The organism is Oscillospiraceae bacterium, assembly GCA_034925865.1.
In the GTDB taxonomy this organism is placed as follows: Bacteria; Bacillota; Clostridia; order Oscillospirales; family SIG627; genus SIG704.
Window position 1 is genome coordinate 1 of the sequence record JAYFRN010000040.1, and the last position, 57,671, is coordinate 57,671.

The 57,671-nt window shown below is 40.8% G+C and carries 48 protein-coding genes, 2 tRNA genes and 2 riboswitches (1 of these 52 running past the window's edge); of the genes, 31 read left to right on the forward strand and 19 right to left on the reverse strand.

Annotated elements, in window-relative coordinates:
* Positions 1 to 215 precede the first annotated feature (215 nt).
* Positions 216 to 911: a hypothetical protein gene (locus VB118_11650; GenBank protein ID MEA4833253.1), complete on the reverse strand. Its 696-nt coding sequence runs from the start codon at positions 909 to 911 to the stop codon at positions 216 to 218.
* A 53-nt stretch (positions 912 to 964) separates the two neighbouring features.
* On the reverse strand, positions 965 to 1,324 hold the full coding sequence (locus VB118_11655; protein ID MEA4833254.1) for a helix-turn-helix transcriptional regulator: 360 nt from the start codon (positions 1,322 to 1,324) through the stop codon (positions 965 to 967).
* 460 nt (positions 1,325 to 1,784) lie between these two features.
* Here VB118_11655 and VB118_11660 point away from each other — a divergent pair, with 460 nt between their 5' ends.
* Both VB118_11660 and VB118_11665 read left to right on the forward strand, forming a co-directional pair.
* Entirely contained in the window at positions 1,785 to 2,702 is a 918-nt protein-coding gene (locus tag VB118_11660) for a hypothetical protein (GenBank protein MEA4833255.1), read from the forward strand.
* Positions 2,703 to 2,998: 296 nt separating this feature from the next.
* Complete coding sequence (locus VB118_11665; protein ID MEA4833256.1) at positions 2,999 to 3,094, forward strand: hypothetical protein; 96 nt, start codon at positions 2,999 to 3,001, stop codon at positions 3,092 to 3,094.
* A 103-nt stretch (positions 3,095 to 3,197) separates the two neighbouring features.
* On the opposite strand, the gene VB118_11670 is transcribed toward VB118_11665, so the two are convergent.
* The 3 genes from VB118_11670 to VB118_11680 all read right to left on the reverse strand — a co-directional run bounded on the left by VB118_11670 (position 3,198) and on the right by VB118_11680 (position 5,329).
* Complete coding sequence (locus VB118_11670) at positions 3,198 to 3,953, reverse strand: slipin family protein (protein ID MEA4833257.1); 756 nt, start codon at positions 3,951 to 3,953, stop codon at positions 3,198 to 3,200.
* Between the two features lie 679 nt (positions 3,954 to 4,632).
* On the reverse strand, positions 4,633 to 5,133 hold the full coding sequence (locus VB118_11675) for a GNAT family N-acetyltransferase (protein MEA4833258.1): 501 nt from the start codon (positions 5,131 to 5,133) through the stop codon (positions 4,633 to 4,635).
* Between the two features lie 107 nt (positions 5,134 to 5,240).
* Positions 5,241 to 5,329: transfer RNA gene (locus tag VB118_11680), tRNA-Ser, on the reverse strand.
* A gap of 628 nt (positions 5,330 to 5,957) precedes the next feature.
* On the opposite strand from VB118_11680, the gene VB118_11685 reads away from it, so the two are divergent.
* Both VB118_11685 and VB118_11690 read left to right on the forward strand, forming a co-directional pair.
* A complete protein-coding gene (locus VB118_11685; protein ID MEA4833259.1) occupies positions 5,958 to 6,869 on the forward strand; it encodes an ATP-binding cassette domain-containing protein in 912 nt (303 codons plus the stop codon).
* Complete coding sequence (locus VB118_11690) at positions 6,866 to 7,711, forward strand: ABC transporter permease (protein ID MEA4833260.1); 846 nt, start codon at positions 6,866 to 6,868, stop codon at positions 7,709 to 7,711. Before VB118_11685 ends, VB118_11690 begins: the two co-directional genes overlap by 4 nt.
* A 225-nt stretch (positions 7,712 to 7,936) precedes the next feature.
* Here the strand turns inward: VB118_11690 and VB118_11695 are convergent, their stop codons facing one another.
* The 3 genes from VB118_11695 to VB118_11705 are packed head-to-tail and all read right to left on the reverse strand — an operon-like array spanning position 7,937 to position 9,515.
* The gene (locus tag VB118_11695; protein ID MEA4833261.1) at positions 7,937 to 8,407 is read right to left on the reverse strand and encodes a hypothetical protein; all 471 of its coding nucleotides are present in this window, start codon (positions 8,405 to 8,407) and stop codon (positions 7,937 to 7,939) included.
* Positions 8,404 to 8,949 carry an RNA polymerase sigma factor gene (locus VB118_11700; GenBank protein ID MEA4833262.1) on the reverse strand — a complete coding sequence of 182 codons (546 nt, stop codon included), beginning with the start codon at positions 8,947 to 8,949 and terminating at the stop codon, positions 8,404 to 8,406. The genes VB118_11695 and VB118_11700 overlap by 4 nt, the downstream gene beginning before the upstream one ends.
* A 23-nt stretch (positions 8,950 to 8,972) precedes the next feature.
* Complete coding sequence (locus tag VB118_11705) at positions 8,973 to 9,515, reverse strand: hypothetical protein (GenBank protein ID MEA4833263.1); 543 nt, start codon at positions 9,513 to 9,515, stop codon at positions 8,973 to 8,975.
* Between the two features lie 544 nt (positions 9,516 to 10,059).
* Between VB118_11705 and VB118_11710 the strand changes: the two genes are divergently transcribed.
* The 3 genes from VB118_11710 (at position 10,060) to VB118_11720 (ending at position 12,272) form a co-directional block, all read left to right on the forward strand.
* Complete coding sequence (locus tag VB118_11710; protein ID MEA4833264.1) at positions 10,060 to 10,671, forward strand: SGNH/GDSL hydrolase family protein; 612 nt, start codon at positions 10,060 to 10,062, stop codon at positions 10,669 to 10,671.
* A 178-nt stretch (positions 10,672 to 10,849) separates the two neighbouring features.
* Positions 10,850 to 11,380 (forward strand): hypothetical protein, encoded by a 531-nt coding sequence (locus tag VB118_11715; protein MEA4833265.1) that lies wholly within the window; start codon positions 10,850 to 10,852, stop codon positions 11,378 to 11,380.
* 43 nt (positions 11,381 to 11,423) lie between these two features.
* Positions 11,424 to 12,272, forward strand: a complete 849-nt coding sequence (locus VB118_11720; GenBank protein MEA4833266.1) for a hypothetical protein — start codon at positions 11,424 to 11,426, stop codon at positions 12,270 to 12,272.
* Between the two features lie 144 nt (positions 12,273 to 12,416).
* On the opposite strand, the gene VB118_11725 is transcribed toward VB118_11720, so the two are convergent.
* A complete protein-coding gene (locus VB118_11725) occupies positions 12,417 to 13,322 on the reverse strand; it encodes a 30S ribosomal protein S1 (protein ID MEA4833267.1) in 906 nt (301 codons plus the stop codon).
* A 167-nt stretch (positions 13,323 to 13,489) separates the two neighbouring features.
* A riboswitch (cyclic di-GMP riboswitch) is annotated at positions 13,490 to 13,578 on the forward strand.
* A 66-nt stretch (positions 13,579 to 13,644) separates the two neighbouring features.
* A riboswitch (cyclic di-GMP riboswitch) is annotated at positions 13,645 to 13,740 on the forward strand.
* A gap of 286 nt (positions 13,741 to 14,026) precedes the next feature.
* On the opposite strand from VB118_11725, the gene VB118_11730 reads away from it, so the two are divergent.
* Positions 14,027 to 15,871, forward strand: a complete 1,845-nt coding sequence (locus VB118_11730) for a phosphodiester glycosidase family protein (GenBank protein ID MEA4833268.1) — start codon at positions 14,027 to 14,029, stop codon at positions 15,869 to 15,871.
* Between the two features lie 412 nt (positions 15,872 to 16,283).
* Here VB118_11730 and VB118_11735 read toward each other — a convergent pair whose 3' ends face one another.
* Both VB118_11735 and VB118_11740 read right to left on the reverse strand, forming a co-directional pair.
* Positions 16,284 to 17,498 (reverse strand): M15 family metallopeptidase, encoded by a 1,215-nt coding sequence (locus VB118_11735; GenBank protein MEA4833269.1) that lies wholly within the window; start codon positions 17,496 to 17,498, stop codon positions 16,284 to 16,286.
* A gap of 6 nt (positions 17,499 to 17,504) precedes the next feature.
* Positions 17,505 to 18,236, reverse strand: a complete 732-nt coding sequence (locus tag VB118_11740) for a TraX family protein (GenBank protein ID MEA4833270.1) — start codon at positions 18,234 to 18,236, stop codon at positions 17,505 to 17,507.
* A gap of 529 nt (positions 18,237 to 18,765) precedes the next feature.
* On the opposite strand from VB118_11740, the gene VB118_11745 reads away from it, so the two are divergent.
* Positions 18,766 to 18,909, forward strand: coding sequence for a hypothetical protein (locus tag VB118_11745; GenBank protein MEA4833271.1), 144 nt, complete (start codon positions 18,766 to 18,768; stop codon positions 18,907 to 18,909).
* Positions 18,910 to 19,151: 242 nt separating this feature from the next.
* On the opposite strand, the gene VB118_11750 is transcribed toward VB118_11745, so the two are convergent.
* Positions 19,152 to 19,228, reverse strand: a tRNA-Arg gene (locus VB118_11750).
* A gap of 244 nt (positions 19,229 to 19,472) precedes the next feature.
* Positions 19,473 to 23,042: a pyruvate:ferredoxin (flavodoxin) oxidoreductase gene (gene nifJ, locus VB118_11755; GenBank protein MEA4833272.1), complete on the reverse strand. Its 3,570-nt coding sequence runs from the start codon at positions 23,040 to 23,042 to the stop codon at positions 19,473 to 19,475.
* 258 nt (positions 23,043 to 23,300) lie between these two features.
* On the opposite strand from nifJ, the gene VB118_11760 reads away from it, so the two are divergent.
* Both VB118_11760 and VB118_11765 read left to right on the forward strand, forming a co-directional pair.
* Positions 23,301 to 24,407, forward strand: a complete 1,107-nt coding sequence (locus VB118_11760) for a hypothetical protein (GenBank protein MEA4833273.1) — start codon at positions 23,301 to 23,303, stop codon at positions 24,405 to 24,407.
* Between the two features lie 733 nt (positions 24,408 to 25,140).
* Positions 25,141 to 32,514, forward strand: a complete 7,374-nt coding sequence (locus VB118_11765) for a glucoamylase family protein (protein MEA4833274.1) — start codon at positions 25,141 to 25,143, stop codon at positions 32,512 to 32,514.
* A gap of 218 nt (positions 32,515 to 32,732) precedes the next feature.
* Here the strand turns inward: VB118_11765 and VB118_11770 are convergent, their stop codons facing one another.
* Genes VB118_11770 through VB118_11780 form a run of 3 tightly spaced genes read right to left on the reverse strand, consistent with a single transcriptional unit; the run spans position 32,733 to position 35,184 of the window.
* Positions 32,733 to 33,434 carry a DUF4956 domain-containing protein gene (locus VB118_11770; protein ID MEA4833275.1) on the reverse strand — a complete coding sequence of 234 codons (702 nt, stop codon included), beginning with the start codon at positions 33,432 to 33,434 and terminating at the stop codon, positions 32,733 to 32,735.
* Positions 33,424 to 34,158, reverse strand: a complete 735-nt coding sequence (locus VB118_11775) for a polyphosphate polymerase domain-containing protein (GenBank protein ID MEA4833276.1) — start codon at positions 34,156 to 34,158, stop codon at positions 33,424 to 33,426. Before VB118_11775 ends, VB118_11770 begins: the two co-directional genes overlap by 11 nt.
* Before the next feature lie 39 nt (positions 34,159 to 34,197).
* Positions 34,198 to 35,184, reverse strand: a complete 987-nt coding sequence (locus VB118_11780; GenBank protein ID MEA4833277.1) for a tyrosine recombinase XerC — start codon at positions 35,182 to 35,184, stop codon at positions 34,198 to 34,200.
* Positions 35,185 to 35,755: 571 nt separating this feature from the next.
* Here VB118_11780 and VB118_11785 point away from each other — a divergent pair.
* From VB118_11785 to VB118_11875, 19 genes are all read left to right on the forward strand, one after another.
* A complete protein-coding gene (locus VB118_11785) occupies positions 35,756 to 36,337 on the forward strand; it encodes a hypothetical protein (protein MEA4833278.1) in 582 nt (193 codons plus the stop codon).
* Between the two features lie 78 nt (positions 36,338 to 36,415).
* Positions 36,416 to 37,240, forward strand: coding sequence for an N-acetylmuramoyl-L-alanine amidase (locus VB118_11790; GenBank protein MEA4833279.1), 825 nt, complete (start codon positions 36,416 to 36,418; stop codon positions 37,238 to 37,240).
* Positions 37,241 to 37,257: 17 nt separating this feature from the next.
* Entirely contained in the window at positions 37,258 to 38,694 is a 1,437-nt protein-coding gene (radA, locus tag VB118_11795; protein MEA4833280.1) for a DNA repair protein RadA, read from the forward strand.
* A 36-nt stretch (positions 38,695 to 38,730) separates the two neighbouring features.
* Positions 38,731 to 39,411 carry a MazG family protein gene (locus VB118_11800; protein ID MEA4833281.1) on the forward strand — a complete coding sequence of 227 codons (681 nt, stop codon included), beginning with the start codon at positions 38,731 to 38,733 and terminating at the stop codon, positions 39,409 to 39,411.
* Between the two features lie 264 nt (positions 39,412 to 39,675).
* Positions 39,676 to 39,945 (forward strand): HU family DNA-binding protein, encoded by a 270-nt coding sequence (locus tag VB118_11805; protein ID MEA4833282.1) that lies wholly within the window; start codon positions 39,676 to 39,678, stop codon positions 39,943 to 39,945.
* On the forward strand, positions 39,945 to 40,187 hold the full coding sequence (locus VB118_11810; protein MEA4833283.1) for an RNA-binding S4 domain-containing protein: 243 nt from the start codon (positions 39,945 to 39,947) through the stop codon (positions 40,185 to 40,187). Before VB118_11805 ends, VB118_11810 begins: the two co-directional genes overlap by 1 nt.
* 98 nt (positions 40,188 to 40,285) lie before the next feature.
* Positions 40,286 to 40,579: a YabP/YqfC family sporulation protein gene (locus VB118_11815; GenBank protein ID MEA4833284.1), complete on the forward strand. Its 294-nt coding sequence runs from the start codon at positions 40,286 to 40,288 to the stop codon at positions 40,577 to 40,579.
* Entirely contained in the window at positions 40,576 to 41,148 is a 573-nt protein-coding gene (gene yabQ, locus VB118_11820; GenBank protein MEA4833285.1) for a spore cortex biosynthesis protein YabQ, read from the forward strand. The genes VB118_11815 and yabQ overlap by 4 nt, the downstream gene beginning before the upstream one ends.
* A 1-nt stretch (position 41,149) precedes the next feature.
* A complete protein-coding gene (locus tag VB118_11825; protein MEA4833286.1) occupies positions 41,150 to 41,425 on the forward strand; it encodes a hypothetical protein in 276 nt (91 codons plus the stop codon).
* Between the two features lie 4 nt (positions 41,426 to 41,429).
* A complete protein-coding gene (locus VB118_11830; GenBank protein MEA4833287.1) occupies positions 41,430 to 42,599 on the forward strand; it encodes an amidohydrolase in 1,170 nt (389 codons plus the stop codon).
* Complete coding sequence (locus tag VB118_11835; protein MEA4833288.1) at positions 42,600 to 43,445, forward strand: fumarate hydratase; 846 nt, start codon at positions 42,600 to 42,602, stop codon at positions 43,443 to 43,445.
* Positions 43,446 to 43,782: 337 nt separating this feature from the next.
* Positions 43,783 to 44,304 (forward strand): ribosome-associated translation inhibitor RaiA, encoded by a 522-nt coding sequence (gene raiA / locus VB118_11840; GenBank protein MEA4833289.1) that lies wholly within the window; start codon positions 43,783 to 43,785, stop codon positions 44,302 to 44,304.
* Positions 44,305 to 44,528: 224 nt separating this feature from the next.
* Entirely contained in the window at positions 44,529 to 45,161 is a 633-nt protein-coding gene (locus VB118_11845) for a thiamine diphosphokinase (protein ID MEA4833290.1), read from the forward strand.
* Positions 45,162 to 45,213: 52 nt separating this feature from the next.
* Entirely contained in the window at positions 45,214 to 45,552 is a 339-nt protein-coding gene (locus tag VB118_11850; GenBank protein ID MEA4833291.1) for a cupin domain-containing protein, read from the forward strand.
* Between the two features lie 352 nt (positions 45,553 to 45,904).
* Positions 45,905 to 48,283: an ABC transporter gene (locus tag VB118_11855; GenBank protein ID MEA4833292.1), complete on the forward strand. Its 2,379-nt coding sequence runs from the start codon at positions 45,905 to 45,907 to the stop codon at positions 48,281 to 48,283.
* A complete protein-coding gene (locus tag VB118_11860) occupies positions 48,280 to 49,221 on the forward strand; it encodes a serine hydrolase (GenBank protein ID MEA4833293.1) in 942 nt (313 codons plus the stop codon). Before VB118_11855 ends, VB118_11860 begins: the two co-directional genes overlap by 4 nt.
* A gap of 585 nt (positions 49,222 to 49,806) precedes the next feature.
* Positions 49,807 to 50,931 carry an alpha-galactosidase gene (locus VB118_11865; protein MEA4833294.1) on the forward strand — a complete coding sequence of 375 codons (1,125 nt, stop codon included), beginning with the start codon at positions 49,807 to 49,809 and terminating at the stop codon, positions 50,929 to 50,931.
* Positions 50,932 to 50,938: 7 nt separating this feature from the next.
* Positions 50,939 to 51,133, forward strand: a complete 195-nt coding sequence (locus tag VB118_11870) for a hypothetical protein (GenBank protein MEA4833295.1) — start codon at positions 50,939 to 50,941, stop codon at positions 51,131 to 51,133.
* A gap of 20 nt (positions 51,134 to 51,153) precedes the next feature.
* Positions 51,154 to 51,672: an adenylate kinase gene (locus tag VB118_11875; protein MEA4833296.1), complete on the forward strand. Its 519-nt coding sequence runs from the start codon at positions 51,154 to 51,156 to the stop codon at positions 51,670 to 51,672.
* A 111-nt stretch (positions 51,673 to 51,783) separates the two neighbouring features.
* Here VB118_11875 and VB118_11880 read toward each other — a convergent pair whose 3' ends face one another.
* The 3 genes from VB118_11880 to VB118_11890 form a co-directional block, all read right to left on the reverse strand.
* The gene (locus tag VB118_11880; protein MEA4833297.1) at positions 51,784 to 54,693 is read right to left on the reverse strand and encodes a hypothetical protein; all 2,910 of its coding nucleotides are present in this window, start codon (positions 54,691 to 54,693) and stop codon (positions 51,784 to 51,786) included.
* Positions 54,694 to 54,830: 137 nt separating this feature from the next.
* Positions 54,831 to 55,730: a hypothetical protein gene (locus tag VB118_11885; GenBank protein MEA4833298.1), complete on the reverse strand. Its 900-nt coding sequence runs from the start codon at positions 55,728 to 55,730 to the stop codon at positions 54,831 to 54,833.
* Positions 55,731 to 56,385: 655 nt separating this feature from the next.
* A complete protein-coding gene (locus VB118_11890; GenBank protein MEA4833299.1) occupies positions 56,386 to 57,219 on the reverse strand; it encodes a zinc ribbon domain-containing protein in 834 nt (277 codons plus the stop codon).
* 113 nt (positions 57,220 to 57,332) lie between these two features.
* On the opposite strand from VB118_11890, the gene VB118_11895 reads away from it, so the two are divergent.
* On the forward strand, positions 57,333 to 57,671 hold the beginning of the coding sequence (locus tag VB118_11895) for a DNA topoisomerase (protein MEA4833300.1). 1,866 nt of this gene lie beyond the right edge of the window; only the first 339 of its 2,205 coding nucleotides appear in the window; its start codon is at positions 57,333 to 57,335; its stop codon lies beyond the right edge, outside the window.

The window sequence follows — 57,671 nt, forward strand, 5'->3', positions numbered from 1 at the left end:
CTGTATCGCTATGTCTGTTATTGTCCTGAACCTGAAAAAGGTTCTTTGCGCCTTTTTTGTGTTCCTATATTGTTTGCTAATAACACATCATCTACCGCAGCGAAATTTGAAATTCGTATTTGTTCAGTAGACATTACATAAGCAACGCATTAGTGAAGAAATCCCTGCAGAGTATGTGTGACTCTGCAGGGTATACGCTTTATATATACGAATTTTTATTTTAATAAAGCCTTAAGTTTCCCGACAGCTACCGCGTACCGTGCATCGTTTCTTATCGGTTCAAGGTCTTGTACGTCTTCTATAGCCGATAAATCCTGCGCGACACATCTCTGCATAACATCTTTTGACCCAGTAAATCCCGGACATGTCAATCGATCTACCGTAAACGAAGTGTGTTTGAACTTGCTCTGTGTATAATACTTCACATAATGGTTCACTGTTTCTTCGAGATAATAAAGCGATTTATTATTGTCGTCTCCTGAATATTGATTCGTAAGCACATTGCAAATAGCGGCTACCCAACGCTCGTCATCTCCATAATCGCTGTCGGGATAAAGCAGCTTGAATAAACCCAAAGCAAACTCGCATATTTTCGCGGTATAACTTTTCGGTAAGCAGTCGCACGGATTGCCGATACCCGCAACGCCGTACAAATCCTGTATAAAGATACTGTAGATCGTCCTGATAAATTCAACTATACAATTCTGTCGGTATTTCAAGCGTTCTTCACCGAATAAGCAACGTCCATATAATATTTCCTTGCTATATATATAGGAAGGCATCATATCTGCGTATTTCTTGGCGTTTTCTATGTCTTTTTTCATTACACAGGCGTTGCATAAGGTATATATGGCTCCGGAGCGGATCTGAGCGTCCGTACTCTCCGCAAGCAGACGTTCGCCGATTTGCACGATTTCCTCGAAATTGTCGCTCGGCATCCAAGACGGATAATTGAGCGCGTCCATCAAATAACATAAAACGGTATGATTGTTCGGAAACTCCTTCTGTGCCTCACGCCACAATGTAATTTTTTTCTTGCCTGTTCGCTTTTGTCCTTTTCTTTTACCCAAATGTCTTCGTTTTTTGCAATATATTCGTTAACACGCTCGTTTTTCTTCATTTCGTTCATGCCGAACAAGTCGTCAAGTGTTACGTCGTAATATGATGCGATTCTAGGTATAAGCTCAATATCGGGATAACATTCACCACGCTCCCATTTACTGACCGCCGCGCTGCTAACGTTTAAAAATTCCGCCAAATCATCTTGTGTGTCATTTTTCTTCCTGCGCAATTGTTTCAAGTTTTCACATATAGTTATATTCACAACAATACCTCCAACTTTTCAGATATGTAATTTTTATTACGATTGCAACCGTTGTATATATTATATTTTTTGTTATTTAATTTGTCAACGGCGGCATTGTTGAGTATAGTTCTGAAAATGAACCACAGGTTGAATTCAAATATTATTATAGATTGTTAAAAAAAGGTGAGTTGATAATATAAAGAAATTCCGATTACATCAGTTGACACGTCATATAAAATGTATTATTATAATAACAATGGGAATATTATCCGTTGGACGAAATTAGATGGCGCTGATGTGGTAAATTCTCACATCAGGAGCTAATTTGATTCCGATATTCCATTATGTAATCTCAATGAGCTTGATCGTAATATTAATTTCAACGGGGGATCACAGCTTCTTAGAAAAAACTTTAAATTTCAATTGTGTATCCGAATCGTGATGCTGTTTAATTTATTAAGTACAGGCTGAGGTGCTTATGAAAACGATCCGAAAGACTTTGATGGCTATTCTAATAATGGCTATTCTAGCTGCCACTATTTTATTTCTTACTGCCTGCAATAGAAATCCTGAGAAGATTACTGCAGATCAGGCAACCGAACGTGTACAAGCTTACTTCAAAAGCTCGCATAATTTAAACGTAACAGTGAAAAGCGTATCATATGAGCAAGTCGGTGAGCATGAATATCTCAACATTGTTACAGTCTCCTATGGAGAAGCAGAATATAAGCTCATTCTGAATAAAAACAATGAACCAATATCTGACAATGTATCTGCATTAGAAACGATAAAAAGTATAGATATTTCTTCAATTGACAACAAAATTAGGCAACTTGGATTTAAACGAGATGGGTACTATGATCTGAGAACAGACGTTTCATACCAAAATTTTAGATACAGCGTTTGTTTCTCTGTTATTTCTGAAGACTGTCCAAGTAAGGATTCAAAAGATGTGATATATTCATTACTCGGACAATTAAAAAATGAAGGTATCGAAGAATTTTTTATTAATATTAGCTCTCCGAACTTTTTAATTCCGAAAATTGAGTGTGGGTATGGAGAACATGGCATATGGCTTACTGGCATTGGGATCGATACTGATGTTGACTCAGCAAGTTTCGAAAAACAATACTATAAATTCGTTGACCAAATATATTGGGATGAACAAAAATATGACGAAATAATACTTCAATTAACTCAATTGGGATATGAAAACGCATGCTTCTTTATTTATAGATGGTATAGTGGAAACACTTTAGAAATTGTACTTTACTGTGAATCCGATAATAGTCTTTCCGATGAGCCTGCTATTACCCTGCTTGAGGAAATGGATGATAGCTATTTCAAAGTAGGAGATAGCGAAATCAAATACACCTTGAGACATATCTACAAGTAATACTGAGGAAAGGTAAAAAACATAATCATAAAGATCCGACCCTTTATTCTGCTTTGCCAGGCTCTGCAGATGACTGCATGGCAATTGATTGCTGCCCGGTACAGGTAATTTCTTTTTCTGACAAAGAAAAATAATAGTTGGACAAAAATATGAATGAGATGTAAAAGAACAACCACGAGACTCTATGCATGAAGACCGAGATGCCGTTGAAAATATATGGCTCCTCGGCCTTCGACTGATAAAACAGATGGCAAAAATCCGAAGGTGTCACTGGACAAGTGAAAACATTTTATCAGATGGCTTGGGTACAGCAGATGAACAATACTCGTAATAGAGCGACGAAAATTGTAAATACGGAACTAATTTTGTTTGAAATACTGTACACCGGATAGTCCCACAAGATATTATATCCTGCGGGACTTATTAATTATATTTCAATATATAAGTATTATCAACTAAAATATGCTGCTCCTGCGTTCTTGCATTTTTAAATACTTACTTCATACCAAAAGCTTTTAAAATCTCTATCGGCAGCGGGAACAAAATTGTGGAATTTTGCTCAACTGCAATTTCGGTCAGAGTCTGAAGATATCTGAGCTGAAGTGCAGTCGGCTCAATTGCGATGACTTTAGCTGCTTCCAGCAGTTTTTGGGATGCTTGAAACTCACCTTCCGCGGCTGTAACCTTTGCACGTCTTTCCCTTTCGGCTTCTGCCTGTTTTGCCATGGCACGTTTCATTGTATCAGGTATCTGAATGCTTTTGATTTCAACAGCAATAATCTTGATTCCCCATTCGTCGGTAAGTTCATCAAGTAATTTTCTTAGAAGTTCAACTAAATTTTCATTTTTACTGAGAATTTCGTCAAGCTCGTGCTGCCCTAAAACTGAGCGAAAAGAAGTTTGCCCTAAAAGCGTAGTGCTTCTTTCAAAATCTACAACCTTTGTCAAAGCAAAGACAGGATTCTGTACATTATAATAAACTACAGCGTCAACCAAAATCGAAATGTTATCCTTTGTTATTACCTCCTGTTGAGGTACATCAATGGTGCGTGTCCTAAGGTCAACTTTGTGTATGACATCTATTCCGAAAGGAAATCTCATACGAATGCCCGGTTCTTTTACTCCAACAACCTTTCCAAAGCGGAAAACCACTCCCCTCTCAACCTGATTAATAATAATAATTGATGAAAGAAGAAGCCACAAAGCAATAAATGCAGTAATAACTAAAGCGACAATAGCAAAAGTATCCATAATATATTCTCCTTTTAGATTTATTCTTACTATTATAATATCAATATTAATGATAAATTACAATACAAATATAAAAAACTTTTATATTTGCGATTATCCACTTATTAAAAGCCACAATTAAAAGAATATTAAACGGTATTATGTGATGGAGAGAAGAACGTGTAGCAGTTAATTCAAACTCCCAATCCTCTACCACCCTTTTTTAATGCTTATGGCTTCCTATTATATAATGTCTACTGAATAATGCCGTTTTCGAACGGCACAGGTTTTGGCAGTAGAAAACCCGCCAAAACCCTCCAAAATCATTGATTTTGGAGTTCAGCATTCATTGATTGCCTTGCTCCTGATCAATCATTGTTTTCATCTTTTCCTTACTGCCGTATGTGTTTCATGATTGTTCAGCAGACATTATATAAATAATCTCCACTCGACAAATTCCAATTTGCTGCTCTGTCGCAAAAATAAATAATTTTCGTTGCGATTTCTGTACATAGTAAATAATCACCGCAACTCTGGTATCAATATTGCGGTGATTATATGTCGAATGCTGATAATTATGATACAGTGTGCATTTTCGATGATAAATTGTTAGCGAGGGTATAAATTGTTAACGAGGGTTTATGGTCAACAATTCGCGCGATGAGGAGATGCATTGTTCAGGGGCAAATGAAGAGTATGCTTATTTGGTAGGGTAGTATCTGTAATATTTGAAGTCGTATTTTTTATCTTTAATGTGAACTAATAAATTTTTAACGCTAATAAATTGAAAGCCACAACGTTCCAAAACTTTTTGAGATTTAATATTATCTATACCGGCAGTTGCGATAAGATATGGTATTTTATAATGTTCAAATACCCAGTCGATTACTGCCTTTGTAGCTTCAGTCGCAAATCCTTTGCCTCTACTTTCTGGAAGCAGTGCATAGAATATTTCAGGTTCGTGCAAATCGTCATGTCTGCCTGCACCAACAGTGCCAAGTAAAACCCCTGTTGTTTTGTCAAACATGCCAAAACAAATTATGCTATTTTGAATGTCCATTTCTGCATATTGTGAGATAAACCAGTTTAAAAATTCTTTTGGTCCCATAAAAGAAAGCATAGCATCATTTAGGGTTCTTTCATATTCTGGCAAATCAGTTTCAACTAATTTTCTAATAATTAATCGCTCTGTTTCAATCATTACTTGTTACCCCGCAATCCCCGCGCAATATATAAATAATTTTCATTGATATAATTCACAAAAGCAAAGAACATCAGCTCTTGTATCAAAGCTGATGCTCTTATATATGGCGGAGAGAGAGGGATTCGAACCCTCGGTACATTGCTGTACACCTGATTTCGAGTCAGGGCCGTTATAACCACTTCGATATCTCTCCGTATATGTCAACTCCGGATTTTCGGAGAAAACAACTATTTAATTTTATTAGAAATTTGCTTAGAAAAGAGATATTTGCTGATTTGTCGGTTTTGCTATTTGCTCAGTTTATCTCGCGTTTGCTCGCAAATGCTCGTTTTTACGCGACTGTTGATTCCGGAACGGTCGGTAGATTTCGAGTCAGGGCCGTTATGACCACTATAAACTCAACCATATTAAATAAAATCTGTTCTGCATTATGAAAAGCAAAACAACTCCGAAACGAGTGAATTATAACATACTAAACAATGTTTGTCAATGTTTTTTGAATGTAATTTCACAGCATAAAAATTGCAAGTTTAATTGTCGCAGTTTTTTATCAGTTAAGATTATTAACTCGGCACTAAATAATTCCTCTTAAAGAGAGAAAAGGTTCTGGTATATGGGCTTTTCTCATGTAAAAACAAGAATTATCTAATGTTATTTTAATAAGTGAGGAATATGTTTAAGCTGACACCATCAACTTTATTTATACTAGCTTGCCGGATTACTGTGTATATATTAATATTAAATATTGCAATATCAAAGAATTTATTGTAAAATTGTATTCAGCTTATTCTTAAACATAAGAAATTGAGGTGTATCATAAATTGAATATTATTGAGGTTAAAGGATTAAAAAAAAGCTACGGCTCCGTTAATGCGGTGCGGGAGTTAACCTTTGGAGTTGAACAGGGCAGCCTTTTCGCTTTTCTCGGGCCGAACGGAGCCGGGAAATCCACAACCATCGATATCCTATGTACATTGTTGAAGCCCGACGAGGGCGAAGTTAATATTAATGGATACAGGTTGGGGATTGATGACGGGAAAATACGCTCATCGATCGGAGTAGTATTTCAAGAAAGTTTACTGGATAAGCTGTTATCTGTAAAAGAGAATTTGTTCACGCGGGGCGGTTTTTACGGTTTATCATCAAGTCAGCTCCGTGAAAGAGTGAATAAAGCTGCTGCCGCTTCAGATGTGACAGAATTTATTGACCACAGGTATGGAAAGCTGTCAGGGGGACAGCGGCGAAGAGCGGACATTGCGCGTGCTCTTATAAACAGCCCAAAGATTCTTTTTTTAGACGAGCCAACAACCGGATTAGATCCGCAAACAAGAAAAAGCGTTTGGAATACCATCCGTCAGCTTCAAAAGAAGGAAGGTGTAACTGTATTTTTGACTACTCATTATATGGAAGAAGCAGAAGTGGCGGATTATGTTGTTATAATAAATGAAGGGGTGATTTCGGCGCATGGAACTCCCGTTACACTCAAGCGCAGCTATGGCAAAAATATATTGCGTCTTTATACATCTGAAAGGGAAGCGCTCTCCCGTCTTCTTGAAGGAAACAAGGAGCTTCTGTTTACGGAAGATTGCGCTGTACTTACTTTAGACGACGGCTCATTTTCCGCATTGCCTATTATCGACAAATGCAGGAATTATATAAGCGGCTTTGAGGTAATATATCCTAGCATGGATGATGTTTTTATATCAGTAACAGGCAAGGAGATAAAAGAATGATACAGATAACAATCAGAAATTTAAAGCTGTTCTTCCGTGATAAAACCGCTGTTTTTTTCTCTTTGCTTGGTGTAATTATTATAATCGGTTTATATGCGTTGTTTCTGGGAGATATAGTAACCAGCGGGATGAATGATTTACCCGATGTCCGCTTTTTAATGGACAGCTGGATTATGTCCGGCGTGCTTGCGGTAACATCAATTACAACGACGATGGGCGCGTTTGGCATTATGATCGAAGACCGGTACAACAAGCTCATAAAGGATTTTACTTCATCCCCTGTATCGAGAGCATCTCTTGCGGGAGGATACATACTTAGCGCGTATGTTATCGGCGTAATATTAAGTATAATTACATTGGTACTTTTTCAAATATATATCGGTCGTTTTTTATCTTTGGCAGTACTTATTAAGGTGTTAGGCCTTATATTGCTGTCTGTTCTTGCGAGCAGCTCCATGGTGTTTTTCTTGACTTGCTTTATTAAAAGCCAGAATGCCTTCGGCACAGCAAGTACGATTTTAGGAACGCTTATAGGCTTCATGACGGGAATTTATATCCCAATTGGTCAGCTGCCCGAAGCTGTTCAGACTGTAATACGATTTTTTCCTGTTTCACATGCCGCTGTGCTTTTCCGTAAGATCATTCTTGAAGAACCAATTTATAATTCTTTCAAAAACGCACCTGTTGAATACAAGAACAATTTCATAGATATAATGGGAATTAACTTTAAATACGGTGATTACAGTTTTCCCGCTGTCGGAAGTATTATCGTGCTTGCCGCAACCGCCATATTGTTTTATACTCTCTCAATATGGATTCTATCCAGAAAGAGTAAACGATAAAATATATCAGGCAGGAACGTCATATTGTTCCTGCCTGATTAAATTGCGGTGTGCCCGGCATGGGCACAATCTAAAGGTTGAAAGTCCCGAACACGCCTGGTAGCGGGAAGGGTATAGCTGAACACCAATGACAACTATTGCCTTGCTGTAAAGGCGTAGACCCTGAAATGCCAGTATTGAACAGTACGCACATTGCGTGAGAGGTCAGGGTGACCTCCTCCCCAATTATTTGTATTTGTTCAATATATCGTTTATAGAAAAGCTAAAAGTGGTGATTCCGATATCGCGGGAGGTTTGTTTTGCTTCAAGAAGATAAGATATCTTCTCCGTCCCGTCAGAGTATTTTAAAGTTACGATATACAGACTTTTGTTTTCGGAAATTTGGGGCTTTTTGTTGCTGAAAGACAGTAAATTCAAACAATCTTCAATTTCGGAGATTATCTTTTCATCGGTATAATTCCGAATTAAAGTATTATCTTCTGTTATTGAAATTGAAACTGTATGAATATTTTCGATTGAGTGCGATAAGTGAAAAATATCAACAAGAGGCGAAACCAGAATTGCACAAATGATTAGAAAGAACGCAGCCGCAGATGTGAAAGAGATAATTCGGCTTTTATGATATATTTTTCTTTCAAGCAGAATTTTCTCCTTTTTTTCGTAGAGCGTACGTAAATATTCATTTCTCGTCTTCATTTGCTGTATCCCTCCTTTTCAAGCAGAATCCTGAGAGTTGTTCTGGCTCGCATAACAAGGTTTTCGACTTGTTTGCGTGATTTATTCATTACGGCTCCGGCTTGCGCATATGACATTTCCTCGAAATATATCAAATGCAAAACAGTGGAATAATCGTCGCGCAGTTTATCGATAGAATTATGAAGCGCCTTTTTGTCTTCGCTTGCCAATATTTCATTTTCGAATGATATGTAAGAATCAGATTTTAATGAAAGATCAATATTGTCCGAACAAAACATTCGATCTTGCTTTTTTATATGATTCAGCGCTTTATTTCGCCCGACAGTGAAAAGATATGTTTTTAAAGACACTCGGAAGTCAAATTTTGTGGGATTTAGCAATAGCTCCATAAAAGAATCCTGTGAAATATCTTCGGAAGTGTCGAGATTATGAGTGTAACGGTTTATAAAGAATATTAAATTATCGCGATACAGCTCGACGATTTCATCAAAAGCCGATTTATCTCCGGACAAATATTTGCGATATAAATATTCTCCGTTCACTTTATGCAACCTCCGAAACTATGTTATTTTATATTCAAAAATGCTGTTTTGAGAGCGGTGCATGTTTCTTCTTTAGTCATACAAAGCATTATGACATTTCCGTTCACCGCGACCGTTTTGTATTCTGCGGATACACATACCCATTTGTCGAGTTTTGCGTTTTCTTCAATAAGCTTTGCGATATCGTTTGTTTTGCTTTCATCAACGCGGACAAGGCAGAAGGAATAGCCATATCCTATTTCCGGCTCTGAGCTGACTGCTTCGATATAATTAAAGTCCTTACCGAAGAAATACTCGCAACTGTCTTTATTGATCTCGTTTGTAACATAGTATTTATAATCGTCTGCCGGAAGGCTAGATTCAGAATACACTTTGTCAATTATATCCGATAATTTCATCGTATTTATGACTTTATTACTTTCTTTGGTTAAAGTTGTGTCGATTTCATCGGTCAAGTCAGTGCTTTTTTCATTTTCGGTTGTATCAACGGGCTTGGTTAAATCGCACGCGGCGAAAAGTATTGCAAAGCAAGCAGAAATAAGAATGAGGCATATTATTTTTTTCATGGAAAAATTCCTTTCATTTGTATTACCTATTATACAATTAAAAAAGTGAAAACACTCACTTCAAAATAAAAAATATTTAATATCATACCCGCAATAAAATATACCTTACCGCACTTATAAGAAGATGTACTCGCAGAGTTTACTTTTATATATTTCACTCACAGAGCAGGCGCTTACAGAGTCGTTCTTTCAGAGCTGTTCACAGAGTTGTATCTCTCAGAATTTCTTTCTCAAAGCTACATTTACAAGAGCTGCATTCGTAAATGTTGCATTCGCAAATGTTGCATTCGCAAATTTTATACTTGGCACATTGCTTTCGCAGAGCAACTCCCAGAGTCGTCTCCGTAAGGCATTATTATTCGGCAGAAATGATATTTTAGTTGGTATAAAATATAACTCGAAATCAATTATTTGTTTGATAAGTTCAGATTGATATATCTGAATTTAAAATTTATTGACACTTTGTATAAAATATGATATAATTTCCACCGAATTATAAATAAATATATAATAATCAGGAAGAAAATATCAGGAAGAAAATATAATGAAGATATTATTTCAAGGCGACAGTATTACCGACGCGGGAAGAGACAGAAACGATATTCACGACATGGGCGGCGGATATCCTAAATTTACAAAAGATATTTTACAAAAGCAAATTACGAATGCGGAATTCATCAATCTCGGAATAAGCGGAGACAGAGCCGAATCGCTTATGGCAAGATGGGATTCGGACTGCATTGCATATTCGCCTGACATCCTGACAATTCTGATAGGTATAAACGATACATGGCATCACGCGGACAGCAGAAACTGGATGCTGGACAGCTATTTCGAAAGCTGTTATCGTGATATACTTACAAAGACAAGGAAGAACACAAACGCAAAAATAATAATTATGGAGCAGTTTCTGCTTTCGGTACCCGATAAGAATTTTTTCCGAGAGGATCTTGATCCGAAAATACAAATAACCCGTACCCTCGCAAGAGAATTTGCTGATATTTTCATTCCTCTCGACGGGATATTCGCCGCTTCCTCGGTAAAGTATCCTCCTACGCATTGGGCGGACGACGGTGTGCATCCGACTGAATACGGCGCGAAGATAATCGCAGATTATCTTTCTAAGGCAATTATAGAGGCCGCAGCTTCAATATAAAACAGTAATAAGCTGAAGCCGTATTCTCCAAGCCTAAAGCATGAAAATGAATATGCTAAAAAGAAATATTTTGTTATCGCTTTATAATAATCAATACGATAGACGACTTATTCGGATAAATCTATGGAAATATTAACCGCAGCCGTATTATAAATATATAACTATAAGGGCTTTGATAATGAAAAAATATACATATCTGATTATATGCGTTGTTTTTCTCATTACTGTTGTTTCATGTGAATTATCAGAAAAAGCGCTCTGCTTTGACAGCAGAGACGGCGTTTTGCGTATGGATAAAACAGCGGACGGTTGGAAATACGCTGATAAGGGCAAGCTGAATGATGAAGCGGATATTGAGCTTATTAATGTCGATGAAACTGCTTACATAATGCTTATGGCTGAAAAAAAGACCGATTTGTCGATCGATTTCAATGAATACAGGAATATTATTATTAGCAATGCAGAAAACCGATATGGAATAAAGCTTGATTCATCATCTTCTGTTTTTGTGAATGAAAACGGGCTTGAATCATATAGATATGAATTTGATGTTTCGCAAGATACTATAAATATGCGAATGTATATGTATATTGCTCAAACAAAAAATTACTATGTACAGGTATACGCATGGACATTGCGTAATAATTTTGATAATATGTCAGATGAATTAAACAGAACGGTATTGTCTCTCAGGGAAGTGAGCCGGTAAAGAAAACGATATAAAAATAAAAATCAGAATAGAGGGGCTGGCAATGTATTCTCAGATAAACGAGCTTCTGCGCTCGGTAAAAGAAGCCATATCAGAAAATAAAAATAAATGCGTTATGGTTTTTTTTCTGGCTTTCCTTTTGCCCCCGCTTCTTTCGTTGATATTTGTTCTGGCTAATATAATGTTTGTTGACATATCCGGTATCAATATTATGCAATATCTGATTTATCCGGTGGAAAAGCTTTTTGGGATGCTTGACGCTGTCGGAAAAGATCATGAAATATTATTTACGAATTTCATACTTACTTTTTTTGCGTGGATAACTGTATTTCCCATGATGATCAGGAATGCGGCGCCTGTTATAACAATGATTCTCAAGCGTCGGCTTCGCAGCTATTCTCTTAAGCGCATTATGAAGGTCGCATTGCTTTCATCTTTCCTTTATCTGATAAACAAGCTGCTGCGTTATTATATTACGATTAAATCAGGAAGCGCTCTTTGGTCATATGCGTTAAACGCGTTTATCACTTTTATTATTTTATATTTTATAGTATATTTTGTCGTTACATATATTATTTCGCCTCATCACCGTTTATCTACTCTTACCCTGATGACATTTAAAAATATATTCATGACTTTCGGACAGATCTGGAAATATGTAATCAGATGCACTCCCTTGATTTTACTTTCTGCTGCGATATACATAGGTACTCATTTATTATATGATTTCTTTCCTCAGATATCAGGAAGCAGCGTTGAAATTTCATATGTGTACACCGAAACGCTGATGCTGATTATTTCGATATTGACATTTTATATTCCTTACACTTCAATACTGCTGTTATTCGGTCTTTATAAAATTACAGACAATGAGATGAAGGGAAATTCATAAGTGTTAAATTAAACCGAATCAAAAATTCACCCGCCGAAATAGTATTTCGGCGGGTTATTCTGTGTTTATCCGCTGTATGGGATTGGAATAAGGTATTTACAGTTACAGCAGATATTATGTGGATTTCAGGAAAATACAAAAACCCTATGAAAAATAATCAAAACCTGAAATGTTTCCTTCTGATATGTAATAATTATTATGTGGGGCAGGCTTTTCATCTTCGATTATTTCAACTATTACCAGCTTGATCTTATGTTTTGAAGGAATAATGCTTTTTATAAATACAGAAGCCGTCTGCCCGGGCGAAACGCCGTCACGGTATTCGGCCAGGCCGGCAAGATTCGGTGCCAGCTCAATGAATATGCCGTAGTTTTCTACGCTCCGCACTATGCCGGGAACAGTTTCTCCGGCTTTGAACAACGATACATTTTCATTCCATGTACCGAGTAGCTCCTTGTGCGTCAAAGCAATGCGTCCGCGTTTCCCAAATAAAATTTCATCGCGGCATTTCACAGCGGCGCGGATGTATTCACCGATAAAAAATCTGTCCCTGGGGTGAGATATACGCGATACTGATATACAATCGATGCCCAATAACGAGACTATACCGCATCCGATATCACAGAAGCATCCGAACGGTTCAAAATGAGTAACTCGGGCGTCAACAATATCGCCATCGCATAAATTGTCAAGATAATTATCAAGACACAGCTCCTGAGCTCTTCGACGGGAAAGGAAATATACAGGTTCTCCGTTTTCCGTGCCGATTTCTTTTATAACAAAGCTCACGGGTTTTGCAACGCGGGTAATAATAGCTATATCCTTTGGCGGGAATCCGTCCTGCGTAAAAGCTGATTCCGAGGGTTCCATTATACCTCGCCTTCCGCCTATATCGAAAATAAGTCTGAAAGAATCATCGCACATACGCGCACGCGCTTCTAAAATTGTTTCCTCTGTAACAGCCTGCCTCAGTCTTTCCTGCGAAGCGATTGTCTTAATATTGCTTGGAGATTTTAATAATACGCCTTCAGGGTAAAAACAATTATCCATTTAAATACCGTGCCTTTCCCAAAATTCCTTTTTCATGTTAATATATTTATGAGCATGGAATCAGAAAAATTCGCGGAAAGGAGTGAACAGCGTAAATAAATAATGAACTAATTATATAAAAACGCTTGACAAAACATTTTATATGTGCTATACTTCAAACAGTAAAAGTTAATCATTGGCAAACCTGCTGAAAAGCAGGGACGCAAAGCTTAAGAGCCTAAAGCGAATTATTCGCCACTGGTCGTCAGCTGCCGAACACATTGTGTTTGATATGTCGGCGGTATTGCTTTGCGCAGTGATCGCCGTTTTTTGTATTGTAAAATTAAATAATTGGCAAACCTGTCGAAAGGCAGCGACGCAAAGCTTCAGAGCCTAAAACGGATCAACTAAGTATCCGCAATGGTTGTCAGCTGCGAAATCATTTCCATACATATATTTTATGGAGTTGATTTGTAGGAGAAATCATTTATTCAAATTTACGGTTTCCGGGGGGAATAAGTAAATTATAAACGGTTTGTCCTTATCGATTAATATTGAAAAACCGAAAGCAAAGGATCAGAAAAGAGTTCGTAAGTTTTCAATATGTATCGATTTATTGCTGCCGCTTTGCGTTTGTCAAAGGCGGCATTTTTATTTATATAAGCAAACACAATCTGCCACAAAGTCAAGAAACTATCTTGACGGAAAACCGAAAGGAAAAGAATATGAAATTATTTTCAAAAAATGCGCGCACCATAATATGTGCATCCGTTTTATGCGCCGGAATGCTTGTAAGCTGCGGTACTTCAGATATTGCTGCAGGTTTAAAAACGGAATCATCCGCAACAGAAGTTTCAGTAAATCAAAACTCTTTATCAGGTTCTCTGATTTATAAATACGCAAGCGTTGAAGAACCTGTAATTTCATCTGTTCCGTCCGATTCCTTTTCCGATAAAGCTGCGGTCGCCGCGATGTCTTGCGGCTCTGATGAAGTTCCGACTCCAGGAGTATTCAAAGAGGAAGTGGCAAAGCTTCCTGAAAAGGCAAGTACTTCAGTTCCATCCGGTGAATCGGATACATCTGTGAAAAAAACAACCGTAAATGAAACTGTAAAGGCAAATGTGAACCTTTGGCTGCGTTCTGATTGGACCTCGTCTGCGTCTTTGCTTGCTATATTATATAAAAGTGAAACAGCGGTAAGAATTGCCGTTTATTCAAACGGCTGGAGTGGCTTGAAAGCAGACGGTAAAGAAGTTTTTGTACAGACAAAATATCTTACAAAGATATCGGAAAACTCCGACGATCAGGTTACAAAAACTGCGGTAAATGAAACTGTAAAGGTGCTCACAAATGTATGGCTGCGTTCGGATATGACGCTTGAGCCTACTAAGATTACGGTTTTACATCAAGGGGAAACAATAAAAAGAATAACAGTATATTCGAATGGTTGGAGTGGTCTTTCATATAAAGGAACGGAAGTTTTCGTTAAAACTATATTCCTTGAAAAGTATGTAGCTATTGATACATCTGTTAAAACAGAAAAAACCGCTTCTTCCGGAACCGATAATAATATTTCTGTTAAGGAAGCCGACAAGGAAGAAACAAAACCGGAGGAAACTGTTACAAAATCAGAAGTAAATGAAAAGGTATACGCAAAAACGAACGTGTATATCCGTTCGGATAAATCTACGAATCCGGTTTATTATAGCATATTAAACACAGGTGAGAGTATAACGAGAATCGCGATATACTCCGACGGCTGGAGCGGTGTTTTATATAATGACAAAGAATGCTATATATTGTCGAAAAACCTTACGACAGAGAAAATATCAAACGGTCATTGGGAATATGCGCGTGAGGGACTTTCAATAAACATTGATAAAGTTGTCGAAAACGGAATTGTATATTTTGTTGCTCAGGTGTATACAGCAAATCCCGGTGATGATATAAATACAATGCTTGCCGGTGGCTCATACTCAAAGTGTTTTAATACTAAAGAAAAAACAAGCACAATGGCTAATAAAGCGGATGCAATATTTGCCGTAAACGGAGACGCGGTGGGCTTCAGACCGAGCGGAAGATATCGCAATCCGATAGTAATAAGAAACGGTCAGATTTTATACGATAAAAACAGCCTGCTTTGCGAAATGACAGCGATAACCGATGATGGAAGAATGCTGTTTTTCCGCGAAGGAGTAGATAATATAACCGCACAGCAAATGATAGATATGGGTGTCACCGATCTCTTCTGGTTTGAGGGAGCGGTGGTGAGAAATGGTGTCGATGTTTACGGAGACAACCTGTTCACATGGAAAAATCCTCAGACGGCATTTGGTCAGAAGGATCCGAACAACTGGATATTCATTGTGGTTGACGGACGCGGCTCAAATGGCAGCAGAGGTGTATGTTATGCGGGAATGGCTGATCTGATGATAAAATACGGCGCCGTTAACGCGGGACTGCTCGATGGCGGAGGAAGCACAGAAATGTGGTTCAACGGAATGGTACTCAACAAGCCGTCTGACGGCGGAGAGAGAAGCCTTTCCGATATAGTATACATAAAGAAATAAGAAAAAATTTAATTTCCCATACTGCAACATTATAAAGCTGTAAAAATAGCAATACCAGTTGAAATGAAGACCGCTTCATTTCAACTGGTATTTTTATAGCGTTATATAAAATTATAGAAAAATCCGAAATGAAATCAGGCAATGACAATTTCGGTTGTTGCCAGATAATCATATTGGTGTTAAAATATATAAAGAGCATAACTGTTGAATTTATGAATTCGGAGTTTTATATAAAACCGTTTGAATCAAATTTACAAGTGAAAATGTTCTTGTGTATAGCTTTTCTTTTTTTATACAACAATATTATATTATAACCGTCCAATAACAAAAGCCCCCGCTTTCCTAGATGAAAGCGGAAGGCTTTGCGTACAAGCTTATTTATTTGGCATCATGTTTAAGGGTATCTATATATTCAGGATACCGGTATTTGGCTTTTCACATCATATAAATAATAATTACCGGTGTTTAAACTTTGCTTCGTAATTTCAGCGCTTTCCAAATCATTGAAGTGCCACCATTCTGAAGCTAATGGTGTCATTCCCGCTTCGGTGCAATATTTCTGCAACAGCAAAGCGGGTTCATTTATTTTGTCGGATAGTATTGCTTTTCTCCATTCTGTGTCAGAACTGGATATTATGGGATTTTCAAAAATGACAGATGCGGAGCTTAATTCATGAATGTTTGTCGGCATTTCATATTCCTGATAGGATTCGATATGCGAATATATATAATCGCCCGTAATAGCGGTTACTTTATTTATTACTTTGCCAAGACCGGCATCAATGGCATACCCTTTCTGATGATTGGAGACCCCCCTTGCCATAAACCAACCCATTGACCAAGGCGGGGTATTGATTCCTGCATTGACATCTGCATCTGCAGCCGCCAACTGATTCAGACCGGAAACAACCAGCTGCTGAACATCATAGGGACGGAAACCTTCATAAATTATTATTGTATTTCCTTCTGCCAGCGCCGCTTGCTGTGCTGCACAGATTTTTAAAGCCATTGGATAAAGAACAGGAACGATATATTCTTCTCTGCCTAACCTTTGATTATAGCTATAGGCATCATAAAGCTTTTTTCCGGTAATATTCGGAATATCCTTTCCCGATGATTTCATTTCAGACGCAGAAGCATTATCAATATTGTAAATAATGGATGGTATTATATCAGGTAAATTAATAAAGCAATACTTGCGCATAACCCATCCGGTTACGGTATCGGTATTAATTTGCCACCATTCGCCAAATTCGTTTAAAATTTCAAACGCCTGACCGGAGATCAATGAACCGAGAACTGCTGAATCGATGGATGTATCTTCATAAATATTCAAACTGACAGACGCGTATCCACTTGCCCCGTTTATCGGTAATTCAAATTCTCCTCCAGAATACAAATAATCAATATATTCTTTTTCCACCGCTATATCGCTTTCGTATGTTGATAAAGTTGATGTATTTGTATCCGGTTGAATGAAACTTAAATCATCAAGCGGAGAGATTGTTTTATCGAAAGCTAAACAATCGTTTAGGGATTGTTTTACTGTTTGCTGACAAGCGGAAAAAAAGAATGTTTCAAATAATACCGCAAATATTACAAAAATTATCCTTATTCTTATTCTCATATCAAGCTACCCCAAAAGATTAGAAATATATGGGATCAACAGTTTAATCAGATATAGCATTATAAGATGTACAGGATAGAAAATATAAAAGAACCATGTAATGAACTTAGATTTCTTTCCTCGCTCACCATTATACAACGCTAAAACCGGAATGGCAAGGAAAATACCAAGCTGATACCAATGAGGATATCCCTTGTGAGACGGTCCGAAATTTATATATGTAGGAATGAGATGACAGATAACTCCAACTGTACAAAATCCGAGCATTTGTTTTTTGAAGTCACCGTAGAACAGACCAAATACAACAATCCAAAGTACGGCAACGTAATTCCAGTTTGCGGTAACAGATAAAGCACAGCACAAGGCTAAAACAAATAATTTTACAACAAAGTGAAGCCTATCACTCTTAACTGCGGTAAGTGCAATTAATCCAAGCGCAAGTCCCCATATTATACTGGTGGCTTGAAAGAATTTAAAACCGAAGTATAAATTGTATGGCAAATGCGATATAACGGCAAATATCAGAAGACGTGTGATATATTTCTTTATGTTTGAAGTGTGATGATAACCTTCGGCTATCATATAACACATTATCGGAGCGGCAATACGTCCGGGAATATGAAGAATAAGCCCGATCAGAGTATTGTGTGATATAAAGCCGGTGACAACATGATCGAAGAACATAGCAATAATAGCTATGATTTTTAATTGGTTAGAGTTAAAACTCCATTTTTTCATTATCTATATCCTGTGTTATTTCATATCATGATTTTTAAGCTTGTTAGGTTATAAATGTTTTCAGAGGCTATTATAATCGGATTGATTATAACAGAAAAACGTGAATATTTCAACTATCATTTTAGTTTTTATAAATTCGTCAGCTGGATATGGAATCAGTGAAAAATTTCGCTTTTATATAAGTTCAGTATCGTTTTTAAAAGAATAGAATGTTTTGTTTGAATTGAAATTTTGTAAATATATGATATAATATAAAAAATACAACCGAATAAAGTAGTGAATAAAGAGGAAATTGAAAAGTTTAATAAATATATATTTAATTGATTTGATGAGCATATTATGTTATATTCGGAATATACTAAGATATATATATATTAAATAATGGTAGATTACAATACTAGCGGCACCGGATTAACAAAAGCTCAAGAACAGCAAATGATTAGTCGAGCAGCAAGCACATACAGTAATAAAGATTTACCGATGGTTCAAGTGTGGACAGATAAAGGTGTAATATTTGGAGGTAAAAAATATGAGATTTTGGTGCGAGTGCGGTGAAGTATTATCAAATTCACAAAACCCTGATATTGATTTTATGATATATTCGGATAAAGAATGGTTAAGTATAGTCGAGGATGAGGGAATTACCAATCCATTACTTATTCCTTATCCATAACATACAGCATGGCTATGCCCTAAGTGTAAAAGGATTCATATTTGGAAAACAGGTTCAACAGAACGTGTAGCTTTATATGAGTTTGTTAAAACTAAATAATAAACACATCTCCATTATCATTAACGTTGTTAGGCGTTAGAAAAAATGCCAGCGCTCATAATAAACTCTGAACCAACACTAAATCCAAAAATGCTGTTAAAATAGAAAAAGTCTTGATTCAATTAAAAATCAAGACTTTTTCCTGGTACGCCGTAAGGGATTCGAACCCCCGACCTTTTGGTTCGTAGCCAAACACTCTATCCAACTGAGCTAACGGCGCGTTTTTCGGAACCACTGTATGATATCACTTTTAGACCTGTTTGTCAAGGGCTTTTAGAAAAAAACTGATGAAAATGCCCAATATGCAAATTTCCAAAGCAAATTCCACAGTGGAATATATGGGCTTTTCTCTATTATAAACGATATAATTAAATCGCTATTTATATAATAAATACCGATTAAATTATAAAGCCGCGTATCTTATTATCAGGGGAGCCTTATTTAAAGGCTCCCCTGAAAACATATTACTTATAAAGCTCCGCGAGCTTTGTGAGTCTTTCATATTTTGCCTTGGAGTTTGCTTCCGCTTTGGAGAACAGTTCTGTGGCTCTTTCGGGGAACGCCTGTTGCAGACGGCTATAGCGTGTTTCGCTTTCGATGAAGTCGATATAGCTTCCGGTCGGTTCCTTGCTGTCAAGCGTGAAGGGAGATTTGCCTTCGGCTTTGAGAGAAGGATTGAACCTGAACAGTTGCCAATATCCGGCTTCGACGGCGCGTTTCATTTCGCTTTGGCAGTTATTCATACCGCCCTTGATACCGTGCATTTCGCATGGAGAATATCCAATCACGATCGACGGACCCGGATAAGCTTCCGCTTCGGCAAGAGCTTTTATCGTCTGGTTCATATCTGCGCCCATAGCAATCTGCGCGACATAAACATAACCGTAGCTCATCGCAATCTGAGCGAGATCCTTTTTACCGATGGACTTGCCGGCTGCCGCAAACTGAGCGACCTGACCGATTTGGCTGGCCTTGGATGCCTGTCCGCCGGTGTTGGAATACACCTCAGTGTCGAAGATCATAATGTTGACGTTTTCACCGGATGCGATAACGTGATCAAGACCGCCGTATCCGATATCGTATGCCCATCCGTCGCCGCCGAAGATCCAGACAGATTTCTTTGAGAGATAATCCTTCTCATCGAGAATCTTCTTTTCAAGTGTGCAGCAATCGCATTCGTTCTTACATACATTTTCCTGAAGCATTGACACAAGAGCCTTGGTTGCGCCTTCGTTCTCTTTTCCGTTGTCTGCGGTATCGAGGAATTTTCTGAGAATGGCTTTCATTCCCTCGTCCTCGTATTTGGCTTCAAGCTCTTTTACATAACCAATCAACTTTTCACGAATGGTTTTTTGTCCGAGATAAATGCCGAGGCCATGCTCTGCATTGTCTTCGAAAAGGCTGTTTGCCCATGCCGGACCTTTTCCGCTTTCACGATTGACGGTATAAGGAGTGGCGGGCGCACTGCCGCCCCAAATGGAGCTGCATCCGGTCGCGTTGGAAATATACATTCTTTCGCCAAAGAGCTGTGTGATCAAGCGGGCATATGAGGTTTCGGCGCATCCTGCGCAGGAGCCTGAGAATTCGAGCAGCGGCTGATTGAACTGGCTGCCCTTGACGGTAGTCTCGGCAAACGGAAGTTCTTTCTTTGCTACCTTGGCAACTGCGTAATCAAACGCTGTCTGTTGATCCGCCTGGCTTTCCTGAGAAACCATTTTGAGAGCTCTCTTTTCAGGTTTAGTCGGGCAGATATTGACGCAGAGACCGCATCCCATGCAGTCGAGCGGGCTGATGGCAATGCTGAATTTATAGTTTTCGCATCCTTTTCCGATCATCTTTGCGGTAAACTTTGTGGATGCCGGAGCGTTTGCCGCTTCATTGGCGTCCATTGCAAAAGGACGGATCGTTGCGTGCGGGCAGACATACGAGCACTGATTGCACTGTATGCAGTTTTCAGGAATCCATTCCGGAACGTCAACGGCGACGCCGCGCTTTTCATATGCGGCCGCGCCCTGCGGGAATGTACCGTCCACATGATCGATAAATGCGGAAACAGGAAGGCTGTCGCCGTTCATCTTCGATACAGGAATTACAATGTTCTTTACGAATTTAACAAGCTCCGGACGGTTGCCTTCAACATTATCAACGCATTTATCAATAGCGATGGTCTTCCATGCTTCGGGAATATCAACCTTTACTATCGCATCTACGCCCGCGTCAATAGCCTTATAATTCATTTCAACGATCGCTTCGCCCTTCTTGAGATAGGACTTCTTTGCGGCGTATTTCATATAGTCAATAGCTTCCTTGATCGGCATGACATTTGCGAGTGCGAAGAAAGCTGACTGAAGAATCGTGTTTGTGCGTTTGCCCATTCCGATTTCACGTGCTTTATCAATTGCGTTGACGATATAGAATTTTACGTCGTTATTCGCGATATAGCGCTTTGCTTCAGCGGGCATATGCTTTTCAATCTCCTCAGGTGTCCACTGGCAGTTGAGCAGGAATGTGCCGCCGGGCTTTACATCGTTGACAATCTTATATCCCTTAATTATATAGGAGGGATTATGGCATGCGACGAAATTGGCCTTTGTGATATAGTAAGAGCTTTTAATGGGCTTGTCTCCGAATCTCAGGTGAGAGATCGTCACGCCGCCCGTCTTTTTGGAGTCATACTGGAAATAAGCCTGTATGAATTTTTCGGTATGATCGCCGATGATTTTTATTGAGTTCTTGTTTGCGCCGACGGTTCCGTCTCCGCCAAGCCCCCAGAACTTACAGGATATCGTGCTCTTCGCGCTTGTGTCAGGCGAGGGCTTTTCCTCGAGAGAAAGACCGGTGACGTCGTCTACGATTCCGATTGTGAAGTTTGTTTTCGGCTTTTCGGACTTGAGATTTTCAAAAACAGAGAATATGCTGGAGGGAGGAGTATCCTTTGAGCCAAGTCCATAACGTCCTCCGCAAATTTTTACATCGCTGCCGCAGGCGTTGAGAGCCGCGACAACATCAAGAAAGAGCGGTTCGCCGATTGCGCCCGGTTCTTTGGTTCTGTCAAGAACGGCGATCTTCTTCGCGGTCTTCGGAATAGCCTCAAAGAGCTTTTCCGAGACAAACGGACGGTATAGACGGACTTTTACAAGGCCGACCTTTTCGCCGGCAGCGAGCATATAGTCGATCACCTCTTCGGCGACGTCACATATGCTGCCCATAGCGATGATAACTCTGTCGGCATCCGGAGCGCCGTAATAGTTGAAGAGCTTATAATCTGTGCCGATGCGTTTATTTACCTGATTCATATAATCTTCCACTATTGCGGGAAGAGCCTGATAATATTTATTGCATGCTTCACGGTGCTGGAAGAAGATATCTCCGTTTTCGGCGGAGCCGCGGAGAATCGGATGCTCCGGGTTAAGAGCTCGCGCACGGAAAGCGCGGACCGCATCCTTATCTATCATTTCTTCAAGCTCGTTATAATCCCAAACTTCGATTTTCTGGATTTCGTGAGATGTACGGAATCCGTCGAAGAAGTTGATGAACGGAACTCTGCTTTTGATAGTGGAAAGGTGCGCGACAGCGCCGAGATCCATAACTTCCTGCGGATTTGATTCCGCAAGCATTGCATAACCCGTCTGACGGCATGCGTAAACGTCTGAATGGTCGCCAAATATATTAAGCGCATGAGAGGCAACGCATCTTGCTGAAACGTGAATTACGTTCGGAAGAAGCTCGCCGGCTATCTTATACATATTGGGGATCATAAGAAGCAGACCCTGAGAAGCGGTATAGGTCGTGGTTAGCGCGCCGGCTGCAAGGCTGCCGTGTACGGTTCCCGCGGCGCCGGCTTCGGACTGCATCTCCATGACTCTGACTTTTTCTCCGAAAATATTTTTGAGCCCGGTGGCGGACCATGAGTCGGTCAGCTCAGCCATGACGCTCGAAGGTGTGATCGGATATATGGAAGCAACTTCGGTAAAGGCGTAGCTTACGTGCGCCGCGGCCGTATTGCCGTCCATCGATATCTTTTTTCTAGACATTTAAAAATTCCTCCTGAAAAGCAATCATACTTTTTGCCATATATTCTATAATAACATTATTCCCGTCGAATGTAAATATCAGAACCGTAAAAAAACAAAAATTAAAAAAAATTAACCGAATATTTAACATTTTACAGAGGTTTTATGCTATTATTCGAACAGTATAATTTAACAGCCGTTTAATAACTCGGCAATTCAATGATTATTTGATTGGCGTTTTATAATAAATAACGTTCAGGCGGAAAGGCATAAGCAAAAATGAAAAAGCTCTTCATCGTCTGCATGGCGGTAATCATATTATTTTCTGTTTATTCATGTGAAAAGACAGCATCCTCACCGTCCTCCATGCCGTCCTCATCCGAAACAGGCTCGACTCCGGCAACAGGCCTGACCGTGTCGCCGCTTATTAAGATCGCACCGAAATCCGGTTCAACTGTTCCTTCTCTGCGCTTTTTTACAATGGAAAACGGAATATTATATCTCACGGCGTTGGATGACGGATATGTCGCCGGATATTTTGAGCTTAGTTCAAAGCTGATTGCGGACTGTGTCATTAAAAAGGCCGACGCGAAAAGCGACACACTCTTCAAAACATTTTCTACCGGAAATCGGAAAGCAATATCTGTTTTCGGAGACGAAATATTCATTTCCGACCTGATGGGAGACACATATCAGGCCATGGATATAGGCAAGGCGGTTAATTTGAAAAATGCTTTGCTTCGTGACGACACTCAGTTCATATATGAAAACGATTCATATATACTTACCGATCTTATTGATCTGCAGCTTGACAGAATTCTTGCAAGAAAAGCAAATCTCGCAAATTATGCCGCTCTGATGACGTTATCAGCCGATGAAAAAAAGGTCTATTACGCGACCGGCTCAGACGGTAATTATACCGGGTACGCGTATTTCGATTATGGAAACAGCGAGGTGATAGGCGTCGGCATAAAAAATATGGCCTTTAATAAATTTGATGAGATTGCTCCCGGACGTGTACTTCTGACCGAGGATAAGCTGTCCGAGACGGTTTATACTTATGTAAACCTCGATTCCGGCGACACGCGATCGATTACGATTCCTTCTTCAACGTTATATTACGGATATCGCGCCGATTCAAACGGAAAATTACTTGTGGCATACACTTCTTCGGACACGTCTCATTCCGGCGGAAATATTGATATATATTCATTTTCAGATTGCAGACGCATAGCTTCCGTCGAGCTTAATGAATATAAAACGAATCCGGATATAGCGCTTACGCTCGACGGCAGATATGTTATTTTTTCCCGCTGGTCGCTTGACAATGACGATAAAGAGGGGGAGCTTATCTGTTACATTGACCTTTTGAATTTGATCAAATAAAATATACGCGCCGACGCACATTGTACGTCGGCACGTTTTTTTATAACCAAAAAAACAGAAGCCTTTTCACGGATTTTTATGGGATTTTGTTTGATAATTTAATACATTGTATATAGCTCCTAGTTTTTATTCTTGACATCACAACTTTAATTGTGGACAAATCATAAAATTATACCGTAGGGTATTTGCAGAAACAATCTCTGTATTTTATTAATTCTCAAAAACATATACGACAGTAAGGAAAGCATGAAATACAATTATTTCAATCAATGGATACTAAATTCCAAAATCAATAATTTGAGTTCGAAAACAGCATTTTTTAATAGACATTAACACTACAAAGAACGAAACGGGTTACGAATAAAAGGCTATATAATAATTTAAGCTGCAGCATTAAAAGGCATCGTTTTTCAGTAATATAGTGGCTTGTTACGAAGTTGATTTGTTCGAAATGTTCCGTATAATCTCTATCGTTCGTTGTAGTGTTAATTAAAAATGCCCGCCTAAATAAGAGAAAAGCTTCTGGTATATTGTTTTTTTTCTTATAAATAAAATTATTAAATTGCTGTTCTAATAATTACCGTTTTGATAAATTTCTCTCAGGGCTGCTTTTGAAATGAAGCCCGGATTTTTATATAACCTTGACGGGATATTGCGTTATCCGGTAAAAGCTGCATTTTAAATCAAAATTATGTCAATAATAACGTCCGTGATAACCTTTACGGAGATTAAAATGGACACAAACGAATTAAAACAGCTTTTAATAAACGAAAAAAATGCTTATATCTCGTCCGGCTCACTACATGATAAACGAATCGACGGACGAGAACTCCGGCTTTCGCTCGACCTTATACGCGGCGCATCGGTCTCCGCCGCAAAAAAGCGTGCATCGGGAATTATTCCCAATGCAATAGAGGCGGAATGCTCAGAAAAATTTTATTTATTTTACGGATCGTCGTGGGATATGCTTCAGAGAACCGATATCCGGCCTACAAAAAAGGCCGCGGCTTTTGCTGAAAGCGCGGTGCGTGCTTCCGGCGGAATTTTTGAAGAAGAGCTGTATCCTGTTTTTTTTGAAACGCTTTGTTCTTCCGGCTTTTTTTCATGCGCGGATGTCCGATCGGTAAAAAACTCGTTTGTCCGCGCCTTTGTTATATATTCGGCGGAAGCGATGGAAGAAGACGATGAAAAAAAGTTTTCATTGTGCGCTGATTCACTCAGAGCTTGCGGCGAATACGACTTTACAAAGCTCACCTCTGCGTTCGACCCATGCGAGAGAATACTGCGTTCCGATGCCGACGGAGTTTTCGCGGCTTCGGATTACGAAACACGCTCCCATATTCTGAGGAGTATAACGGAAGAAGCTTTAAAAGCGGGTGAGAATGAAGAAGATTGGCTTATCAAGCTGTATAAAGACGGTATTTCACCGCTTGAAACTGCATTTAAACCGCGAAACGGCTTCGGGTATTTTGTTATTCTGTACATTCTGTCCGCCGCCGTGTTTGTTACGGAGCTATTGCTGCTTTTAGCGGGCGGTTTGTATTTTTCAGGCACGGTTGTTTCTTTGCTCACAATACCGCTTTGTGTGATATCGGCGAAAACCGTTGCCGATCATATATACTCGCGTCTTATTCCGGCGCGTCCGATTCCGCGCCTCAACGCGTCGCATATCTGTGCGCATATCGACGAAATGCGTGTTGTTACAGTGACTACCGCGGTATGTGGAAGCAAAAAGGACGCGGAGGAGCTTATAAAACGCGCCGAGATGAATTATTTGTCTTCGGAAGAAGCGGGAGAAAAAACAGGCTGTTCTTTTTTCGGACTTCTTATTGATTTTCCGGAATCAAATAATGCTTATTCTGAAAAAGACGATGAAACGCTTGCTTTGTTGAAGGAAGGCATATCTCGCCTAAACAGACAATTTGGAGAAGCTTTTTGCCTGTTTTGGAGAAAACGGATATTTGATGAAACCGATAAAGTCTGGCGCGGATACGAGCGCAAACGCGGAGCTTTGGGCGAACTGATCAGATATCTGAGCGGCCGTGACGACACAACGATCGAATCGTTGGGAGAGAAAAGACTTGAAAACATAAAATACCTGATTACACTGGACGCAGATACTGAAATGATGTTCATGTCGGTATATTCACTCGTCGGCGCTATGGCTCATCCTCTCAATCGTCCTAAAATATCCGATGCGGGCGGCATAAAATACGTTAATGGCGGGTATGCGATAATGCAGCCGAAAATTTCTCCGGCATTATTTTCGTCTGCAAAAACACCTTTTTCTTTGCTCCAATGCGGAGCTGGCGGAGCGGATATATACCATACAGCTTCTTTCGATTTGTATCAGAGCCTGTTTGACCGTGGTGTTTTCTGCGGGAAAGGGATAATTGATATCGGTGCGGCGGCGGAGGTTTTGGACGGCTTATTTAAACCGGGAACAGTTTTAAGCCATGACATTCCGGAAGGTGCGTTTTTGTCCGCCGCGAAGCTGACAGACGTATCCTTTTTCGATTCTGTACCATCTGATACGGTTTCATATTTGAAACGTTCTCACAGATGGACACGCGGCGACATACAAAATTTGTGTTTCACAGGCAGGAAGCTTCGGAATAAGGACGGTAAAACAGTTATAAATCCGATATCGAAGGTTTACCGGCATGTTATGCGGATGAATGTTGTCAATTCGCTCGCTCCCGCTTTTTCAGCTTTCATTCTTATCATTTCACTTATACTTCCTCCGCGTGAAGCTGCGATATGCGCGCTTTTCGCGTTGCTGCCTTATTTGTTGCCTGTTATAGACGCATTCGTTTCTCAGCTTGCCGGTTCCGGAGCAGAGCCGTTTTTCAGAAGATTTTTTGTGTCTGCAATTTCCGGTGCATACCGCGCTCTTTTGAATATGTTGTACCGCATTTCAGCTCTCTTTGCCTCAGGAGTCAATTCCGTTGACGCAGCTTTTAGAAGCATATGGCGCATGGGAGTATCTCACAGGCGTCTTTTAGAATGGCATACCTTTGCTTCAAGCGAAAAAAGGCGCGGAGCGGCGACATATCTCAAAAATTATGTTTCATCAATAGCTTTCGGAGCGGTTATCGCCCTGGTTTCTCCTCTTTTCACCGTAAAATTATGCGGCATACTCTGCGCGGCGTTTCCGACTGTCGCTTATATCGCTTCACTGCCTTATATTAAAAAGAAAACAGTCTCCTCCGGCGATACCGCGATTGCGGAATATGCGGCGGATATGTGGAAGTTTTTTGATGAGAATGTCGGGCCGCAAACCGGACATCTGCCGCCCGACAATGTATCGTTATCGCCTGTCCGCGCCGTCGCGATGAGAACATCACCCACGAATATCGGAATGTATCTTGTTTCCTGTGCTGCCGCTGCGGATTTCGGTATTATTTCCTGGGACGACGCGGCATCCAGAGCTTTAAAAGCGCTTAAAACTGTATTAAAGCTTAAGAAATATAAGGGGCATCTCTATAACTGGTATTCGCTCGAAACATTTGAACCGATAGGAGGCGGATATGTTTCTTCTGTGGATAGCGGAAATTTAATCGCATGTCTTATCTCTCTCGCATCGGCGCTGAAAGACAATTCTCATTCTGCCGAATCGAAGGAAGCCGTGCAAATCGCATATGAAATGAGAGCAAATGCTGATTTCGGCGTTTTTCGTGATTCAAGACGTGCTCTCGTTTCTCTGGGAATTGACTCACGCACGGATAAATGTGACAAAATTCTCTATGATAAATTCATGAGCGAATCCCGGCTTGCGGTATATATCGCTGTCGCAGACCGCGACATTCAAAAAAGATATTGGTTTGCAATGGAAAGAACGCTTATATCCTCCGGTATGTATCTCGGGGCTGCTGCATGGTCAGGCACCGCATTTGAGTTTTTCATGCCAAGGCTTTTTCTGCCGACATATGAGAACAGTTTTACTGACGAAGCGCTTAAATTCGCGTATAACGAACAGTCGCTTTACAGAGTTACCCCGCCATATGCTTCTTCGGCATTTTCACAAGGCGTCTTCGGAATAAGCGAAAGCGGATATTTCGCCTTTGATTCAGAATTCAACTATCAATATCGCGCATTCGGCGTTCCCGCGCTTTCAATATCCAAGGCGCCGGGGAGCATGAGCCCGGTCATATCGCCTTATTCGTCGTTTCTGATGCTGCCTGAGGCCAAATCATCGGTTCTTTATAATTTAAGAAGACTTAAAAAGCTCGGTATGTATGGGAAATACGGTTTTTACGAGGCATACGACTGTGATCGGGACAGAACCGGAGGCGCCGCCATAATTTCATGTTACATGGCGCATCATATCGGAATGTCGATGACGGCGGCGGCAAACGCGGTTTTCGGAGATGTATTCGTAAAAAGGTTTATGGCGGACGACATGATGAGGAGCGCGTCGCTTTTATTGGCCGAAAGAGTACCTACAGACGCGCCTGTATACCGTTTGTCTCGCCGTTATCACACACATATTCCATCACCGGTATTGACCGCGAGACGGGCAGCTTCGGGCGTAGGAGGGTATGAACCCGCAGATCCGGCTTTGCCTCGGCTTTGGATTTTCGGCGGGAGCGGAACAATACTTTACGCGCCGGATAACGGAAATGTACGGGCATATCTGCGCAGCCGCTCTCTCGGTACAGTGGCTGTATGTCGTCCTGCACACGGTCAGTATACATTGTCAGGCGCTATTATATTGTATACGGGTTCCGGATCGAATTTTATTTCGTCCTCCACCCAGCCCGGTTCTAACGATGAAGTGAAGTGCAGAGAAGATATTGCAGGTATATCGATAAAAAAGAATTTAAATAATACGGGAGCGGACGCGGTGTTTTCATTTTCGGCAATGTCAAGCGCACAGGCCTTCATTTTAACCGCTTCCGGCTCGGGAAAGGGCGGCAAAGCGGAGATATGTGCGATGAGCTTTGACGCTGCTCTCTGCCAGGATAAAGAATTTTATTCTCATCCCGCTTTCGCGTCGCTTTTTATTTCAATTGAATCTCCGCGCCGGGGAGTTTATACAGCTGTTAAAAGACGCAAAAGCGACAGGAGCGTCGAATCCGCTTGCACTTTTGGTGCTATTGCCATAAACGGCATCGCCATTATAGATGATGAATTGTTTTGCGGAGACGAAATAATACGTGCTTCAGGAATTTCGGCGCTGCTTCCCACGACAGTCAGAGCAGCGGATAAAACATTCCCGTTTTATCCGGTCAGACCGCATATAATGATTAAGTGCCATGCTCCGGAAGTAAAATTCGTGTTAGCCTGCGGTAATACAGCGTCAGACTCTTTATATAATTATGACCGCGCGTACGCTTATCTGGAAAAGGATAAGATTGTATGTGAGACGGAACATCGGCGTCCCTGCCGCGTGATATCCGGGTCGCGCGGTACGGAAATGCGTGAAATGCTCGAAGCCACAACATATGCTCTCACGCATTTCCGCGTCATAACCGGAAAGAGTGATTCGGTCGGTACGCTTATGGAAAAAAGGATGCTCTGGAGCTTCGGGATATCAGGAGATTTGCCGATAGAATTAATCAGTGTGCCTACCACGGAAAGCACAGGGCTCAGCTTGAACGAAGAAGCTGCGGTTATATCTGCTATCAGAATAAAAAAAGAATGCGCGCTTATAGGTCATATTTATGATCTTGTGATTCTTATTCGCGAAAAGATCACATATTCATCTCCCGTTTCATCTGCTGTGAGAGGGATCATATCCGATGAAAAATGTGATCATCTCATGAATGTCAAGGGTGGAATTTTTGTTATCACCTCAGAATCCGGTGATACGGAAAAGCTTTTACAATCCGCGGCGATATACAGCGCCGGTAAAAAAACCGCTCTGCGGCCTGCTGTACTGAATTTGCGAAAAAAAGGATCCGACGACGGCGGAAGCTTTTTTATAACTGAATACGGTAATACAGACGGCTTTTCATGCGATAAATTTATCTTTGATAAAAAAGCCGAAAACAGCGGAGCATGGGCTCATGTAATCGCTGTTCCGGGCTTCGGGACAGTGATGACAGCGACATCGCTCGGTTACACATGGCGATCCAATTCACAGCAGCAATGCCTAACCATGCGTTCCGGCGGTCTCTGGGGAGACGATGAAATTTCGGAGAAGCTTTATTTATGTTTTGACGGCGATGCGTATGATCTTATAAAGCTGTCATCACGTGTCGTGTATTCCTGCGGGCTGGCGGAATACTTTGGACAGGCGGACGACATATCGTACAAGGTTTCAGTGACTGTTTCGCAGAAATGCATGTTTAAAATGATTCGAGTCGCGCTGAAATCAAATAAACAAAATTCTGTAAAGCTTATTTATTCCTTCAATCCTTCTCTCGGTTCCTCGCCCGAAGGAGTCGTGACCTTTATTGATAAAGCTTCATATGCGGTATACGAAAGAACTCTGTCAACCTCAATTAATCACGGCGGATTGTTTTTAAAAGCACCTGATAATTCCGAATATTTCGGTTCAGGAGCGATAGCCGGATGCGGTGCCGGCGTATCAACTCAACTTAAAATTAAAGAGGATGCATCGGCCGCAGCCGTCTTTTATCTGGGTTCATGCGAGGCGGAGACGTCCGGATTAAGCGAAAGGCATATCAAATACCTTGATTCTATTACCGGTGCTTCGGTTTTCGGACATGTTCTGGCGGAAACAAGAAACTTTTTACTCGGATTTCTACCGCAGAACACGCCTGTTGATTCTGTCGGAACCATGGCAGGTTCGGAAGCAAACGCTTATCTTTGCTTTCGCAGCTTCTGGGTTTCATATCAGGCAGTCGTATGCCGCTTTTTTGCGCGTTCGGGTTTGATTCAGTCGAGCGGGGCGTACGGTTTCCGTGATCAGCTTCAGGATTGCCTTTTGTTTATCGAAAAACGTCCGGAATACGCGGCACGCATGATATTACGTGCGGCTTCACATCAGTTTATCAAAGGCGACGTAATGCACTGGTTTCATATTATGCATACATCCGAAGGGAATCCGGTATCCGCGGGGATCAGGACGATGTGTTCGGATGATTATATGTGGCTTATTTACTGCGCCTGTGAATATATCGAGAAGACGGGAGACAGTTCTTTGCTGGAAACAAAAGCGCCATTTTTATCTGCTCCGCCGCTTACAAACGTTGAAACGGAAAGATATATTGTCTGTACTGAAAGAAATTCTTCCGCTTCAGTTTTGGATCATCTCACGTCGGCGGCTGAATTATTTATCGAGCGCGGTGTCGGAACTCATATGCTTCCTCTCATGTTTGGCGGAGATTGGAATGACGGAATGGATATGGTCGGACGAAATGGCGGAGAAAGCGTATGGCTTGCGTTTTTCGGAGCGCTTTGTCTTCAAAGACTGTCAAAAGTCCTTGTGTTGGACGATCCGGCAAAGGCAAAAAAATACCATTTATATGCTATGGAGCTGCTTGACAGCGCCGATAAAGCATATAACGGCAAATGGTACGGCAGGGCATATCACGGTAACGGTGAAGCGGTAGGCTTCGATCTGTCTTTATCGTCGGAATGTTCGATCGACCTTATTCCTCAGGTTTTCGCGGCATTCTGTTATGCCGAAATTCCGGAATACAGAAATAAGGAATCGCTTCGTAGAGCGGAAAGTGCGTTAATTAGTGCATATGACTGTCTTTCCGGTCCCGGTATGTGTTCGTTAAAGCTTTTTACGCTTCCTTTTTCGGAAACGACTGATAAAAATCCCGGTTATATCTGCGCTTATCCGCCCGGAGTGCGTGAAAACGGAGGACAATATACTCATGCATCAGTGTGGCTCGCGCTTGCTTTTCTGAGGCTTTCGGAATATGTAAACCCATCTTTAAAATTCGGGGAGATGTCCGAACGTATTTTATACTCGCTCTCACCGACAAGGTCGATGTTTTGCTGTCCCGGATACCGGATGGAGCCGTATGTACTTTGCGGCGATGTATATTCCGGACCATTCAGAGAGGGAAGAGGAGGCTGGAGCTGGTATACGGGCGCCGCCGGATGGATGGCAAGGACTTTTGGGCTTTCTGATGAAATTCGAAAAAAAGGCAAAACACCAAGCAACAAGCCGTTTAAATTCTAAGGGCTTTTGTTAAATTTTTATGGGACAAAACGGCGCCGCCTTGCTGTAAAAACAGGGCGGCGCTGTGGTTTTTTATAGCGAGATCAATAATGCTGCGTATCGAGCGTTTCAGAAAGCCGGTTGGGAAGTTCAAGGTTTTGCGCTTTAATCCGAAATCCTTCGCCTGACAATAACATTCATTATAACGTTTAATGAATTTTGATAGGTATTATAAGCTTTTATCCCTCGTATGTCGGATTTATTTCGGCCATACTGAGTGAAATGTTGAGATTGCCGTTTAAAACTCTCAGGCTGTCTATGAATTCCTTCTGATCTGTTTCTTCTGCCAGCATAATGCGATAGGTGACCTCGAAAACCGTTCCGAAATCAGTCGATTTAATTCTGATGAGCTTGTATGATTTTGTATACTTTGCAAGCACTTCATCGAAAAGCTCGTTGCAGCTTAAATTTTCTGGAACGATAATCTTGAGCTGCATATGCATATTTTTCGGGTTGATCTGTTTTATCAGGTGTTCGGCAAGTAAGATGGCGGAAAGAAAAACGGCGAATATAACGGAATAACCTAGATAACCTATTCCACATCCAAGACCCACGGCGAGAGCAAAGAACGCGTATGCGATATCAAGCGGCTCACCTGGAATGCTGCGGTATCTGATTATTGAGAATGCGCCTGCGACACTGAACGCACGGGCGATATTGTTTCCGATCAGCATAATTATAATTGAAATAATTACGGGAAGAATCATAAGAGTAAGAGAGAAGCCGGCTTTGTTAATTGATTCGCGGTGTGTGAAATTATATACAAGCGCGGAGATTCCGCCCAGAGCGAACGAGACAAGCATTGTTATTATAACAGAAGTCGCGTCGATGGCACTTGTGAAATACTGGGCGAACAGGAAATCGAGCATATTATAAACCATACCTTTCGTTTGAACCGGAAACGAACCTTTTATACTCGTTTCCGTATTTGGAATAGCCGTTGCGATATATATGAGCTTCTGACAAAAGCCTGGCAAGTCCGATAGGGACAGAATTTGAAAATTTTATTTCCATGAGCATTTCATCATCAGAAATGAGCGGGATTCCTCCGCTTTCCCTGACCGGTGACGGATCGTCGCGGCAGGAAGTGATATCATAATCAAATGTTATTCTTACATCGGGATTATCGCAGGAAAAAAATGCAATCCTTTTATAATCTATCCTGACGGACGGACGTACATCATTGACAAGAATAAACTGCATAAGCTCTTTGGAAATCTGGTTGAAAAGATAATCATCCCTGGGCTTTGGCATGACGCCGGTCAGAAATGATTCCGCCTCTCCCAGCGGTAAAGTTATCCTCCGTTTCGAAACTATACCGTTAAGCTTTTTTTTCATCTCCACAAAAACAGGATCGTCTATTGATTTGGGCTGTGAATAAAATCTCATCCTGAGCTTTTCCTTGAAATAAGGATCGGACACGGAATGTCGGATAATGTTATTTCCGGGCGTATCATAATAAATATTTGCGACAAAATATCCGTCTGACGAAGTGCAGTAATCGTCCGGGCGGGCGAAGGTTTGTATATAAGGAAGTATTGTTTCGTATTTGCTCCGGTTAATAAGATATTTATATTCGCGCCGTACAAAGGATGTCAAGAACATTTTTATTGACCTGGTTTATTATTTTTAATTTATATTTTATTATTTTTTTTGTTCTGTTTTTATATGTGAAAGAGGGTTTTCCTCAAGTGCATTCTTGATCTGCAACGAGCTGACATGCGTATATATCTGGGTCGTATTAAGCTGCTCGTGTCCGAGGATGTCCTTGATGGTACGGATATCAACCTTTCCGGTATTATACATCAAGGTCGCGGCTGTATGGCGCAGCTTGTGAACGGAATATCCCTTCCCGGACAGCCCGGCTGCGTTTATGTATTTGTATACGAACCATTGAACCGTCTTGACCGAAATGCGCCGTTTATTGCGGCTGATAAAAAGAGCGTTTTTATCTCTTATATCAGGTATTGAGGCGCGAAAATCAAGGTATTTCGAAAGCGCGTCGCGGCATGCCCCGTTGAGATAAACCGTGCGTTCCTTATCACCCTTGCCAATTACGGTGACCTGAGTAAGGTCGGTTGTTATGTCCGACAGCGATATGCCGCAAAGCTCGCTGACGCGGAAGCCGCAGTTTAAAAAAAGTGTTATAATCGCATAATTGCGAACTGAATTCTTGTCTCCGGCTTCTTCAGATTCGCCAATGGCATCAAGAAGCCCGACGCTTTCTGTTTCGGTAAGGAATTTCGGCAATGGCTTTCTGTGTTTCGGGGTTTCGATGTCCTTTGCCGGATCCTTTTCTATCAATGATACTTTAACGCGCAGATATTTGTAAAACGATCTTATCGCACAAATTTTTCTTGCCCGCGTGCTGCCGTTGTCGTGCTTTGTGTCGGCGAGATAAGCAAGGTATGAATATATGTTCGAGGATGTAACGCTTTTGACATTCTCTATGGTAAGCATCTTAAGAGACGCTGTTTCTTTATCGACTCCTTTTATAAAAACGAGATAATAGCGGAAAAAGCCCGAAAGGTCGTAATAATATTCACGAACCGTTTTTTCCGAGCATCCCTGTATAGTCCTTTTATAATTGAAGAAATTCAACATGAATTCCGGAACATTGTCAAAGCTCAATATCCGCACCACACATCATAATAATCTAAGCGTCGGTTCTGTTTGCCGGGATGCTGCTTTTTATATTATTAACTCGGCATTTATTAAAACGGCAATTAAATAAGTCTTGTTTTATAAGAGAGAAAGACCCTGAAATATAGATATTTTACTTACATTGTGAGTTACAAGTGAACCATAAAAATACCATTATTTCAATTCCGTCATAACAGAGTACAGTATATCAAAAAAAAAGCTGTTTGTAAATCGGTAAAGCGTGAATTTTTACATTTCCCTTATTGAATGAATGTATATCGAGGTGTATAATATTACATAATGACTAAGAATTTCCTCATGTGCGCGCTTATCGCCTTCACTATACGGGCAGCACATGAATTTTTAATTTGAAGGAACCTCTAGTAACTGATAATCACAACAAAATCAGAAGCAGATATTGCTGTTGCACAATTGATTTAAATACGATGATTTGAAAATTCGGTTTTTAGAGGTTGCCTTGATTAACTTGCATGTAACAATACTGAATTGCTGTATTGCTTTTTTGCCTAATCCGCATTTACATTTGAAAGGATATTATATGTTAAAATCTGATATCGGCTTTATTCTGAAAACGCTTCTCTTCCAGATAGTGCTTTCAATTTTCGGCAACATGATGGCTTTAGGCACACTATCATATGATCCTCTTATGTTCGCCGGCGGAATCATTATGGCGGGGCTTTATATTTACCTGGTATATTCAATGTATTGGAAAAAAGGAGCGGAACGCTGTATAAACAAAGAGGCCGGGCTGCTTGGTGCGTTTAACGGGTTGCTTCTTATTCTGATAGCCTCTGTTCCGACTATAATAATGGCGACTGTCGCTTGCTCGGGCCCGCTTGTTTACACCGACGGAAATCCTACCTCTAAATTTGCCGTCTTTCAAATCATGTGCCTTGCTCTGACAGGGCAGTATCGCGGCATAATTCAGGTAATATATCCAAATATATTAATTGAAGGAATATCAAGCACGCCAAACGCCATACAGCCTTTAGCTTATCTTTTCAGTGTTATTCCCGCCATTGTCGCCGGCGGAACGGGATATTATCTCGGATTTCGTGATATCAGCATTTTAAAGCTTCTTGGCATCAACATAAAACCTGCAAATAATGGAGATAGATAATAAAAAATAACCAAAACTTGTTTATCCGGTTATTTATTTGCGTTTGACAAAATATCATTTTATAAAAGGGGTGATATTTTGACACACGTAAATGCTCCGCAGCTTAATATACATAAGCTCAGACATCCGAATCGGGTTTATGCATACAGGGCCACGGCAATGATATTCCTGTTTATGCTCATAGCGATTGCTTTTGCCGCGGCAGGATATTTTATAGTTTTTCATTTTCTTGACGGCACATCTGATGTCTGCAGGTATGATCCGTCGCAATATGTTTCAGAGAATAGTCGGGGATTACTTTTTTCACCTTCGTTTTCGCCGCGTTGTGTGATAATCGACGCAGGGCACGGAGGAGCGGACGGAGGAGCCCGCGGCGTTACCGGCGTCGAAGAAAAGGATATTAACCTTGCTTTATCGTTAAAAACGGCATCTTTTTTAAGAATGTACGGGATAAATGTACTGCTGACTCGCGAAACCGATCAGATGTTAAATATTCCGGGAGCAAAAAGCCGAAAGCTTTCCGATGTTACCGAGCGTGTGAAATTTTGCAGAGAAAACCCAAATAATGCCTTTGTCAGCATACACATGAACAAGTATCCTCTTGAAAGCTGTCGCGGGCTTCAGGTGTTTTATTCCGCAAATGCGCCGGAAAGCAAGCTGTTGGCGGAAATGATAAAAAACACTGTGACCTCGTCGATTCAACCGGATAATAACCGTACCTGTAAAAAAGCGGGAGACAGTATTTTTGTACTTGACCGCATAGAGACCTGCGCCGTGCTTGTGGAATGCGGGTTTTTATCCAACTACGAGGAATCTCGCCTGTTGCAGAGCGAAGCGTATCAAAACCGGCTCGCGTTTGTGCTTGCCGCGGCGATAAGAAATTATTTATACACAGAAAACTGATTATAGGGGAATTATAAATGGCTGCATCGCAAAATTCTCAAAAAGAAAAAACGGTATATGTCTGCACCGAATGCGGTTGTGTCCACGAAAAATGGGGCGGTAAATGCAGGGAATGCGGAGCGTGGAACACGCTTGAAGAAGAGGTGCGGGCGCCTGTTTCCAAAAGCTTGTCAAGCGTGTCTTTAAAAAATGGCAAAAAAAGCATTTCTCTTAGTATAATAGACCGGCTTGCCGCTTCGGAAAGCCGCATTTCAACCGGAATTTCGGAATTTGACCGTTCTCTCGGAGGCGGGCTCGTATCTTCCGGTGTCGTACTGCTGTCCGGAGAACCTGGGATAGGAAAATCGACACTGCTTCTTCAGATAGCCGGTAAATGCTTCGACAGAAAAATATTGTATGTTTCCGGTGAGGAATCTCTTTCGCAGATCAGGCTTCGCGCCGACAGGCTTGGTATAGAAAACGATAAGCTCTTCATTTTTTGTGAAACAGAGCTTGACGTGATAATATCGGAGATAAGGGAGCTTAAACCGGATATTCTGATTGTCGATTCAATCCAGACTATGGCGGATGCCGGATTATCATCTTCTGCCGGGAGCATAACGCAGGTCAGACAAGCTGCTTCCGCCTTTATTTCAGAGGCAAAATCTTCGGATATCGCGACTGTATTGGTCGGACATATAAATAAAGACGGAGCGATTGCCGGGCCGAAGCTTTTGGAGCATATGGTTGACGCCGTCCTTTCCTTTGAGGGCGACAGATCAAAGGCATATCGTATAGTTCGCGCCGTAAAAAACAGGTTTGGCAGCACAAATGAAATAGGTATGTTTGAAATGACTCGCTCCGGGCTTTCCGAAGTTTCCGATCCCAGCCGCAGACTTATCGAGGACAGTCCGCGTAACGTATCGGGCTCCTGCTCCGTGTGTGTGATGGAGGGCACTCGTCCGATTATTGCCGAAGTGCAGGCACTTGTGACAAAATCTCCTTTTCCGGCGCCGAGACGTCTTGCGAACGGCATAGATTATAACCGGATGTCGCTTTTGATTGCCATTCTGGAAAAGCGGCTCGGATTAAAATTCTTTGATCGCGATGTATACATAAACGTGACCGGTGGAATGAGGCTTGACGAAACTGCGACTGATCTCGGAATTGCCGCGGCAATGATATCCAGTCTGAGAAACATAAGATTTGCTGACAATCTTATAGCTATCGGCGAATTGGGACTTGCAGGAGAGGTGCGCATGGTTTCGTCTATTGAAGCGAGAATAAACGAAGCGGTAAGAATGGGCTTTGACCGTATCATACTGCCGTTCCGCGGTCTGCAAAGCCTTGAAGCTGTTTCGGGAAAGGAAAAGCTCGTCGGCGTAAAAAGCATATACGAACTTGTCTCGGTCATTACACAATCCGGTGTTGTCGAAAACCCGGCGGGAAACAGCGATATGGATAAGCAGGAATAAAATGAACAGCCATTGATATAAAAGGAAGTGAAAACAATGAACAATAAATCAAAGGAATTAACTGCAAAAAACACATATGAATTTGGCGATCTCTGTGAAATAATGAAGCTGCTGCGCGCTCCCGGCGGCTGTCCGTGGGACAGAGAACAGACGCACAAGTCTATCCGTACAAATTTAATAGAAGAAGCATATGAGGCGGCCGAAGCAATCGATATCAACGATGATAAGCTGCTGTGCGAGGAGCTTGGCGACTTGATGCTTCAGACAGTTTTTCACGCTCAGATGGCGGATGAAGCAGGCGAATTCAATATATCGGATGTAATTAACGGTATTTGTAAAAAGCTTATAATAAGGCATCCGCATATTTTTTCAGACATTTGTGTAAACGGTTCAGCCGATGTCCTGAGAAACTGGGATAAAATAAAGTACGAATCTAAAAAACTCAATCCTGCCGAAACGCTTGACGCGGTATGCACGGCGCTCCCGGCGCTGATGCGTGCCCAGAAACTCGCAAAGAGAGCGGAAGCTGCCGGAGGATATATAAGCCCGTATGAAAAGCGTAAACTTTCGCCGGACGACACGGCAACAAAAGCTTGTGAGCTCGGAGAGAGGCTGTTTGAGCTTGCTCAAGAAGCGCGCGCATACGGAGTAGATGCAGAGGAAGCTCTTGAGGTTTACAATAAAACTTTTGTGCATAAAATTAAAAATACTTTATAAGTTATAAAACAGCATTATTAAAAAGGCAATTTAAACACTTTTATATGAGATAAAAGTCGACAATTACCGCTTTTAATAATGGTTTTATATTACTCGCAATTCAAGAAAAAGACTTATTTAACAGCATTTTTCTCTTACATTCTGTATTTATTCAGATGCCACATCGTAAAAATAAAAAAAATCAATAAAAGCTATTGACTTTTTTAAAAAAAGTGGTACATTATAGTATGCATATTATGTTAACAAACAGAAAGTGAATAAGAAATGAACAAGAAAGAATTAGTTACCGCTGTTGCGGAAAAATGCTCAGTTACAACGGAGATCGCATCCTCATGTGTGAATTCCGTATTTGCTACGATTGAAGACTCACTTAATTCCAGCGAAAAAGTTACCATATTCGGCTTCGGTACGTTTGAAACAAAACACCGCGCAGCCAGACGCGCAAGAAACATTAAAACAGGAGAGGTCATTGACGTACCCGAAAAGGATATTGTTTCATTCAAACCCTCCAAATCGATCAAAACCGTAAAATAATGCGCCTTGATAAGTTCTTAAAGGTATCGCGTCTGATTAAGCGCCGCACCGTTGCAAACGACGCCTGCGATAAGGATCACGTTAGCGTAAACGGGAAGCAGGCAAAACCCTCCTGTGATGTTAAGGTCGGAGATATAGTCGAAATCACATTCGGAGAAAAGGCTGTCCGCGTGAGAGTGCGTGATATATCTGAGCATGTGCTCAAAGCGGATGCGGCCGGACTTTATGAAATAATTCAGTAATCATTCATTTCAATAAACTCACGGCGGTTTGAACAAAAGGAATACAGAGAAGCGTTGCGTCATAGAATTATAAAAATATTATAATTCGGAGACGCATTATGAGTATAAATTCGATAAACTCCAATTCATCTTCTTCGCATATGACCGTTACGATCACTGACCGAGAAAAGCTCCGCACCGACGGAGTCACTGATATAAAGAGCTTTAACGAAGACGAGGTTATTCTTTGTATTACCAACGGATTCCTTTTCATCGGCGGCAGCGACTTGAAAATTGAAAAGCTTTCGGTCGAAACAGGAGAAGTTGCCGTCACCGGCAGCATTGATTCCGTTTTCTTTTCACAGGGAGTCGAAACGAAGCAACGCGGTCTTTTCTCTCATCTGTTCAAATGAATCCAATTTCGCAGTTTTCTTTATCGGCAGGCACGCTGTTTTTTATTTATTCCGTCGTCTCGGGATTCTTTTTCGGATTATGCTATGAAATCATACGTATTTTAAGGCGTGCCATTCCACATGCTGACGCTGCCATTGCAATTGAGGATTTCATATTTTTTGTATTTATGTCCGCGGCGTTTGCAATTCTCGTTTTCAGCGCAAACAGCGGCGAGGTAAGAGGATATGCGCTTATTGGATCTTTGATCGGAGCATGTATTTATTTTGCTACGCTTGGCCGGCTGCTGACGCTTTTATCCGAGGCGATAATTTCTCTGGTAAAAAGAATTTTCGCTTTCCTTACAAAAAAGCTATTAATTCCGGCCTTAAAGGCTGTAAAAAACGAGATAATCAAATTGCATAGTATTTTGATACGCCTCCGTTCCCGCCGTTTGGGACGCGCATTTATTCATGATGCTTCGCATGGGTTTCTCTCCGCTTCAACATCAAGAAAATTGAAATTCGCTTTGACAGAATCCGGCGTGGTTCAAAAAAAAAGAATTGAGAAAAAAACACAAGAAGGAAAATGAGATGAAGAAATCAAGCTTTTTTGCGCGACTTTCTATATTGGCCATATTCTTTTTTCTGCTTGTCTCTATTGCGCAAATGCGTGTCAAGCTGATAAAGCTTCGGGAGACCGAGGCCGAGCTGACATTGCAAGCCGCATCTATTAATCTTTCGATTGAAGAGCTCAACGACAAGCTGACTTGGCCATTCAACGAAGAAACAATTAAACGCTTCGCGCGCGAAAAGCTTAATCTTCGCGATCCCGGCGATATTCTGTACGCCAGCGATCTTCCGAATTAAAAAAATGACAATAATAAATAACGCAGAAATATTCACATCATCAACCCGGGACAGCAAGCCTTTCATCGGATATGTTGTATTCGATGAAGGCAAAATCACCGAAATAGGCTCAGGTAAATATCCGCGCTCCGCTAAAACGCCGGATGAGATCGTGGATGCCGAAGGCGCGGTGCTGCTTCCCGGGCTTATTGATGCCCATACGCATTTAGGGACGATAGGCGATTCACTCGGATTTGAATCAGACGATATCAATGATATTAACGATCCTGTCGCTCCTCAACTTTCGGCCTTGGACAGCGTAAATCCTTTTGACCGTTGTTTTCGCGATGCATATGATGCGGGAATAACAACGGTATATACCGGTCCCGGCAGCGCAAGTCCGATCTCCGGAAACTTTATAGCTATTAAGACTTTTGGCCGGCGTGTTGATGACATGATATTAAAATCACCGTGTGCGATGAAATTTGCCCTCGGTGAAAACCCGAAGCAAAGCTATCATGAAAAAGAACAAACGCCTGAAACACGCATGGCTACCGCGGCTCTGATTCGCGAGGCATTGAAAAAAGCGCGCAGATATAAAAAAGATCTGGATGCTGCGGCTGCGGACAATGAGCTTGACCCGCCTGATTTCGACGCCAAATGCGAGGCACTTCTGCCTGTGCTTTCCCGAGAAATTCCCGTACATATACACGCGCACAGAGCGGACGATATATGCACTGGAATACGTATAGCAAAAGAATTTGGGCTTGATTATTCGATCATCCATTGTACAGAAGGCCATCTTATATCTGAAATTCTTAAATCCGAAAGCACGAAAGTAATGTGCGGACCTTTGTTATGCGACAGATCGAAGCCAGAGCTGTATTCACTGACTCCATCCTCCGCCGGAATACTTGACAAAGCGGGAGTGAATGTCTCAATTATAACAGATCATCCGGTCATTCCCGTTCAATATCTGATGTTATGCGTCTCACTTGCGGTGAAGAACGGCATGGATAGATTTTCAGCGTATAAAGCTGTCACTATAAATCCGGCCCGTCTCTGCGGAATCGATTCTCGTGTCGGAAGCATAGAAATCGGAAAAGATGCAGATCTGGTCCTCTTCAACGGTGATCCGCTGGATATATTTACAAAGGTTATCGCCGTATATATTGACGGCAGAAAAGTAAAATAAATGAGAACGATAAAGGAAGAGACAATCATTGCCGCTGTTTCCAAAATGCTTGCCGATATTAATTATTCTCTTTCCCCGGATGTATGCCGCGCTGTTGCAAAAAGCGAGCATAGTGAAACTAACCCCACGGCGAAAAAAGTGCTTGGTAAACTGATCGACAATATGACATGCGCTCATGAAGAGAATGTACCTATTTGCCAGGATACCGGGATGGCAGTCATTTTTCTGGAAATAGGGACAGGCGTGAGAATAGATTCGCCCCATTCTATGCAGGAAATATGCGATATTGCTACGGAAAGAGCATATACGCGAAATTTCCTGCGCCTTTCTGTTGTCGCAGATCCTTTAAGAAGAGTGAATACACATACGAATGCACCCGCTGTCGTATATACAGAGCTTGTGGCCGGCGACATTTTTAAAATCACCGTATCACCGAAGGGCTTCGGAAGTGAAAATATGTCAAAAATAAAAATGTTCACTCCGTCTGCCGCCGAAGATGATATAATAAATTTTATCGTCTACACTGTTTTCGGAGCCGGCAGTAATCCGTGCCCGCCCGTTGTGGTTGGAGTAGGAATAGGCGGGACGTTTGATTATTGCGCTGTACTGGCAAAAAAAGCTCTTACTATTCCGCTCGATGTTCCGAATCCGGATCCATTTTATGCGGAAATGGAACAAAAAACTCTGGACAGGCTGAATACGCTTTGCATTGGGCCACAGGGCTTTGGCGGAGATACAACCGCGCTTGCCGTTAAAATTCTCCCATATCCCACTCATATTGCCGGACTTCCGGTCGCGGTCAATATCAACTGCCACGTCTGTCGTCATATATCAAAAGAAATATAGAAGCTAAAACGAGAGCAATTCATTATTAACTCGGCATTTAAATAAGTACCTCTTAAAGAGAGAATTACCAGAGCCTTTTCTCTCTTTTAACTGTAATTATTTAAATGCCGAGTTAATAAATATTACCGCTTAAAAAGAGAAAAACTCTGATATATGGGTTTAAAATCGTATTATCAACATATGAAAGAAAATAAAAATTTCATATAAAAATTTTAAAAATCCACAAAAATAATGCATTTAGATGTTCCCAATTATATATAAATGTGCTATAATATAGTCATAGGAAAGGAGAACAATATTAAGCATATCCCAAAACATTAATAAGGAGCATAGTGTTATGAAAACAAACTTCGTACTTCGCAGATTCGATTTATCGGACAAAGTTCGTGACCAAATCACCAAAAGAATCAAAAGATTCGACCGCTTTTTCCCCGAAGATACAGAGGTGATTATCACGCTATACGAAGAAGGCAGCCAGGAGGTTGCTGAGCTTACTATTTATGACACGGGCACCTTCTATCGAGCGGAACAATCCGCTGACGACGTGTTGACCTCTATTGACAGTGCAATTGACGTAATTGAAGGCCAGATCAGAAAATACAAAACTAAGCTTGAAAAACGCCTCCGTGTCGGAGCGTTTGATACATGTTCTGACGAGGCGGCTGAGTTTGAAGATGATATTAAAATTACAAATATCAAAAAATTCATTTACAAGCCGATCAGTCCCGAGGAAGCAGTGCTTCAGATGAATCTTGTTGGGCATCAGTTTTATGTATTTAAAAATGAAGAAAACGACAAGATCTGTGTAGTATATAAACGCAATAACAGCGAATATGGTTTAATCGAACCAATCGAATAAAATAATATTTATGCCGCCGCATATATTGTGGCGGCATATTTTATTAGCTCGAGATACTTTCAGGATATGGTTGAAAAAAAGATTAACGAGAGTTATAATAATAAAATCAATAAAGATCTTAATTTATCGGTATTACTTGATATATAATGTCTACAATGAAAAAGGTTTTCATCTGGTACGGAATTTACGAATATGTATAAATATTATTAGAACGGATAAATATAATGGGAATATGTTATATCGTCGGAGCGCTTAAGGACGAATGCAATTTTATAAAAAAACATAATGATATTGTGATTGCCGCAGATGCCGGGCTCATATCAGTTCGTGCCTCCGGGATCGAACCTGATCTCGTTGTCGGCGATTTTGATTCTCTTGGCCGGCTTCCAGATGGTATATCATACATCCGTCATCCCGTTATGAAGGACGAAACAGACATGCTTCTCGCTGTAAAAGCCGGTGAGGAACGGGGATATAAAAAGTTTTTGATATTCGGAGGACTGGGAGGAAGAACCGATCATACCTTCGCGAATATTCAGACATTGTGCTATATTTCAGAACATGGCGGAGCCGGATGCCTTATAGGTAAAGGTGAAGCAATGACTGTTTTTTCAGACAATATTTTAAAATTTGATAATTCATTTACAGGAACGGTGTCGGTTTTTGCATACGGAGGCATTGCATACGGAGTAACGCTTAATGGCATGAAATATCCTCTGAACGAAGCGACGCTCGTTCCCTCGTTCCCGATAGGTGTCAGTAATGAATTTGTTGCCGACGGTTCCGTAACGGTTAAAAAAGGCAGCCTTCTTGTTATGTGGCAATCAAGACATTATGCTTTTCCGGAAGGAGTATAATAGGGTCTTCAGATTTATAATTATAATAAGATAAAATCAGGAGTAAAACGGTATGATAATAAATTTTGATTCTATAGCGCCTAAATCTGTAATGAATTTCAAGGGCGGGAAAAAAGAAGTTGTTCTCAGTATATATGAAGACGACGCCAATAAAATATTACGCGGCGTTCTTTCCCCTGGCGCTTCGATAGGAATGCACACTCACGAAGCCGACAGCGAAATCATGTATATAATAAGCGGGAAGGGAAAGCTTATTAACGGAGATTCAGATACTCCGGAGAATGCCGCACCAGGGACATGCCATTACTGCCCGAAAGGCTGTTCGCACAGTCTAATTAATGACGGAGAAACAGAGCTTGTGTTTTTCGCGGTTATTCCCGGAAGGAAATAAATATATTAATTTTCACATAAAATTGTAAAATTTTTGCCGTTCCAAAGCATTTGATAGCCCTTAAAAGTCGTAAAAAGCAGAAATAATGTCGAAATATGTTGCTTTTTTATTAATGGGAAATAATGGCACTTATAATTAAAAGCTATATAAGTAAAAAAGTGTCATATAATTAACTTTATAGCATAATGAGCAATTGGGCTGTCTTCAAATATTAGTAAAAGTAACTGTATCTCTTGTATTATATGTAAATAAAAATCAAATATTATAACTCTATAACTTTATACAATATTGCAAATGTTACGGATATTTAAATTATCTTGTCCCCAAATGATTATAAAACGGAAGTGAAGGTATGAATGATTTAATTGAAATAAAAAACGCACGAATACATAACCTCAAAGGCGTTGATGTGAAAATACCTCGCGGTAAGCTTACGGTCATTACCGGAGTGTCGGGAAGCGGAAAATCGAGCCTTGCTTTTGACACGCTGTATGAAGAAGGAAGACGGCGATATCTGATGTTTTCGGGTATGCAGCTTACTGCTGACAGCGTTTCGACCTTTGACAGTATTAGCGGATTATCACCCACTGTCGCTGTCGAACAGCGTATTATTCGTCAGTCAAATCCGAGAAGTACAGTCGGCACACGGACAAGCCTTTCGGCAATGCTTGCCGTACTTTTTGCATCCTATGGTAAGCGTGAATCAAAATACGATGATGGAATGCCTCTTGCAATGAATATGTTTCAGAAATTCTCTCCGGCTGGAATGTGTCCGAAATGTCTTGGTGTAGGTAAATATAAGAAAATTAACGAGGAAGCTATATACGGCGATACGGCAATTGCTGTAAAGGATGTGCTTGAGGGTAAGCTTCATAAGATTCCCACATGGGGAAACAGAATTGCTGATTATTACAAGCATCTCAGTGTATCACCCGACCAGACGCTTGCATCACTTACTTCAGAACAATTTATAGCATTGAAATACGGCTCACCTAAAACACAGTTTACCGGAGTAAATTCCTATGTCCCTGTAGGTGACCATACATATGCCAGTGTAGAAAACCCCTCACCGAGACAACGTTTATTTTTATATTCCCGTATTTATGCCGAAGAAATTTCATGTCCGAGATGTGGAGGAAGCGGGCTTGGAGAAATGGCTACTCATACCACCATCGGTGGTAAAACGATTGCAGAGCTTGAAAACATGTACATCAGTGAGCTGCGGGATTTTTTGGTTGATTTAACAAGCGAACAAATTTCTCAGCTGCATAGGGAAATTATTACGAAATTAGATTGCATAATGGATGTGGGTCTACATCATCTTTCGCTTTCACGTCCTGTTCCTACACTTTCGGGCGGTGAAATTCAACGGCTTTTTCTTGCAAGCTACATCATAACTGAGATGGATTCAATTATATTTGTCTTTGATGAGCCAACAATCGGTCTACACGAGATTGAAAAGGAAAAGCTGATTTCCATTATTAAACGACTTGTGGAGAGAGGAAACACGGTTGTTGCGGTTGAGCATGATGAAAATTTTATGCGTGCTGCCGATTATATTATTGATCTCGGTCCCGATGCCGGTATAGGTGGCGGTTTAAAAATTTTTGAAGGCGGATATGCTGATTTTCTTACCTGTGTTAATTCACGAACCGCTCCTTACCTGTCAAATAAAAAAGGATTTCATATAAAACCGGAAACACGTCCAGTTATTACATCTAAAACATTGAAAATCAGTGAAGCAAGGTTGCATAATCTTCGTAATGTAAGCGCTGATTTCCCGCTTAACGTTATGGTCGGTGTTGCCGGTGTGTCGGGTAGCGGTAAATCAAGTCTTGTATCTGACACCCTTGTTCCACTACTAAAGCAGGCGTTGAAATCGAGATTTGTCAATGATGAAGATGAAATCACACCGTTTGACAACAGCGCGGAATTTCCGATAATTGAAACAAAGTTATCAGGTTATGAAAATATAAAAAAATGTATTGTCATAGATCAAAAGCCAATAGGGCGGTCGAGAACATCCTGCCCGGCTACGTATACAGGGATATTCGACCGTGTTCGCACCATGTTTGCCCGTGAATCGGGAATGCCGGCGGGATTATTTTCTGCAAATTCAGAGGGCGGCTGTCGTGTCTGCCACGGAGAGGGTGTTGTTCACCATTATATCGGTATGGGCAATTTCATCGACATGGACTGTGAAGCTTGCGGCACAACAGGATTTATTCCCGAAGAGTGTGAAACCCTGGTGGACGGAAAGAATATCCGTGACATTCTTAATATGACAGTTGATGAGGCTAAACACTATTTTGAGGGTAAGGATAAAGTTATCTGCGAAATGCTCAGCACTTTGCGGCGTGTTGGTATGGGGTATATAAAGCTTGGGCAGAAAACGCCGACAATATCGGGCGGCGAGAGTCAGCGTATCAAGCTTGCGCGGGAGCTTGTAAAGATACGAAAATCTTCCGATGTGCTGTACATCCTCGATGAACCGACGACCGGACTTTCTTTTTATGACAGTGAGAAGTTAATGGAGCTATTGCAGGAGATAGTCGACGGCGGAGGCAGTGTAATCATCACCGAACATGACCCGTATGTATTATCAAACTGCGACTATATTGTGGAGCTTGGTCCCGGCGGTGGCAGTGACGGCGGATATATCATTGCAACAGGGAGACCGGCTGAACTAAAAGTGAATAGTGAATCCATAATCGGGAGGTATTTGAAATGACTGATCTTATCTACCGCCTTGACGATTATGTCAAACAGAAGCATTACCGACTACTCAACAGTATACTTATATACAAAGGTGATAATATCGCTATTGAGCGATGTTATAATAAATTCACAGAAACAAGCCGAAATAATATAAAATCAATTTGGAAAAGTATCCTTTCCATATGCTGCGGAATTACTATTGACAAGGGGTTTATTAAAAGTGTGGATGAGCCAATATCTACATATTTACCCATCTTTGACGGCAGAAATAATACATATCATTCGCTTATAACAGTGAAACATTTGCTTACCATGACCACCGGAATATATTGGAATGGCGGGGTAAAGTATCACTGCCCGATGATACAGCAGTTTAACCGCACAAAAGACCATCTTGTATATCTTACCGATGTGAAAATGGATGCACTCCCCGGTACAAACTCGGTATATAAGGAATGGGATGTTATACTGCTCTCCGCAGCACTTTCCGCGGCAACAGGCATGAATACATTCGATTTTTGTAACGAGTTTTTGTATAAGCCTCTCGGAATCGAAAGCGGAAGATGGTTTACCTATCCCGATGGGCTTTGTTATAATATCGGCACAACACAGGCTGAACAGGCACAGTCAGACCTTTCTGCCCGTGACCTTGCTAAAATCGGATTGTTACTCAAAAATGGCGGCAAGTGGATCGGAGGACAGATAATATCTGAAGGATATGTAAAAGAAGCGCTCTCTCCCCTCGATCTCACTCACGGACACACCCTGATAAAGCATGGTTACGGCTATTTGTGGTGGATTTATCCTGATGGATACGGTTGCAGCGGCTACGGCGGTCAGCAGATAAAGGTTATTCCCCAACTGGATATTGTATATGTACTTCAGGCTACGGCGCTGAGTTCACACAGAGATTACAACGATGTGGTTAATGAGATCATTGATTTGTTGTAATTTATAATGCATTAAGAAGTAAGATAAACGATGAAATAGAATATAAAAGCTTTGATAGCTTCGTCAGAATCAGAAAGTGATTAAGTTTAACCCTACTTGCGAAATATAAGACTGTTATTAAATATGATATTACAATTATTTAATCCGTAAATTTGTTATCCTTTATTGGAAATGCAAGACATTGCTTAGTAGCGTTTATGACAGCTGCCTATTATGTTTATGTAATCACATAAGAATGATCCTAGAAAGAAGAGGTTTGCCCAAAGCCACCGTTGGCTGTATTGAAAATAACCTCTGGTCTTTATTGTCCAGGGGTTAAATTATACTATGAATTTTTCGAGAACCTGATAAAATCTAACAACAACCTTGAAAATGACCTATTTATAAAAACTTTTAAATATTATGCGAATATTTTCACATAATTATTGCCAATAAGGACTAAGCATAGTATAATATAGCGGAAAACGAGATAGGCATTCCATACGAGTATAATTATGCCGTCTTGTTTAAGAATAAAAATTAAGGTTTTACCGTCGGCGGCGAATGATAAATAATTTTTAATGCCGCGCGGAGAAGGAGAACATTATGTTAGCCAAAAGACCGCCCATGGGCTGGAATTCCTGGAATACTTACGGGCATGATATTTCCGAAAAACTTATTATGGAAACGGCGGACAGCTTTGTTTCTACCGGTCTTAAGGATGCCGGATACGAATATGTCGTAATTGACGACTGCTGGTCCGAAATGGAACGCGACAAAGACGGAAAGCTTGTTGCCGATCATGTAAAATTTCCGCACGGCATGAAGCATCTTGCGGATTATATCCATTCAAAGGGTTTAAAATTCGGAATGTACTCCTGCGCCGGAACAAAGACGTGCGCCGGATATCCGTCCAGCTTTGATCATGAATTTGTGGACGCTAAAACTTTTGCGGAGTGGGGCGTCGATTTCCTTAAATACGATTTTTGTTACAAGCCAGCATATGCCGACGGCCCTCTGCTTTATCGCAGAATGGGAATCGCACTTCGCGAATGCGGCAGGGAAATACTTTTCTCGGCATGCAACTGGGGTTCTGATGAGGTCGGGAAATGGATTCGTTCCTCAGGGGCGCATATGTACCGCTCGACAGGTGATATCAATGACAGCCCGAAATCCTTCAGAGATATCGCGTTCAGTCAGCTTCCGCTTCTCGGATATTCAGCTCCGGGATGTTTCAATGATACTGATATGCTGATAGTAGGAATGCACGGAAATGGAAATGTCGCCTGCGGCGGATGCACGGATGACGAATATAAAATGCATTTCGCTCTTTGGAGCATGATGGCTGCACCGTTGATAATCGGATGCGATGTCAGGAATATGTCAGAAGCAACTGCTTCTCTTTTAAAGAACAAGGAGCTTATCGCAATAAATCAGGATGAGGAAGCAAGACCGGCATATGCCGTCGGCGGAAGAATATCCGATACTCTTATCCTTTTCCGTCTGCTCAGCAACAATGAATACGCCATAGGATTCTTCAATTTCAACAACTGCAATATCAAGCATCCGATTGAATTCTTTGATATAGGCATTTCTATCGGTTCTGGCTACGGTATGGACATAACCGATGTTTTCACCGGCGAAACCTTCAAGGGTGTCTGCGAAAACTTTGCTCCACTGCTTACTCCTCATACCTGTGCCATATACAAAGCAAAAGTCGTAAGTTTATAATTTACATATGACTCTATGCAAAAAATGCGCAAAGGAACTCGAGCACGACGAAATAGCGATATATAAAAGAATGGTCGACCGCGGCGCCTCAGAATTCCTTTGCGTAAAATGCATGGCCGAGTATTTCGGCGTAACGGAAGAACTGATAAGAGAAAAGATTGAGCATTTCCGCAGACAGGGCTGCACTCTTTTCAGCAGCTGAGAATGTTTTGAAAGAATAATATGATAATTCTTATTACCGGTGGAACGCACAGTGGAAAAACTCTCCTGGCTCAAAAACTGCTTGAAAGATATAAATATCCGTATTTATCCATTGATCACCTTAAAATGGGATTGATACGCAGCGGAATATGTATACTTAGTCCGGAAAGCCCGGTTGATGAGCTTACCGCATATTTATGGCCGATAATCCGTGAAATAGTAAAAACCAATATAGAGAATAATCAGAATCATATAATTGAAGGATGTTATATCCCATTTGATTATAAAAAAGATTTTACAGAAGACTATCTGAAGTCAATAAAATTTATATGTATTGTTTTTACCGAAAAATATATAATATCGCATTTTGACGATATAAAAAAGCACGCGTGCGAAATCGAAAGCCGTATTGACGACAGCTGGTGCACTCGCGAAGTTCTTTTGTCTGAAAACAAGAATAATCTGATTATGTGTGAGAAATTCGGGTGTGACCGGATCTTAATCGAAGACACATATAATTTTGATTATAACCCGGAATAGTATTATATCCGGGCGTAGATCAATTATATACGTGAAAGCATCAGTAAAAACGCTCCTGTCCGCATCTGAAATAAATGCAGGCAGGAGCATTTTATAACCACATTGAAATATTTATTTGCTTTTTCCGGTCTTTCCGGTCTTCTTTTTGCTTATCAGAATTGCTGTTAGCGTAATTATGATAATACCGGCTGCTCCGGCAATCCACCATATTGGATTGATATTTTTTGTGTTGTCAGGAACATTGGACACAGCGGGCTTTTCGGGTGTGAATCCGCTGATTTCTTCCGGAACTGCGGTCGCGGCCTCCGTCAGGTAGAAGGCAGAGTAGGACGGGTATTCGAATTCATACCATTTCATTGCTTCGGTTTTATTGTTGAGGTATTGGAACATCGGGTCGACAAAGTCGTCTTTTTCTGTGCAGATTCCGTTGAAAACGAAAATGCCGTCCGCTCCCTTGGCATATCCTTCATATCCGCGCAGAATGAATTCCGATGTATAAAGGTTCGTTTTTATATTGCTCGGTTTCAGAAGCCCTTGCTTCATCAAAGCTTCTTCTTCCTTGGTGAGGTCGTGCCCTGCGACATCGGACACAATGCCCAGATAATATTCACACTTATTATCTGCGCAAAGCTTTACGAATTCGTCAAACGAAGAAAAGCTTTCATAACTCTGATCGCTTGTAATAAGTCGGTCGATGTATCCGTTTTTAACCCATGTTATATAATCAAGTCCGTAATTTATCGCTCTTGAATCGGTCGGAATGAGAATTCTGACATTGATTTTTTTATCTGCCGGAATATCATCACGAAGTTGTTTCATAAAAGCATTCATGATTTTTGTTCGTTCGGCGACATCCTGAAGCTCATTGCCGAAAATATACGGATAACGTCCAAAATCCAAAGTGACACCGGCAATGTTTTCGGTCGTTGCGATTTCCACAAGAAGATCGTGCATGTATTGGCGGTATCCTTCATAATAAAAGCTTAATTGGGTACCATCCTTTTGCTGCCATTCGGAAAGATTTAAATAATAAATTGATCCATCCAGATATCCGTCTGTGTTGCCATAATATGCGGACATTCTAAGTGAGCCGTATACCTCTCCGTATGAATTCGCGGTCGCGTAATCTGCAAGTACCTTATGCGGAAACGCTGTTTTGTTGATATTGCGGATTTGCTCGAATGCGAGCTTATCGCCGTCGCGCATATTTGATTCCCAGTTTTCTTTTTCACCCTTTGCGTTGACTGAATCCAGGAAATCTGTGGGCCATTTATCCTTTGAAATGCCTAGCTCGGTGAGCTTCTTTTCAACAAAAGTCTTGGCGGTGACACTGTCAAAATTCAGCTTTGATGTTACGAGAGTACAGAAGTTATATTGACCTATGTCTGCATTTTGGGCATATCTCTTGATTATTTTTTCGCACAGGTCATTTGTACTCGGGTAATTACCAAGAAAGAACCCGGTATAGCCGTCGTTGTCGATCATCAGCTTTTTTGATTTATCTTCTGCCGTATAGATCGAGAATTGTTCGTCTGATAGAGAGACAAATTTTACATAAACAAGCCGTGCTGGTTTATTCTCGTAATTACTGAATTTTACATATGAATTGGATAGATCGCCTTTCGCTGGGAAATCAGCGGCATATGCGAATTTCTCATATACTTCACCTGACGCTTCTTTTGGATAAGTCAATAGAATTTTATTCCCTCCGGCACAAAAGCCCTCGGTGCCTACCTGATATCCTGCATATACGGCGAATTTACCGGACAGTTTTGCCGGAATTATGAATTCGCTGACATTATTTTCAGCTCCTGCGACAAGAACAGTTCCGAATTCGCCGGTTTCGGTATCCTTGATGTATTCCTTTTTCCATACGCTGTTTTCATCGAGATAAACCTTATACAGCTTATCAAAATAATAACTGTTGCCCGATTCATTATTGACAAGCTCCGCTCCCGCATCAATTTTTGAATATGCCTTATTAAAATATGAAACAAAAGTGAATTTCGATGATTCGGTATCGCCGGAGATAAGCCTTGCGCTTACGGTACACATACCGTAAAACGGTATGTTATCAAATTCGGCAGTGGCTGATGCTCCCACGGATTTAACTGTCGTTGTCACAGATTTGGATGGATCTGATTTACATGTAACAGTAACCTCTGCGACAACCTCATCTTTGACATTTCCGATTCTGTTAATAAGATCGATATACAGCTTTTTTGAATCGGATCCCCTGCGGATGCACGCGTTGTCAATGTTTATTTCGTCAAACATAACGCCCTCCGTCAGCTTTATATTATCTATAATTATACGATTATTCCCCGCTGCGCGGTCATACATTGAATTGGCAATTCGCAGGTATCCTTCCGAGGAATTGCACGCAAGTGTGATATCGGTAAAATATGCCTGAAGCACGCCGTCCGTAATAATTTTTAATCTGCCCGATCCGTCATAAAGAATATTCCAGTCATGCATTTTTCCGTCAGTTGGAATTTTAATGTTCTTTGTCTCGGCACCGTCCTCGCCTCTTACGGATTTCATTACTGTTACGCATGCGTTATTGCCGTCATTGTCGACCGATGTTGTCATTTTATTAAAAGCTATATAAATATTTTTGTTTCCGGGTATTTGAATATCGAAAACAAAGCCTCTCCATGCTATGTTTGCGCCCGGTGACTGAAGGCTTTCGATATTCATCCTGAGCGCGAGAGAAAAAGTGTTGTTTTCGAGAGAAAGACTGTGTGCTATGTATGCCTGATCCTGCCCGTCGTCATTTGAACCGAAAATAATTGTTCCGGCTTCAGGCGGCTCTGAAATTGCAGATTTGGATTCCGCAATATAACATTCGGGATATTTTCCGCTGCTGGCGGTGAATGGTGAATTATCAAATGAATCGCAGTTAAAGTCAAACACTACTTTTTCTCCGCCGGCTGTTTCCTCAGCCGAGACGCGATATGCCGGTATATATGCTGAAATGATTAACACAAGAGAAAATACAAAACAAAGAATTTTTTTCATAAGCGACTGCCTTTCTGATTATCAAAAATTTATTCGATATAATTCAATTGAAAGAAAAAATGGATTTTCTATGATTCCCAAATAAACGCCTGGACTCGGCAAAAAAGCCGAGTCCTTTTAATAACTTAAATTATTGATTATTTAGCTTTTTTGCAGACAGTATAGAATCCGGCAGAAATGATGGCGGCGAGGACAAACAAAACATTTAAATCGCCGGTTGTCGGATTTGTAGTATCATCCTTCGGCTCTTCTTTTGGTTCTTCCTTGGGTTCTTCTACCTTCGGAGCGGCAGTGAGAGTGACCTGACCCATTCCGGCAAGTCCGTCTTCAGCGGTAGACGGTTCTACGTTTCCGCCAAGTGCCTTAACGCGTTTATCGTCTGCGCCGATACCTGCTCCGATTGCAAACGAATAGCATATAGAATCTCCGGTTTTGGGAGCAGAGCCTGTACCTATCCAACTCCACGGAATTCTTGCTTCATATATTACATTTTTACCTTCGACATATCCAACTGCAAGATTACCGGAGGTGACAAGATCAGCTTTGGATGAATCTACGATTGCTGAATTAGTTATAATGTCGATGGGATCGCCGGTAACTGAATCACGTCCGATGCAGATTTCATAATCTGCTCTGGAATTTGTTGAAGATTTATAGGAGACGCCGATCATTGCCATATGGCATTTCCACAGAATATCAGCTTTTGCAAAATAATCATCTCCGGCGGGTGCGATAAATGCAACATAAAAGTAATCGCTGTCATATGTGGCATATGCTGTGTACTGAATTGCCCATGCAAGGTTTGTAGTATCGGATTTATATGTCCCGATAGAATGGTAGTCGTCAGAGAATGTGGGTATAAGCGAGTATTCGCCTTCTGCGATTTTTCCGTCAAGCACGGGCGCTTTGTTGCATCCGGCAACTTCGTATTTGACCTCGCTGCATTTTTCTCCACGCTCCGTGGCGGCCGATGCCGGTACGACAAAAGCAAAAACAAGTGAGATTGCAAGAATTGCGCAAATGAGAACTTTTTTCATGACATCCTCCTATAATAATAGATTATTACTCTCAAATACTATCATTATAAGACATTTGTGTCAAGTGGACAAACAATAAATAACAGTTTAATGTAGAAAACAGGACAAATAAATGAAAAAAAAGCAAAGCATGTCTTGATAGGATAATAAACTGATTAAAAAAGGTCGAATTATTAACATGGTATAACCAAAAATTTAATCATGTGAACTGTTTTTTAATTAATTGTGGTATAATCTTCAATAATATTGCAAATATTTTTTACTCTTGATTAATATAACAATACCGTTTGTAACGCGATTTTGTGAGTAGTAAAGGTTTTAACAGACATAAAAGCCAGCTAAAACCTTCATTATATTATTATTGTTTCTAACGGAAAGCTGAGATATTAGAAAAATTCTAAGATTGTATCTGTCGCGAATTCCTTATAGTATAATTCATTAGATTGCTCACGATTTGAATGTGGCTGTAGATAAAGAAAATCAAGAATTGCTTTTTAGTAATTTATTAAAACGGCATTTAAATAAACCTTGTTTTTATAAGAGAGAAAAGCCCATATACCAGAGTCTTTTCTCTCTTTAAGCGGTAATTATTAAATGCCGAGTTAATAGTATAGAAAATTGTAGACATTATAAAAAAATTAATACTATTTTAAATTTAATATACTGCAGATCCGTTATATCCTAGCATAAAGTCTGCGTAAACAGTTTTTGCCGTATAATTTCCTTCGCAGCATATAGAGTCATCGGCATAACGTGTGAACATAAGTTCTGCGGAAAGCGCTGAAAAAACAGCGGTTTCAGCGATGCTTTTTCCAATACCGTTCTTTTTTATATCATAATTCAAAGAAAGCATTCCTGATTCCGATTTGTTATCATATAGATAAGTGCATTTAAAATATACTATTATTTCTTTTTCAGTTCCGGGAATAGTCAGAACAGCTTCAGTACTGTCGTTGTTCGTGTTGGTTATCTTTAAAAGAGCTTTTCCGTCAATACGTTCCGGAAGATCCGTTTTTTTAACTGCTCCGCCGAATAAACCTCCCAAGCAATCCGCAACAGTAGATATAACCTCTGCCGGCTTTATGTCTGTGACCTCATAATTAATTTCCCATTCGCCGCATATATCATCGATTGAAATATACGATGCGGGCAAAACAGCTTCACCTGTTGACGGCGGATCCAATACAACAGGCGAATCTGTATTTGTATCATTTGGAAGGCCGGTTAAAGGGCTTTCGAGTTCTCCCGTCGATACCGGAGGTGTCAAAGCAAGCTTTCTAAAATCCTTGTGCAAGCGCAGAATCATCACTGCGGATGCGCATATTACTACCGCGGCCGTCAGGAATGAAACAGCGGCCGCAAGGATAGTTCCCGTTTCAGAATGTACTTCGGAATCAGGATGTGCAAATTCCGGCAGTTTTGATCCGCATCTCCCGCAAAACAATGCGTCATCGGTATAGATTGCCGAACAATTTTGACATATTTTCATTTGATACTCCGATTTAAACATTAATAAGATGGTTTTTATGTATCGGTGAAATCGGGAAATTGCGGATGACAATAAAATATGATATAATATCGTCAGTTTGAAAGGAGCCTTTAATGACACTTATAATTGCCGAAAAGCCGAGTCTTGCGCGTAATATCGCATCAGCGGTGGAATCGATGACCGGAAAAAACACTATGACACGGATCGGATATATAGAATGCGGGCAATATCTGATAACTTACGCTTTGGGACATTTGTTTTCACTGGCGGATGTGGAGTATTACAGTCCCGCGCCGGAAGGGAAGAGCGGATGGTCAATGAATAATTTACCATGCTTTCCTAAAAATTTCGAATATATGCTCCGTGATGACAAAGGTGTAATAAAGCAGTTCGGAATAATCAGATCCCTTTGCCTGCGTGATGATGTCGACAGTCTTGTGAACGCCGGAGAC

What these genes read in the sequence shown, in the direction of transcription:
- VB118_11785 (MEA4833278.1), top strand. Translation starts at nt 35,756, where the DNA reads ATGTTAAAATCTGATATCGGCTTTATTCTGAAAACGCTTCTCTTCCAG.
- VB118_11670 (MEA4833257.1), bottom strand. Translation starts at nt 3,953, where the DNA reads ATGGATACTTTTGCTATTGTCGCTTTAGTTATTACTGCATTTATTGCT.
- radA (MEA4833280.1), top strand. Translation starts at nt 37,258, where the DNA reads ATGGCTGCATCGCAAAATTCTCAAAAAGAAAAAACGGTATATGTCTGC.
- VB118_11830 (MEA4833287.1), top strand. Translation starts at nt 41,430, where the DNA reads ATGACAATAATAAATAACGCAGAAATATTCACATCATCAACCCGGGAC.
- yabQ (MEA4833285.1), top strand. Translation starts at nt 40,576, where the DNA reads ATGAATCCAATTTCGCAGTTTTCTTTATCGGCAGGCACGCTGTTTTTT.
- VB118_11760 (MEA4833273.1), top strand. Translation starts at nt 23,301, where the DNA reads ATGAAAAAGCTCTTCATCGTCTGCATGGCGGTAATCATATTATTTTCT.
- VB118_11715 (MEA4833265.1), top strand. Translation starts at nt 10,850, where the DNA reads ATGAAAAAATATACATATCTGATTATATGCGTTGTTTTTCTCATTACT.
- VB118_11770 (MEA4833275.1), bottom strand. Translation starts at nt 33,434, where the DNA reads ATGGTTTATAATATGCTCGATTTCCTGTTCGCCCAGTATTTCACAAGT.
- VB118_11880 (MEA4833297.1), bottom strand. Translation starts at nt 54,693, where the DNA reads ATGAAAAAAATTCTTTGTTTTGTATTTTCTCTTGTGTTAATCATTTCA.
- VB118_11885 (MEA4833298.1), bottom strand. Translation starts at nt 55,730, where the DNA reads ATGAAAAAAGTTCTCATTTGCGCAATTCTTGCAATCTCACTTGTTTTT.
- VB118_11725 (MEA4833267.1), bottom strand. Translation starts at nt 13,322, where the DNA reads ATGGATAATTGTTTTTACCCTGAAGGCGTATTATTAAAATCTCCAAGC.
- VB118_11800 (MEA4833281.1), top strand. Translation starts at nt 38,731, where the DNA reads ATGAACAATAAATCAAAGGAATTAACTGCAAAAAACACATATGAATTT.
- VB118_11875 (MEA4833296.1), top strand. Translation starts at nt 51,154, where the DNA reads ATGATAATTCTTATTACCGGTGGAACGCACAGTGGAAAAACTCTCCTG.
- VB118_11710 (MEA4833264.1), top strand. Translation starts at nt 10,060, where the DNA reads ATGAAGATATTATTTCAAGGCGACAGTATTACCGACGCGGGAAGAGAC.
- raiA (MEA4833289.1), top strand. Translation starts at nt 43,783, where the DNA reads ATGAAAACAAACTTCGTACTTCGCAGATTCGATTTATCGGACAAAGTT.
- VB118_11865 (MEA4833294.1), top strand. Translation starts at nt 49,807, where the DNA reads ATGTTAGCCAAAAGACCGCCCATGGGCTGGAATTCCTGGAATACTTAC.
- VB118_11690 (MEA4833260.1), top strand. Translation starts at nt 6,866, where the DNA reads ATGATACAGATAACAATCAGAAATTTAAAGCTGTTCTTCCGTGATAAA.
- VB118_11660 (MEA4833255.1), top strand. Translation starts at nt 1,785, where the DNA reads ATGAAAACGATCCGAAAGACTTTGATGGCTATTCTAATAATGGCTATT.
- VB118_11675 (MEA4833258.1), bottom strand. Translation starts at nt 5,133, where the DNA reads ATGATTGAAACAGAGCGATTAATTATTAGAAAATTAGTTGAAACTGAT.
- VB118_11825 (MEA4833286.1), top strand. Translation starts at nt 41,150, where the DNA reads ATGAAGAAATCAAGCTTTTTTGCGCGACTTTCTATATTGGCCATATTC.
- VB118_11705 (MEA4833263.1), bottom strand. Translation starts at nt 9,515, where the DNA reads ATGAAAAAAATAATATGCCTCATTCTTATTTCTGCTTGCTTTGCAATA.
- VB118_11845 (MEA4833290.1), top strand. Translation starts at nt 44,529, where the DNA reads ATGGGAATATGTTATATCGTCGGAGCGCTTAAGGACGAATGCAATTTT.
- VB118_11695 (MEA4833261.1), bottom strand. Translation starts at nt 8,407, where the DNA reads ATGAAGACGAGAAATGAATATTTACGTACGCTCTACGAAAAAAAGGAG.
- VB118_11745 (MEA4833271.1), top strand. Translation starts at nt 18,766, where the DNA reads ATGAGATTTTGGTGCGAGTGCGGTGAAGTATTATCAAATTCACAAAAC.
- nifJ (MEA4833272.1), bottom strand. Translation starts at nt 23,042, where the DNA reads ATGTCTAGAAAAAAGATATCGATGGACGGCAATACGGCCGCGGCGCAC.
- VB118_11765 (MEA4833274.1), top strand. Translation starts at nt 25,141, where the DNA reads ATGGACACAAACGAATTAAAACAGCTTTTAATAAACGAAAAAAATGCT.
- VB118_11720 (MEA4833266.1), top strand. Translation starts at nt 11,424, where the DNA reads ATGTATTCTCAGATAAACGAGCTTCTGCGCTCGGTAAAAGAAGCCATA.
- VB118_11860 (MEA4833293.1), top strand. Translation starts at nt 48,280, where the DNA reads ATGACTGATCTTATCTACCGCCTTGACGATTATGTCAAACAGAAGCAT.
- VB118_11835 (MEA4833288.1), top strand. Translation starts at nt 42,600, where the DNA reads ATGAGAACGATAAAGGAAGAGACAATCATTGCCGCTGTTTCCAAAATG.
- VB118_11870 (MEA4833295.1), top strand. Translation starts at nt 50,939, where the DNA reads ATGACTCTATGCAAAAAATGCGCAAAGGAACTCGAGCACGACGAAATA.
- VB118_11815 (MEA4833284.1), top strand. Translation starts at nt 40,286, where the DNA reads ATGAGTATAAATTCGATAAACTCCAATTCATCTTCTTCGCATATGACC.
- VB118_11735 (MEA4833269.1), bottom strand. Translation starts at nt 17,498, where the DNA reads ATGAGAATAAGAATAAGGATAATTTTTGTAATATTTGCGGTATTATTT.
- VB118_11775 (MEA4833276.1), bottom strand. Translation starts at nt 34,158, where the DNA reads ATGTTCTTGACATCCTTTGTACGGCGCGAATATAAATATCTTATTAAC.
- VB118_11810 (MEA4833283.1), top strand. Translation starts at nt 39,945, where the DNA reads ATGCGCCTTGATAAGTTCTTAAAGGTATCGCGTCTGATTAAGCGCCGC.
- VB118_11665 (MEA4833256.1), top strand. Translation starts at nt 2,999, where the DNA reads ATGGCTTGGGTACAGCAGATGAACAATACTCGTAATAGAGCGACGAAA.
- VB118_11730 (MEA4833268.1), top strand. Translation starts at nt 14,027, where the DNA reads ATGAAATTATTTTCAAAAAATGCGCGCACCATAATATGTGCATCCGTT.
- VB118_11855 (MEA4833292.1), top strand. Translation starts at nt 45,905, where the DNA reads ATGAATGATTTAATTGAAATAAAAAACGCACGAATACATAACCTCAAA.
- VB118_11740 (MEA4833270.1), bottom strand. Translation starts at nt 18,236, where the DNA reads ATGAAAAAATGGAGTTTTAACTCTAACCAATTAAAAATCATAGCTATT.
- VB118_11805 (MEA4833282.1), top strand. Translation starts at nt 39,676, where the DNA reads ATGAACAAGAAAGAATTAGTTACCGCTGTTGCGGAAAAATGCTCAGTT.
- VB118_11890 (MEA4833299.1), bottom strand. Translation starts at nt 57,219, where the DNA reads ATGAAAATATGTCAAAATTGTTCGGCAATCTATACCGATGACGCATTG.
- VB118_11850 (MEA4833291.1), top strand. Translation starts at nt 45,214, where the DNA reads ATGATAATAAATTTTGATTCTATAGCGCCTAAATCTGTAATGAATTTC.